The organism is Aliiroseovarius sp. YM-037 (assembly GCF_048060095.1).
In the GTDB taxonomy this organism is placed as follows: Bacteria; Pseudomonadota; Alphaproteobacteria; order Rhodobacterales; family Rhodobacteraceae; genus JBLUOA01.
The window spans coordinates 168,185-225,855 of sequence record NZ_JBLUOA010000001.1 but is presented as its reverse complement, the minus strand read 5'-3'; the positions used below and the strand labels follow the sequence as shown (position 1 = coordinate 225,855).

The following is a 57,671-nucleotide window of genomic DNA, read 5'->3' as shown; positions in this document are numbered from 1 at the left end:
AAGCCCAATGCGGCGAAATTGAGATTTTGAGCACGGGCGCCTTCGCCGCGCTTAAAAATCGTGGGCGGCGGATCGTCAAGGTGAAGCGGTGTTATAAATCCACCGCTCAGGCCATATCTTCGCCACTCTTCGCTAGAATAATGGACAAAATAGGGACCTTCGGCCATGAACACCGGGTGGATGGGCGAATATGTGATGAGTGAGACAATGAAAGACGAGATACCCAGCAGGCAGCGATCCAGCGCCGAGGGCGACGCGCTGTCGATGCTGAACACGCCCTCGCAGGCGGCGCTGCTGGACAGTATCGAAACCCACCTGCGCGATGGGCGCGGGTTCGCGGTTGCGACACTGAACCTTGATCACATTGTCAAAATGCGGCGCGACGCTGCGTTCAAGACGGCCTACGCCCAGCACAGCCATATCGTCGCGGACGGCAACCCGGTCGTCTGGCTCTCAAAGATCGCGGGCCGCCCGGCAGAGCTTGTGCCGGGGTCCGAACTTATCGAACCGCTGGCCGCGCTCGCGGCGCGGCTTGATGCGCCGATTGCGATGCTTGGCGCGACGCAGGAAACGCTAGACACCGCCGCGGCCCAGTTGGAAGCCGACCACCCCGGCCTGCGCGTTGTCGCACGGATTGCGCCGCCCTATGGCTTTGACCCAGAAGGCGCCGCCGCGGGAAAGTGCCTGAAGCAGATCGGAGAGTCCGGCGCGCGGATGTGCTTTCTGGCCCTCGGCGCGCCCAAGCAGGAACGTCTGGCCGCTCGTGCCACGACCGATCTGCCGAACTGCGGGTTCGTGTCGATCGGCGCGGGCCTCGACTTTATCGCCGGCAGCCAGACCCGCGCGCCGCGATGGGTCCGAAAAATCGCGATGGAGTGGTTCTGGCGCATGGTGACGAACCCCAAGCGGCTCGCCAAACGGTATTGGGATTGCATCGTTATCCTGCCGGGCCTCGCGCTAAAAGCGCTCTTCCAACGGCGATCCGCGTGACAACCTCGGACACAGATACCGCCTATCGGCATCGGCAAGACCCCTGGGTCTCGGCATCCGAAGCGGACTGGTCGCGAGAGGTTCCAAGAACGTGGTGGGATCCCTCGCGCAAACTGATCCGCAGCATCAGGCGTTATCAGGCGCTCAGCGAAAAGGGTGGAGTTTGGGCGAAGGCCCATCGCAAATGGTGGGTCATCGTTCATCGCTTCTGGTCGATTATCACGCAGTCCGAAATCGACCTGACCGCACAGATCGGCGGCGGTCTGATTTTGCCGCATCCGACGGGTATCGTCATTCATCCCGACGTGATCATAGGCCCGAATTGCCTGATCTTTCACCACGTGACAATCGGAAGAACCGCGAACGCACAGCGCGTGGCAACGATCGGGGGGCATGTCGATATTGGCGCAGGGGCCGCGATTCTCGGACCGATCACGGTATCGGACCACGTATTGATCGGCGCAAACGCGGTTGTCACGCACGACGTGCCTGCACGCCACGTTGCCTTTGGAATTCCCGCCAAGGTTCGACCGCGCGATGACATGTATACTGAAAAGAAATAACCACAGAAGAGGTGCGACCAAGGCGCACCTTTCGGGTTTGGTTGCGTGCGGAATTGCCGTTCTGCTTGCAACACTGCCGAACGCCGTTGTTGCTGGCGATGTTCAACTCAAACCTCAAGACATCGTCGATCTCGGCCCGCTGGGTTTGCGAGCGCCCGGACTGACTCTGCCTGCCAGCGAACCCGAAAGCCCGGTGATCGGTGGTAACGTAGACGAACCCGGAGCGGGCCTCTTGCGGCGGTTACTTGTGCAAGGGAAAGCGGCGGGGTTTGCGGGTTTGCTTTATGACAATCGGGATCGAGGCCATTCCGCCCTTCCCCCCGACCTGTTCCCCGGACTGACCCGCGTGACCTATGGGCCTGAGTTGCAGGCGTCTGACATCGGCTACGGCCTTGCCGGGCAACTGCTGTTCCCGGTGCCAACCCTCGGCAATTCATCAACCGCTCTGACGGACGGCCCAGCGCCGCGAAGCCTGCCCCGGCAGGCGATGACGTCGGCGTCTGGTCCCTCCAACGCCTTCCGCGCCTATGCGGCGAACCACCTTTATGTCTATCCAGAACACCGGGACCACGACGCAGCCGATCTGTTCCCCGCCAACTGGCCTTATACGGTGACGACCCAAGGCTCCTCCGGGTCTGACCAGCCGTTTCTGCGGGCGCTGTTGATGAGCGTCGCGGCGTTCCGCCCGGAAACGCGCCAGCGGCTGAAAGAGGAAAACCTGATCGCGCCGACGCTGCAAATGCTGCTGCGGCGCAACCAGACCGGGGTTTATGACGCAGAGAACTATTTGCTCGGCGCGACCCATCCAACGGTTTTCGACGCGGCACGGCTATCGCCGGAGCGCATGATCTCTCACGCCGCCGCGCTTTTGCCAGAAGACATCCCACCTATGGTGCGTCTGCGGGTTGAGGAGGACACGTTTTCGACCAGCGCGGGCCTCGCCAATCTGTCGGAGCGCTTGTTCACAACCCCCGCCGCCGTCGCCCGCGTCTGGCGCGGTTTCGATACGCCGCGCGAGATGGTGATTTCAGCGAATGGAACCGTTGACCCGAACGACCGTGATCTGACGTTCTCTTGGGTGCTTCTGCGCGGTAATCCTGATGCGGTGCAGATCACCCCGCTCGATCAGACCGGAACACGGGCGCGGATTGAATTCGGCTGGCAAGACGCCCGACCGATCAACCGGAGAGAGCCACGCCTGTCACCGCGCGTCGATATCGGTGTGTTTGCGTGGAATGGCCTCCAATTCAGTGCGCCCGCTTTCGTCTCGGTCAGTTTTCCGACGCATCAGGTCAGGCGTTACGACGATGCGGGGCGGTTACTCTCAATCGACTACGACGCCGTTGGGCGCGGGGCGGCGTTCGATCCGATCCTGCATTGGTCTGCGGGTTGGCGTGATACGTTCCGCTATGATGAGGGCGGAACCCTCATCGGTTGGGATCGCACGGATGCGAGCGGCGACCCCCGCCGATTCGACCAAAACGGCAATACCGCAGACGGCCAGCCCGTCGCTTATGAACTGGGGATGCGCGACGGCAAGACGCAACTTTCGGAAACCGCCCCGCAGCAGTGAGGCGTTTCCTAAAGGAAAATCTTGCGATATGATGGGGTCGGCCGCTATTCTGCGTCCGCAATTACGAACGACCCTATTTTAGAAATACGCATTTGAACCCGGTTTGATTGTTCAAACCAATATAGAAACAAAGGAATATCGAAGATGTTATCGGTACCCCGGTTATTGTGTTCAACACTCCGCCCGCCTGCTTTGCTGGCCTTGGCCATCCTGATCGGATTTTCGGCCCCAGCCACTGCCCAATCCTCAGACACGAATCCCGGACGCCCGCTGACCGCGCGGACGATCCATTCGGGCCACAGCCTGACCGACCCGATCCCAGACCTGCTTCGGCAGATGGTGACGGTGTCCGGCGTGCGGGGTGCGGTCGTGGACCGCTCCACAATCGCCGGAAGCCCGATGGAAGCGCGCTGGGAACACCGCCCGCATGAGTCCATGCCGGACGCGAAATCCGAGATCGCGAATTACGATACGCTTATCATTACAGAGCGTGTTCCGCTGTCGAACACGATGCCTTGGCACAACTCAGAAACCGTTACACTTCAATGGTTTGAACATGCGTGGAACCGTGGTAATGGCGGCGACGGGGCGGAAACCATCCTTTACGCAAGCTGGCCCGAAATCAGCAGCGGGCCGGATTGGGACAACCCCTATAACGACCCCGAAGGCCATATCCCGTGGCGCGAAAGGCTGCCGCTTGAAATGGCGCGGTGGGAACAGATCGCGGATTACGTTAACGCCAATCGGCCCGAAGGATCGCCCGCTTTGCGCGTGGTGCCTGGGCCGCTGATCTTTGGCGCGGCGTATGACGACATTCAGGCCGGCCGCGCGCCGGGTGTGCGCAGCATCGCGAATTTCTTTACCGACGATATCCACACCAACGATTGGGGCACCTACCTGATCTCGGTCGCGCATTTCGCGGTCGTCTATGGCCGCGATCCGCGCGGACTGCCGCACCGGTTGGGCCAGCAACGCCCCCCAACGCCCGAGATGGCGGACTGGATGCAGGAAGTCGTCTGGAAAGTCGTGACCGAATACGACCGGACGGGGATTCGCGTTGGTCAGTAGCGTTACTTTACAGGCGCATCACCGCAGATTCCGACCAATTTCAAAAAAGACAGGTGATTGCCCCAAAAGCACCCGATTCTGTTGATAATCGGGTAAGGTTCCATAAGATTGTTTAGGTTAATTCATGGATGGCTCAGCAAAGAATATCTCCGTCAGAGATAGCGATATCGCAATTGTCGGCATGGCCGCCCATTTTCCGGGGGCTGCGTCGATTGATGCGTATTGGTCGAACTTGCGCGATGGAATTGAGTCGATCCGCAAACTGACCGAAGACGAACTGCGCGCCAGTGGCGAAGCGCCGCATCTGCTGAACCGCCCGGATTACGTGCCGCACGCCTCGGTGCTTGAAGGGTTCGAACAGTTCGATGCCGAGTTCTTCGGCTTTTCGCCGAAAGAGGCCGCGATCATGGACCCGCAGCACCGCCAGTTTCTGGAGGTCGCTTGGGAAGCACTGGAAAACGCCGGCCATCCGCCTGAGAATTTCGACGGTCCCGTTGGGGTCTACGCGGGCTGCGGGATGGGCAGCTATTTCTATTTCAACATCTGCTCCAACCCCGATCTGGTCGACAATGTCGGGATGTTCTTGCTGCGTCACACTGGCAACGACAAGGATTTCCTTTCGACCCGGATGAGCCATGTGTTCGACCTGAAAGGACCAAGCGTCAACGTCCAGACCGCGTGTTCCACATCGCTTGTCGCCACCCACTACGCCTGCCAATCGCTGATCACCGGCGAATGCGATATGGCGCTGGCCGGGGGTGTCACCATCGAACTGCCGCACGCACGGGGGTATGTCTTCAAGGAAGGCGAAATTCTATCGCCCGACGGCCATTGCCACGCCTTTGATCACCGCGCCGAAGGGACGGTTTTCGGGTCCGGTGCCGGAGTCGTCGTGCTGCGCCGCCTGTCGGATGCGATTGAAGACGGGGATCACATCTGGGCCGTTATCCGCGGCAGCGCGATCAACAATGATGGGGCCGACAAGGCCGGATACCTCGCGCCCTCCGTCGATGGTCAGGCCACCGCGATTGCCGAAGCGCATGCGATGGCCGAGGTGGATGCAGACACGCTCGACTACATCGAATGTCACGGGACCGGAACCTATCTGGGCGACCCGATCGAAGTCGCCGCGCTGACGCAGGCGTTTTCGGAAACGACGGACGAAACCGGGTTCTGCCGGATCGGATCGGTCAAGACGAATATCGGCCACCTCGACACGGCCGCCGGGGCGGCCAGCCTTATCAAGACGGCGCTGTCGCTTCATCACCGGCAGATTCCGCCAAGCCTTGGATACGAAGCGCCGAACCCCGCGATCGATTTCGACGGCAGCCCGTTCTTCGTCAACGACAAGCTGACCGACTGGACGCCGCACAAGGGCGCGCGCCGGGCGGGAGTTAACTCGCTGGGCGTCGGTGGCACGAACGCGCATGTGGTGCTTGAGGAAGCCCCCGAACGCGCGCAATCCGAACCGTCGGACTGGCCCTTCCAGATATTGACCGTTTCGGCCCGGTCCAAAGGCGCGCTTGACGACAACGCTAGTGCGCTTGCCGAACACCTTCGGGCGCATCCCGAACAGCCGCTGGCCGATATCGCGTGGACGCTGAAGGAAGGCCGTCGCGGGTTTGAAAAGCGCCGCGTGATTGTCGCCGAAACGCACGAACAAGCCGCGAGCCTTCTTGAAGAAAACGATCCACGCCGGGTCTTCACCCACTCGGTCGTTGCAGACAAGCCCGACGCGGTGTTCATGTTTCCCGGCGGCGGTGCGCAATACGCAGGCATGGCACGTGACCTGTATGAGACCGAGCCGGTGTTTCAAGACTGGATGGATCGCGGTCTGGAGGTTCTGCAACCAAAGCTCGATTACGACATCCGCGCCGTCTGGCTGCCAGAGGACGGAGAGCTTGAGCAGGCCGATGAACGGCTGAAAACGCCCTCGGTGCAACTGCCGCTGATCATGATCGTCGAATACGCGCTGGCACAGCTTTGGATGTCTTGGGGCGTTCAGCCTGCCGCTTTGGTCGGCCATTCGATGGGCGAAAACACCGCCGCCTGTCTGGCTGGCGTGATGTCGTTCGAGGATTGTATCGGCCTTGTCCACCTGCGCGGCCAACTATTTGATACGATCCCAGCCGGCGGAATGCTGAGCGTCGCGATGCCCGCGGAAGATTTGGAAAAACGTCTGGGCGACGACCTCGACCTCGCCGCCGTCAATGCCCCGCAACTAAGTGTAGCGACCGGACCGCAAGCCGCGCTCGATACATTGGAAGCAGCGCTGACCGCCGAAGACATCGACTGTCAGCGTATTCCAATCGACATCGCCGCCCATTCCCGGATGCTTGAGCCGATCCTGAAACCGTTTGGCGACTACCTTCGGTCTATCACGCTGAATGCGCCGGAGATGCCGATCATCTCAAACCGATCCGGCGATGTTCTGACAGACGCTGAGGCCACGGACCCGGAATACTGGGTCGGCCACCTACGGAACACCGTGCGGTTCGCAGATTGCATCACCAAGCTCTCCGAAAACCCGGACCGCGTGTTTATTGAAGTCGGCCCCGGCAAGGCTCTGGCGTCGCTGACCGGGCAACACGACAAGGTCAATGCCAATCAGGTCATCAGCAGCCTGCGCCACCCGAACGATCCGGTGGCGGACGACGCTTATTTTATGGCGATGCTCGGCCGCATCTGGGCGACCGGAGGAACCTTCGACTGGGATCAGATCTGGGGCGAAGCACGACGCAATCGCGTGCCGCTGCCAACCTATGCCTTCCAACGTGCGCCTTATTTCATCGAACCCGGCACGGCACTGACCGATACCGCAGTCGAATGGCTGATGCGCAATGACGACCCTGATGGCTGGGGCTATCGTCCCGCCTGGGTGCCGCGCTATGCCGATTGCGATATCGACGTAACGTCCGACCTTAGCGGCGCAACAAAGGAAACATGGCTATTCTTCGCGGACGACGCTGGGCTGTGCACGAAACTGGCGGACCGCCTTGAAAATGCGGGCCATCAGGTCGTGACCGTCTATCCCGGTGATGCCTTTGCCCGGCTTGACGAAAACCGCTACGTGTTGGCGCCGGAACGCGGGCGCGAAAGCTATGACGCGCTGATCCGCGAACTTGTCGCGATTGATCGTGTGCCGACGCGGATCGTCCATGGCTGGCTTGTCACCCAAGACGAAAGCTTCCGCCCCGGCAGCAGCTTTTTCCACCGCACGCAAGAACACGGATTCTACAGCCTTCTGTTCCTTGCCCAAGCCATCGGCGGGGAAGATTTGCCGATGCCGATGCACCTGTCCGTGCTGACGTCGGATGCGATGCAGGTCAAAGACGAAACGCTGCGCTTCCCTGAAAAATCAACGGTGATCGGACCGACGCGGGTGATCCCGAGGGAATTTCCGGGGATAAGCTGCGCGGTCCTTGATATCGGAATGCCCGACCGCCCACGCAAAGCGGGCAAGGGGCAAGCGGCACAAGCGCTCGATCAATTGGCCGTGCAGGTGCTTGAGGATGTGCTGGCCCAGCCCGCGAACCTGACGGCAGCGCTGCGGGGTGAAAAGCGGTTTGAACTGACCTATCGCGCGCAGGAATTGGCCGAACCCGACGCGGACACGCTGAAACTGCGGGACCGTGGGGTTTACTTCATCACCGGTGGCTTTGGCGGGATCGGGCTTTCGATTGCCAATGCCCTTGTCCATGACGAGGCGGCACGGATTGTGCTTTTGTCACGCAACGCCCTTCCGCCGCGCGAGCAATGGGAAAACCGTCTGCAAAACGCCGCCCCGCAGGACAGCATCGCCCGGCGCATACGTGCTGTTCAGCAATTGGAAGAGGCGGGCGGCGAAGTGCTGTGCCTTGCCGCCGATGTCAGCAATGTCGAAGACATGCGCGAGGCGGTTGCGACCGCCACCGAGAAATTTGGAAAGATCAACGGCGTGATCCACGCTGCCGGTCTGGTTGACGATGCGCCGATCATGGCAAAATCGATGACCGATATCGAAGATGTCTTCACTCCGAAGATCCACGGCACGCAGGTTCTGGATACCCTGTTCCCGGATGGATCGCTCGATTGGATGGTGCTGTTTTCCTCAACCTCGACCGTTACAGCCCCAATTGGGCAGGTCGATTATGTTGCAGCGAACGAATATCTCAACGCCTTTGCGAAATCCCGCGCGGGTGGGCAAACGCGCGTTGTTGCGATCAACTGGGGCATCTGGTCGGATGTCGGCATGGCCGCCGACGCGATGGAGGCGCGGACGGGTTCGCAGACCCCGCCGCCCGTCACCCCGGCCGAGGTTCCGATGCTGGATGAGGCGACGTTTGACGCCGACGGCAACCGCCAATTCAATGCGACTTACGCAACCCGTGACCGCTGGTTCCTTGACGAACACCGCACAAAGGCGGGCGACGCCTTGCTGCCCGGCACCGGATATCTTGAACTTGCCGCCGAAGCGTTGCAAGCGCAGGGCGAAACCTCTGCCTTTGAAATCCGCGACCTCTACTTCCTGCGTCCGCTTGCCGTTGCCGAGGGCACGCCGCAATCCGTGCGCGTCCGCCTGCCGCGCGATGAGGCCGGATATGAATTCGCCGTTGAAAGCGGCACCGCGAACCGGTTTGAGGCGAACGCCCAAGCCAACCTGTCGCTACTTCCGCTGGACCCGCCAAGCCCGATTGACATCGACACTGTCAAATCCCGCTGCGAAAAGGTGAAGCGCGCGGCGGATGGCGCGCGGCTGACATCGTGTCAGGAAGAACACCTTGCGTTCGGTCCGCGTTGGAAGGTCTTGCAATCGACCGCTTTGGGCGATGGCGAAGGGATCGCGCATCTTAGCCTGCAAGACGCCTACCGCGACGATCTTGAGGCCGGATACCGGCTGCATCCGGGCCTGATGGATTTGGCGACCGGTTGGGCGATGGAGCTGATCGCCGGATATAAACCAACCTACCTTTGGGTGCCGGTGTCGTATCAATCCGTCCGGGTTTACCGCGCACTTCCGGCTGAGATTGTCAGTTGGGTCCGCAATGCGGGCGAAAACCGCGCCGACGGTGAAATGGCGGCCTTTGACGTGACCATCACGACGCCCGAAGGCGAGGTTTGCGTCGACATCAAGGGCTTTTCGATCCGCCGTATGGAAAGCGTGTCAGGCTTTGCAACCAGTGCGCCCGAGGAAACGTCAGACGCCAGCGCCGTCGATGCGCCGCGCCCGTTGTCCCCGGCCGAAGAACGCCTGCGCCACAATCTGTCGCAAGGCATCCGCGCCGATGAAGGGGCGGATGCGTTCTTCCGAGCGCTTGGCACGGGTTTGCCGCAAGTCATCGTCTCATCGCTCGACCTCAACGGGTTGATCGAGCAGGCCGCCGACACGAACGACGACGCTGAAAGCAGCGAACAGAAATTCCAGCGGCCTGAGCTTGATTCCGACTACGTCGCCCCCGAAAACCCGATTGAAGAACGGCTGGCCGCGATGTGGCAAGACCTGCTTGGCGTCGATCAGGTTGGGGTTGAGGATAGCTTCTTCGACCTTGGCGGGCATTCCCTGATCGCGGTGCGCCTGTTCGCGCAGGTGCGTAAGGCGTATCAGGTGGATTTCCCGATTTCGGTGCTGTTTGAGGCTCCGACGATCCGAAAATGCGCGGCCCTGATTGCAGCACAAGGCGTTGTCGATGATGCCGACGCGCCGGCCGACAGCAAAGGCACCGCAGCCCCCGCACCGACACGGCGGTTCACCCATCTTGTGCCGATGCACTCGGGCGAAGGCGGGTCGAAAACGCCGTTCTTCCTTGTCGCCGGGATGTTCGGCAACGTACTGAACCTTCGGCATCTGGCGCATCTTCTGGGCGTCGATCGCCCGTTCTACGGGCTTCAGGCGCGGGGGCTTTACGGGGACGAAGAACCGCATACCTCAATCGTTGAAGCGGCCCGTGACTACATCGCTGAAATGCGGACGGTGCAGCCCGAAGGCCCCTATATGGTCGGCGGCTTCTCGGGGGGCGGGATCACCGCCTACGAAATCGCGCAACAATTGACCGCTGCGGGCGAAGAGGTGAGCGCGGTCGTCTTTCTTGACACGCCGCTGCCGGTTCGCCCACCACTTTCTGCCCGCGACCGGGCGTCGATCCAGTGGCAGGAACTGCGCAAAAAGGGCGTCAGCTATCCGTTCAAATGGATCGCCCGTCGTATCCGTTGGGAGATCGACAAGCGCCGCGGCCATGATGAAGACACCGCGACCGAACTCGGCCAACAGTTCCACGATGCGGCGATTGAGGCTGCGTTCATGGACAGCGTCGGACGGTATGAGGTCGCGCCATGGTCCGGCCCGATCACCCTGTTTCGCCCGCCAATGGTCGGCACATGGCATGTTTCGGGCGGTCGCCTCGTCAATCACGAACGGCAATATGTGCTGCCCGATAATGACTGGACGAAATGGGCGCCCGAGCTCGACGTGTTTGAGGTGCCCGGCGATCACGATTCAATGGTGTTGGAGCCGAATGTCCGCGTTCTCGCCGACCGGATGAAACGGGTGATCGAAGCCGCCGAACGCAAGGCAACCGGCCAAGGACCCCGCGTCGTGACACAGGAGGCCGCGGAGTAATCTGATGACCCGGCCCACCGTTCTGACAATCATCCTGAACTACAAGACCGCCCCGATGACCTGCCGCGCGGCAGAGGCGGCGGTCAAGGCAATGAACGGAATCGCGGGTGAGATCGTGATCGTCGACAACGACTCCGGCGATGGATCGTTTGACGAAATGACAGCCTTTGTCGCGGACAACGGTTGGACCAAGGACAACCGGGTGCGGGTGCTGCAATCTGGCCGGAATGGCGGGTTTGGCGCGGGCAACAATGTCGGCATCCGCGCGGGGCTGAGCAATGGGCAAAGTCCGGATTACGTCTATGTCCAGAACTCTGACGCGTTTCCGGCGCCGGATGCGATCCATTTGCTGCTGGATCGTCTGGAAGCTACACCCGCGGCCGGGTTCGCCGGAAGCTACATTCACGGCGAAGAGGGCGACGCGCACCTGACGACCTTCCGCTTCCCGTCCATCGCGAGCGAGTTTGAATCCGCGATCCGGTTCGGCCCTGTCACCCGTTTGCTGGGCAAACGCGCCGTTCCTGTCCCAACGCCCGCTGAAAGTTGTGAAGTTGACTGGCTTGCCGGAGCCAGCCTGATGATGCGTCAAAGCGTTCTGAATAACATCGGCGTTTTCGACGAAACCTTCTTTCTTTATTTCGAAGAAACCGACCTGTGTCGCCGCGCTCAGATGGCGGGCCACAAAACGCTGTTCGTCCGCGAAAGCGAGGTTGCGCATATCGGGTCCGTCTCGACCGGAATGAAGTCGTGGCGCCGCGTGCCCGGCTACTGGTTTGATTCCCGTCTGCACTATTTCACCAAGAACCACGGGGCGCTTTATGCCGCTGGTGCGACGCTCGCCTACTTCGCAGGTGGCGCGTTGCATCGTCTGCGGTGCTTTATCACGCGCCGCGAAACCGGCGATCCGCCCGGATTTCTGTGGACGATGGTTTCGCATGATCTATCGGCCCTTATCCGGGCCCCGTTTTCGTCGCGCAAGACCGCGACCCCAGCCCCAATGACCGGAGAATAAACATGCCCGCTTTCCGTTCCGTCATAATCGGAAATGAATCTCTCGCGGTCCAATGCGGCGAAATGCTGCTGGATGCCGGGCACACCGTCGAAGCGGTCGTGACCCGCAACCCCGAAGTCCGCGCGTGGGCCGAGGGCAAGGGTCTGACTGCCATCGAAGCTGGAAAAGGCCTCGCGGATCGTCTGGCTGGCACGACCTATGACTGGCTGCTGAGCATCGCGAACCTCGACATCATTCCGCAGGCAGTGATCGACAATGCCGCACGCGGCGCGATCAACTTCCATGACGGGCCGCTGCCGCGCTACGCGGGGCTAAACGCCCCGGTCTGGGCCATTCTGAACGGAGAGTCGCAGCACGGCATCACCTGGCACATGATCGAAGGTGGTGTCGACGAAGGCCGGATCGTCGCACAAAAGCTGTTTGATATCGCACCGCATGACACGGCGCTGACTCTCAATACGAAATGCTACGCTGCGGCGATTGAGAGCTTTGACGATGTGATCGCCACAGCCGCCGCCGCGGAACTCCGCGCAGCGCCGCAAGACCTGTCAGCGCGAAGCTATTTCGCCAAGGATCAACGCCCGACGGCGGCGGGGCGGCTCGACTTCAACGCCGATGCCGACACGCTCGCCGCACAGGTGCGCGCGCTTGACCACGGGGACTATTGGAACCCGCTGCTTTGCCCGAAGATTGAGGCGGGCGGTCAGGTCTGGCTGGTCGGGTCCGCGAAGGTTGGGGAAGGTAACTCCCCCTCCGCCCCCGGAACCATCTTGGCGCGGGATGGCGATGAAATCAGCGTGGCAACCAGCACCGCGCCGCTGATCCTGTCAGGGCTTTGCGACCGTTTCGGCGCGACTGCAAACGCAATAGAAATCGCCGAGGTTGGGGATGTCTTGCCGTCGCCCGACACGGACGCCGCCGCGCAGCTTGACGCGGCGATTGCAGGCATTCTGGCAAATGAACAAAATTGGCGCGAGCGGCTGGAAACCGCAGCGCTGTATGACCTGCCGCTGGTTGGCAAACCCACCGAGGGCGGCGACGTGACGGAACGTGCGCTTGACCTGCCGGACGGGATGACACCAAACCAAGCCTTTGCGGTCCTGGCTGCGCTGACCGCACGGCTGACCGACCAGCCGACGGTCGATTTGGCCTTGCAGATCGACGTCGCCGACACCGCGAAGGGTTATCTGAACGATTGGGTGCCCGTTCGGTTTGAATCCGCCGGGGATTTCACCACCGCACAGACCACGTTCGCCAACGATATTGACGATGCGATCAGGTCCGGCGGGTTCGCCACTGACCTTCCCGCGCGGATTCCGGGGTTGGACGGGCTGCAGGTGCCAGAGGTTGGCCTGTCGCACAACGCTGCATCGGGCCTTGCGGATGGCACTGTGCTAACGCTCGCCGCATCGGATGGCGGCGCAAAACTCCTCGCCGATAGTGCGCGTGTTTCGGACGAATTGCTCGATCTGATGGCGGACCGGATCGAAACGCTCGCCGCCGCCGTTGCGACGCCGGACGGTCAAAATCAGCCGGTGGACAAGCTGCCGATCCTTTCCGACCGCGAACGCACCCTTATGCTGGGTGATTGGAACGACACCGCCGCCGAATACGACGCGAACGCGTGCGTGCATCAGTTGTTTGAAGCGCAAGTTGCGCGAACACCGGACGCGGTCGCCGTCGCGTTTGAGGACCAGTCGCTCAGCTATTCAGGCCTTAACGAAGCCGCCAACCGCGCGGCCCATGTGTTGCGCAGCATGGGTGTCGGCCCCGGAACACTTGTCGGATTGCATACGCGCCGCTCCCCCGCCTTGCTGATCGGGGCGCTTGCGATCCTGAAGGCGGGCGGCGCTTACGTTCCGCTTGACCCAACCTACCCCGCCGACCGCATCGCGCTTTACATCGAAGACAGCGCGGCCCCCGTGATCGTGACCGAAGCGGACATGGTTGACGGATTGCCGCCGCACAGCGCCGACGTCCTCGCGCTCGATACCGATCCGCGTATTGCAGGCGCCGAACCGGGCAACCCGGATAGCGGCGTCGCCTCGGCGGATGTCGCCTATATGATCTACACGTCAGGCTCCACCGGGCGGCCGAAAGGTGTGATGGTCGAACATCGCAATGTGTCGAATTTCTTCACCGGGATGGACGACCGCATCGCCCACGATCCGGCGGGTACGTGGCTGGCTGTCACCAGCCTGTCCTTCGATATTTCGGTGCTTGAGCTGTTCTGGACGCTCTCCCGTGGCTTCAAACTGGTGCTGAGCAATGACGAAACCCGGACGCTTGTATCGGGCGGTAGCGGCACGCGCCGGTCGGGCAGCGGGCGCGGGATGGAGTTCAGCCTTTACTATTGGGGCAACGATGACGGTGTCGGCAGCGACAAATACAAACTGCTGCTGGAAGGCGCGAAATTTGCCGACAAGAACGGTTTTTGCGCTGTTTGGACGCCGGAACGGCATTTCCATGCCTTCGGCGGTCCGTATCCGAACCCGTCTGTGACAGGAGCCGCCGTAGCTGCGGTTACAGAAAATATCGGCGTGCGTGCCGGCAGTTGCGTCGCGCCGCTGCATCACCCGGCGCGGATTGCCGAAGAATGGGCGGTAATCGACAACCTGACCAACGGGCGCGCGGGCATGGCCATTGCCAGCGGCTGGCAGCCGGACGATTTTGTCCTGCGCCCGGAGAATACCCCGCCGAATAACCACGCGGCGATGTTTCAGACCATCGAAGACGTGCGCAAGCTTTGGACGGGCGAGGCGGTCGAATTCCCGACCCAATCGGGCGAACCATTCGCGGTCGTCACGCAGCCACGGCCCGTGTCAAAGCAGCTTGATCTGTGGGTCACGACCGCGGGCAACCCCGAGACATGGAAGAAGGCGGGCGAGGTTGGCGCGAACATCCTGACCCACCTCTTGGGCCAGAGCGTTGATGAGGTCGCAGAGAAGATCGAACTTTACCACACGGCCTTGCGCGACGCCGGGCACGACCCCGCGAACCACAAGGTCACGCTGATGTTGCACACATTTGTGGGCCACGATCGGGACGCCGTGCGCGCCGTCGTTCAGGAACCGATGAAGGATTACCTGCGCGCCGCCGCTGGCCTTATCAAGCAATACGCCTGGGCATTCCCCGCCTTCAAGAAGCCGAAGGGCGTGTCGAACCCGTTCCAGCTTGACCTCGGTTCGCTTGAGCCGGAAGAGATGGAGGGCATCCTCGACTTCGCGTTTGAACGGTATTTCGAGGATTCCGGCCTGTTCGGCACGGTCGATGATTGCCTGAACCGGGTCGATGATCTGAAGCGCATCGGCGTGTCCGAGGTCGCGTGCCTGATCGACTACGGCATCCCGGTTGCGCAGGTGTTGAACGGGCTGATTCCGCTGGCCGAGGTTCTGCGCCAGTCGAACGAAGAGGCAACCGTTGACGATGGCGACTATTCCATCGCCGCGCAGATCATTCGGCATGATGTCAGCCACATACAATGCACCCCCAGCATGGCGCGGATGCTGACGATGAACGATGAATCCCGCGACGCGCTTGCCCGCGTGAAACACATGATGATCGGCGGGGAAGCCCTGCCCGGCGCGCTCGTCACAGAGCTGCGCGGGCTAACCAAGGCTCGCATCGAAAATATGTATGGCCCCACCGAAACGACGATCTGGTCCACGACAGAAACCGCGTCGGACGGGGGCGATTTGGACGACAACGTCGTCAACATCGGGCGTCCCATCGCCAACACCAGCGTTTACATTCTGGATGAGGCGGGCAATCCGCAGCCCATCGGCGTTCCCGGAGAGCTTTATATCGGCGGCGATGGCGTGACACGCGGCTATTGGCAGCGCGACGACCTGACAGCCGACCGCTTTGTCGCCGATCCGTTCATTCCGGCCGACAAGACGCCCCCCGGCGACGCACGCATGTATCGCACCGGTGACCTCGTGCGGTGGCGGGCGGACGGCAAGATCGACTTCCTTGGCCGGATCGACCATCAGGTGAAACTGCGCGGACACCGGATCGAACTGGGCGAAATCGAAGCGGCCATCGACGTGCATCAGGACGTTCGACAGGCCGTTGTCATCGCGCGGGAAGATACGCCGGGCGTCAACCAACTGGTCGCCTACATGACGACCGAAGGCCCGGTCGACGAAGCGGCGCTGCGCGACCGGCTGGCGACCGCCCTGCCGGACTACATGATGCCGGCGCATTTCGTGACGCTCGATAATTTCCCGCTGACGCCGAACAAGAAGGTGGATCGCAAGGCGCTGCCCGCGCCGACGATCCGCACCGTCACCGCCCCGAAACCCAGCGCGGATGTCGCTGCGGGCGACGGATCGACCTTGCAGAAGGTTGCGGACATCTGGGGTGGTATCCTTGGGGCCAATGGGATCGGCGCGAAGGACAATTTCTTTGAACTCGGCGGTCATTCCCTGCTGGCGGTTCAGGCGCATCGGGAGATCAAGAAAACCCTCGGCGCGACCAAGCTGAGCATCACGGATATCTTCCGCTTCCCGACCCTCGGTGCGCTGGCCGCCCGGATCGACGAACAATCCGGCCCTAAAGCCCCTGCCGAAACGCCCGCAGAGACAACATCTGCCGTCAATGAACGCGCGGCGTCACGCAGCGATGCGATGTCTCGGCGACGGGAAATGCGCGCAAGGCGGCAAGCGCGCGGTTCGTGATCGGCGTGGCGGCAGACCGCAAAGCCTTGAAAGTAGCGGCGCGAGGGATGTTCCGAGACACCGTTGGCATCGGTGTGACAGACCCCACCGTGCCGGATCGCGATCTGTTCCCCGAGGAAGCACACGCAATCCGCTCCGCCGTCGAAAAACGCAAACGCGAGTTCGCGGCAGGCAGGGTTGCGGCACGGGCGGCGATGGAACGGATCGGCGCAGAGCCGCACCCCATCCCGATGGCTGATGACCGCAGCCCGCATTGGCCCGTAGGTCTGATCGGCAGCATCACCCATTGCGACGATATGTGTCTGGCGGCTGTTGCGCAGTCGACAAACGTGCGCGCCATAGGGATCGACATCGAACCGAACACCCCGCTGGACGACGATCTTCTCGTCACCGTTTGCCAGACTGAAGAGCGCGATTGGCTGTCCCGCCAGCCGGCCGGTCAGCGTGGCAAACTGGCGAAAGTGATCTTCAGCGCCAAGGAATCCGCCTATAAAGCGCAGTATCCCCTGTCGAAAACGTTGTTCGGATACGAGGGGTTATCGGTGACTCCCAACCTTTCCGCCGGGCGCTTCACGGCCCGGTTTCGCGTGGATGCACCGCCGTTCAGGACGGGGGGCGAGATCACCGGATCGATCGCGCTAACCAACGGTTATATCCTGACGTCCGCCATCATACCGCTATGATCTTGCCTTGGGCGGGCGATGTCTGACATCATCGCGGTATTGTCTATGAACAGATTTCAGCACCGGATTTGACCTATGCACCGTCTAAAACGCTTTAGCACTGCCTTGTTGATGATGCTGCTAGCGGCCTGCGGCACGCTTGGCCGGTGCGGCACGGCGAAGCCGCTTGATCGGGCGGCTTTTGATGCGCTTTACACGCCGGCCCCCGCGCCGCTTGAACAGCCGTTACGGGCGTATCACCTTGGCCATAGCCTTGTCGGGCGGGACATGCCTGCGATGCTGGCCCAGTTGGCCGGGGACGGGCATTCCTACGAAAGTCAACTTGGTTGGGGCAGCCCGCTTAAGGCGCACTGGGAACCGGATGAGCCGATCAACGGCTTTGACGTGGAAAACGACCACCCCCGCTATCGCGACGCGCGGGAGGCTGTGGCCTCTGGCGATTACGACGCGCTGATCCTGACGGAGATGGTCGAAATCCGCGACGCGATCAAGTATTTCGACAGCGCGAGTTACGTCCAGAAATGGGCCGATGCGGCGTGGTCCGCCGACCCGGACACGCGCGTTTTCCTTTACGAGTCATGGCATGAACTGGACGATCCCGAAGGCTGGCTGGAACGGCTCGACCTCGACCTGACCCGCTATTGGGAGGATGAGATCCTGCGCCCCGCCCTATCCGGCGAAAACACCAAGCGCCCGATCTACGTGATCCCGGCGGGTCAGGTTTTCGCAACATTAGTCCGCGCGGTTGAAGACCGCGGCGGCGTCGGGCCGATCGGTGGCAGGGAAGACCTTTTTGCCCTTCGCGATGACGGAACGCGGGACAATATCCACTTCAACGATCTTGGGGCCTATCTGGTCGCGTTGACGCATTATGCGGTGCTTTACCAGCGCACACCGGTCGGCTTGCCCCACAGCCTCACCCGCGCAGACGGAACACCCGCGACCGATCCGGGGGCAGAGGTCGCCTCGTTGATGCAAGAGGTTGTTTGGAACGTCGTCACAAGCTACCCGAAAACCGGCGTGCAGTAGCGCTAGCCTTCATCCCGCAGAAAGACCCAACGGTCGCCTTCGGACATATCGGGCGTATATTTGTATCCGCCGACATCGAAATCCTTGATCGCCTCGGGTTCGGCGCAGCGATTTTCCATCACGTATCGCGCCATTGCGCCGCGCGCTTTCTTGGCGAAGAAGCTGACGATCTTCGGGCCGGTCGGCTTCATTTCCATGAACACCGGCGTGACGATGCGCAAGCCCAGCGCCTTTTCATCGACGGCTGAGAAATACTCAACAGAGGCGCAGTTCAGCAGGGTGTCGGTCTTGGCCCTCGCGGCCGTCTCCTCCAGCGTCTTTGAAAGCGTGTTGCCCCAGTAATCATAGAGTGATTTCCCGCGTTTCGTTGCCAGGCGGCTGCCCATTTCAAGGCGATAGGGCTGGATCATATCAAGCGGGCGCAGCAGGCCATAAAGGCCCGACAGGATACGCAGATGATCCTGCGCCCAGCGCATCGCGTCATCGTCGAGCGTGTCAGCCTCAAGGCCCAGATAGGTGTCCCCCGCGAACATCAACGCCGCTGGGGCGGTGCTGTCCAGGCACGGCGTTTCGCTGAACGCCCGGAAGCGGTCAACGTTCAGTTTCGCCAGCGGCTCGCTGATCCCCATCAGTTTCTGCAAATCCGCAGCGGTGAGGTTCCGCGCCACATCGGCGAGTTCCACCGCCTCCGGCTGAAACGCCGGCTGCGTTATCGGCAGCGCTGTCGTCGCGGTTTCGTTCAACCGTTTCGCCGGAGAGATTACGACCAACATCAGGCGTCTTCCTCTGTCAGAATGTCCAGGAATGCCCGACCGAACCGCTCCGCCTTTTGCGCACCCATGCCGGGGACGCGTTCGATATCCGACAGCGAGGTGGGGCGACGTTCGGCGATATGGCGCAGGGTCGAGTGGTTGCAGGACATGTATTTCCCTGTTCCATCCTCACCGCGCGACAGTTGGGACTGCACGTCGGTCAACCGATCAAACACTGTGCCCGACACGCGCCCGGCCATCTTTCGGCGGGTGGGGTGCATCTCTGGCGCCGCCTCGCCCGTGATGACGGACAGAAACTCCCGCCCGTAGCTTTCCAGCTTTTTCGCACCGACCCCGCCGATCCGCGCCATTTCATCAAGGGTCGAGGGCTTTGTCTCAGCCATTTCGATCAGCGTCCGGTCGTTGAAGATGATGTAGGCCGGCGCGTTCGCGGTTTCGGCCAAGGCGCGGCGCTTGGCTTTCAAGGCAGAGAGGAGCGGCGCGTCCTCGTCGCTCACCAGCGATTTGACCGCCGGTCTGCGCGGAGTGTTCTTGATCGTGTCGCGGCGCAGTTCGATCCCTTGTTCGTCTTTCAGGATCGGTCGCGCGTGTTCCGTCATGCGCAACGCGCCGTGCCTGTCCGGGTCCGGTCGCACGAGGTCATGCCCCATCATCTGCCGGAAAATCGCCTGCCACTGGCGGCGGTCAAATTCGCGCCCGACGCCGAAGGTCGGCAAGGCGTCATGGCCGCGCTGGCGCATTTTGTCGGTTTCGTTGCCCGTCAGGATATCGATCAGATGACCCGCGCCGAAATATTCCCCGGTGCGCAGGATCGCGGAGAGTGCTTTGCGGACGGCTTCGGTGCCGTCAAAGACCTCAGCCGGGGTATCGCATAGATCGCAATTGCCGCAGGGTTCGGCGGTTTCACCGAAATAGCCGAGCAAAGTCTGGCGGCGGCAATGCAGCGCCTCGGCCAGCCCAAGCAGGGCGTTCAGCCGCGCGTGGTCCGCCATGCGCCGTTCAGACGGGGCAAGGCCTTCGTCAATCTGGCTGCGGCGCAGGCGGATGTCGTCGGGGCCGAACAGCGTCAGGGTTTCGGCGGGGGCACCGTCGCGCCCCGCCCGCCCGATTTCCTGATAATAGGCCTCGATGGATTTCGGCAGATCCGCATGGGCGACCCAGCGGATGTCGGGCTTGTCGATGCCCATGCCAAAGGCGACGGTGGCGCAGACGATCAGCCCGTCTTCACGCTGGAACCGGGCTTCGACGATGCGGCGATCCTCGGCCTCCATCCCGCCGTGGTAGTGGCAGGCCAGATGCCCCGCGTCACCCAGCGCTTTGGCGAGCGTTTCGGTCTTGGCGCGGGTGCCGCAATAAACGATGCCTGATTGGCCTTTTCGCGCGGCGGCAAAGCTAAGCACCTGCTGCCGCGGCTGGTTTTTGACCTGAAATGCAAGGTGAATGTTCGGGCGATCAAAGCCGCGCAAGAAGGTCGCGGGCTGTTCTCCGTCGAAAAGGCGTGTGACAATCTCTGCCCGCGTTTCTTCGTCTGCCGTCGCGGTGAAGGCCGCCAGTGGCACGTCAAGCGCACGGCGCAATTCACCGATCCTGAGGTAATCCGGGCGGAAATCATGGCCCCATTGGCTGACGCAATGCGCCTCATCCACCGCGATCAGGCTGACGCCGACGCGTTTCAGCATATTGCGTGCGCCGGACGACGCCAAACGTTCCGGCGCCATGTAGAGGAGTTTAAGCTGCCCGGCGTCGAGCGCTTCCCACACCTCAGCCGTTTCTTCTTCGGTATTGCCAGAGGTCAGCGCACCCGCCGCGACACCCGCCTGTTTCAACGCGCGCACCTGGTCACGCATCAGGGCGATGAGAGGGGATATGACAACCGTCACACCCTCACGGCACAGCGCCGGAAGCTGGAAGCACAGGGATTTGCCGCCGCCGGTCGGCATGATGGCGAGGGTGTTCTTACCCTCGGTCACGGCCTCCACAATCTCCGCCTGTCCGGGGCGGAACGCGGAGAATCCAAAGACGGATGACAGAAGCGCCTGTGTCGGGGGCATTGGGCCTGTTCGTTGTTATGCTCAACCTTGGCCCGACTATTTCACAGCCCGCGCGTCAGTAAAAGAGCGCCGCGTTGTTTTGCAGCACAATCCTGATCGCAATTAGTCCGATGAACGCGACGAGGGGCGCAAGATCAATGCCGCCGGTATCCGGCAGGAAGCGGCGGATTGGCGCGTAGACCGGCTCCAGCAGACGGTTCAGGCCATACCAGATCTGCGAAACGAGCGGCTGGCGCAGGTTCAAAACCTGGAAACTGATCAGCCAGCTCATGATGATATGCGCAATCATGATGAACCACACGATGTCGAGGATCAGCATCAGAATCTGGAATAGCGAAGTCATGTACCGGCGGCCTTCCTGCGGTTTTGGTTCGCACACAGGTAAGCGCCAAACCGAAAAAGGGCAAGAGTGCCGCGAGGTCGCGGTTGACGTTCACGTCAAGCTGCATAGATGGGCGGGTTGAAAGGATCGCCTGATGTACCCGTTTGTTCGCATGTTCAAAGAGCTGTTCGTCAGCCGCAACGCAGCACCGCTGCCGCTGACCGGCACCCATGTCTCACACCATATCTGCTGGCCGTGGGATATCGACATGTGGATGGAGCTGAACAACGGTCGCACGCTGACCCTGTTCGACCTCGGGCGCATCCCATTGGCACAGCGCGTCGGGCTGATCCGTGTGCTGCGCAAGAACCGCTGGGGGCTGACAATGGCGGGCGTTTCGGTTCGGTATCGCCGTCGGGTGAAGCCTTTTGACCGGGTTGAGATGCACAGCCGCGCCGTCGGATGGGACGATAAATTCATCTACCTCGACCAGACGCTATGGAAAAACGGCGAATGCACGACGCAGGCGCTGTATCGCTCTGCCGTCACGGGCAAGGGCGGTGTGATCGCCCCGGCCCGCGTGATGGAGGCGATGGGGCTTGATGACAACAGCCCGCCTCTGCCCGCTTGGGTACAGGCATGGATCGACGCGGATGCGGTGCGCCCGTGGCCTCCGGTCATGGATGAAAGCGCGGTGGACACCGAAGAGATGCGCAAAGCCAGCTAAAGCTTGGGTTGCGCGGCCCGGCCTTTGCCTGTCATATCGGCCCAGCGACAGGGCGGAGGCAGGGCATTGGCAGAAATATCGCTGAAAAAGCGAGTCTGGGGCTGGTTCTTTTTCGACTGGGCAAGCCAGCCGTATAACACCCTTCTTCTGACCTTTATCTTCGGCCCCTATGTCACGTCGCAGTTCAGTGACGGCGCGGCTGGGCAAGCGGCGTGGGCGTTCGGCATCGCAACCGCCGGCATCATAATAGCATTGCTTGCGCCGATCCTTGGGGCGATTGCGGATAACTCCGGGCGACGCGTCCGCTGGATCTGGTTATTTTCGGTCATGTATTTCGTCGGCGCGTTCGGGCTTTGGTGGTCCGCACCTGACGGTTTCAATCTGACCTATGTGATGATCTCCTTCGGGATCGGCCTGATCGGGATGGAGTTTGCGACGATTTTCACCAACTCCATGCTACCCGACCTTGGCCCGCGGGACGAGATCGGACGCCTGTCCGGCAATGGCTGGGCCTTCGGTTATATCGGTGGGTTGCTGGCCCTTGTCATCATGCTGTTGTTCTTTGCGGAACAGGGCACGGGCAAAACGCTGATCGGGCTTGATCCGCTGTTTGGCCTTGATGCCGAACAGCGCGAAGGCACCCGTTTTGTCGGGCCGCTGGCTGCGGTTTGGTTTGCCGTGTTCATGGTGCCATTCTTTCTATGGGTCAAAGACCCGAAGGATCGACCCATCTCAATCGCCAAGACATCGAGCGCGCTGCAAGACCTTGGCCGAACGCTCCGCCGCTTGCCCCGGTCGCCCAGCCTGTTCGCTTATCTCGGCTCCTCCATGTTCTACCGCGACGCGCTGAACGGGATTTTCGTCTTTGGCGGAGTCTATGCGAAAGGCGTGCTGGAATGGAGCATCGTCGATACCGGCATCTTCGGTATCCTGGCGATCATCACCGGCGCGATCTTTGCGTGGGTCGGCGGGCGAGCGGATGCAGCATACGGGCCGAAACCGGTAATAACGATCTGTATTCTGACCCTGGCGTCGGTCGCCCTGCTGATCGTGTTCGTATCGCGCGACAGCGTATTCGGGATTGCCGTGCCGCCGGACTCTGCCCTGCCGGATATCGCGTTCTATGTGCTCGGCGGCATGATCGGGGCCGCAGGGGGCGCGTTGCAATCGGCCAGTCGCACGATGATGGTGCGGCAGGCAAACCCCGCCCGCATGACCGAAGCGTTCGGGCTTTACGCCCTTGCAGGCAAGGCGACATCGTTCATCGCGCCTTTACTGATCGGCATTACAACAACTGTCACCGGAAGCCAGGCCCTTGGCATCACGCCACTGATCGGGCTTTTCCTGATCGGCCTTGTGCTGTTAGCATGGGTTAAACCGGATGGAGAACCTCAGCCATGATCCGCCTTCTCTGCCTACTCTCCCTGACTGTCCTGCTCGGCGCTTGCAGATCGCCTGACGTAACGCAGTCGAGCGCGGCCTCGGCCGTTGAATCCGTCAGCCAGGAACTGTTGGCATCGGTCGCAAAACAACTGTTTGGGGCTGAACGCAACGGCTCTGGCCAATCGCCCGCTCCGTTCGGAAGCTACGCCAAGGGCTGCCTCGCGGGTGGTGCGCAACTGCCGGAAACCGGGCCGACCTGGCAGGCGATGCGGCTAAGCCGAAACCGAAACTGGGCGCACCCGGAAACCGTTGCCTTTGTTCAACGCCTCAGCCGTGCTGCGGCCAACGCCGGGTGGAACGGTCTTTACGTCGGCGACTTGTCGCAACCGCGTGGCGGGCCGATGCTGACCGGCCACAGATCGCATCAGGTCGGGCTGGATGCCGACATCTGGCTGCGACCTGCGATGGACCTGAACCTTTCGGTCCAGCAACGGGAAAACCTGTCATCCATTTCGATGCGTCGCCAAAACGGGGCGTTCGTCAACGGCAACTGGACCCGCACCCATCACGAAATTATTCGCGCCGCCGCCAGCGATCCTGCTGTCGCCCGGATTTTCATATTCCCCGGCGCGAAGGTGCAGATGTGCAACGACGAAACCGGCGACCGGCGCTGGCTGCGCAAGGTGCGCCCTTGGTATGGACACCATTATCATTTCCACGTTCGCCTTGCCTGCCCACGCGGTGCCAGCGGGTGCGTCGACCAAAACCCTCCGCCACCGGGCGATGGCTGCGCCGTTGCACAGCAATGGGTGAACAATATCCTGAACCCGCCTCCGCCTGACCCCAATGCGCCGCCGCCCAAGCCACGACGGGAACTGACGCTCGCCGATCTGCCTCGTCAATGCGCAAACGTCTTATCCTCGCGCTAGGCGGGGTCCTACTTCTCGCCGGATTTGTCGTCGACGCATCCCCGGACACCGGGGTGGCAGAGTTCGTCGGCAAAACCCGTTGGCAGGAGGATCACGAGAAATTCGGCGGCCTGTCCGGCATGGAAATCGGGGCGAACGGCGCGGACCTGATCGTGATCAGCGACCGGGGGAGAATCTTCAAAGCAGGGATTTCGCGAACCGATGGCATTGTCACCGATATCGCGGTGCGATCCGACCTTATCATGCTGAACCCGTCCGCCACCCGGCTGACCCGCAAACAGCGCGACCCCGAAGGGCTGGCCATTGGCCAAGATGGCGCGATTTACGTGTCCTATGAAAACGACACCCGCATCTGGCAATTCTCAACACTCAGCACCGCGCCGACGCCCATGCCGGACCACCCGGCGTTTGAGGATATGCCGAAGAATGGCGGGCTGGAAGCGCTCGCCATCGACGCAGGGGGTGCGCTTTATACACTACCCGAAATTGGCGAAAGCCGCACCGGCCCGATCCCCGTTTATCGGTTCAATGACGGCACATGGGATCAGCCCTTCTCCCTGACCCGCCGTGGCCCTTACCTGCCCGTCGGCGCGGATTTCGGACCGGATGGAAAGTTCTACGTGCTAGAGCGTCACTTCACAGGCTTCACCGGGTTCCGCACCCGTGTCCGTCGTTTCGATGTGGCAGAGGGCGCCGTGAAAAATGAGGAGGTGTTGCTAACCACCTCCGCCGGGCGGCACGACAACCTTGAAGGGCTGAGTGTCTGGCGCGACGACGCGGGCGCGATCCGGTTGACGATGGTGTCCGACGATAACTTCGTCATGTTTCAGCAGACAGAGCTTGTGGAATACCGCGTCCCTTGATCCCCGCCCCGTGTGCGTGCTAGGCAGCGCCGTCTTGCAAATGACGCAAGGCCAAGTCTCCGCTACCTTGCAAAAACGGACCAGATTTATGAAACGACTTCTTCCCGGCATTCTTGCCATGGCCACCATTGTCGTGGCGTCAAACATCCTTGTGCAATTTCTGTTCGGCAACTGGCTGACCTGGGGCGCGTTCACCTACCCGCTGGCGTTCCTCGTCACCGATGTGATGAACCGCGTCTACGGCGCCCATGCCGCACGCCGTGTGGTGTTCGCGGGGTTCGTGGTCGGCATCGTCTGTTCGCTGATCGGCTCGCAGATCATGATTGAGGTCGCGCCGGGCATCCTCGCCCCCGCTGTCGCGTTGCGGATCGCCGTCGCCTCTGCCGTTGCGTTCATGACGGCGCAACTTCTTGATATCGCGGTGTTTGATCGCCTGCGTCACGGCGCATGGTGGCGCGCGCCGCTGGCGTCCACGCTGATCGGATCAATCGTCGATACCGCCCTGTTCTTCACCATCGCGTTCTCTGCATCGGTCGTGATTTTCGGCCCCGAGGCGGACGCCGCAATCTCTTGGGCGTGGGAGCCTTTGCCCTTCCTCGGACGGGGCGCTGAGGTTCCGCTCTGGGTCTCGCTCGCCGTCGCGGACTGGCTGGTGAAACTGTCGCTCGCGATCATCGCGCTCGTGCCGTTTCGGGTCATTGTCAGAAAAATCATGCCACATGCTGCGTAATTTCTTTTGACAAACACAAAATCTGTGGCACGCTTCAACCTGTGAATAACAACCAGAAAGGAGGTGCCTATGATTATTGGGAAACAGGAGCAGCTGGTGAAGGTTTCGAGCGGGGTGTTCGTTTAGGGGGCAGCCCCTCTATGCAAACATCTGGCTTCAGGGCTGACTGATCCCTGCTTGCCACCTCCAATTCTCGAGGAGAGCCCTTGCGTCCGCGCGAGGGCTCTTTCATTTCCAACCGATATCCGCAGATTGCCGGCCTTCCGGTTTCGCCACGAAACCCGTAGCCTGACCCCATGTTGCGCATCACCGACACCATCACGATCGAAGACTGGGAACTGACCGAGAGCTTCACCCGCTCCTCCGGCCCCGGCGGTCAGAACGTGAACAAAGTCTCAACAGCCGTAGAGCTGCGGTTTGAGGCCGAGCGCTCCCCCAACCTGCCCGACCCCGTCAAACGCCGCCTCCGCCGCCTCGCCGGACGGCGTTGGACAACCGACGGAGCCATCGTGCTGCGCGTCGAAGAGACGCGAAGCCAAGCCCGCAACCGAGACATCGCGCGGGAAAGGCTGGTGGACCTGATCGAACGCGCAACCCACGCGCCGAAGCGAAGAGTGCCGACGAAACCGACCCTCGGCAGCAAGAAGCGGCGGCTGAAGGCGAAGAAGGTGCGCGGGGAGGTGAAGGCGTTGAGGGGGAGGGTTGAGGGGGAGGGTTGAGGGGGAGGATTAGGTGGGCCGCATCGGGCTTGGTCATCATGTTCTTAAATGACAGGTATGAGTCCAATTGACGGATGCTGCCGACGAGACGAACGGCGGCTTTCGGATGCTCGCCGCAGTAATGCCGTATCAACCGTAGTTGATCTTTGCGACGCATCCCATTCTGATCGTAATGCCTCCGCCTGACCAATGAAGTGGTCATCGGTCGTATGACACGCGGTCATTTGATCAATTCGAAAGTGCCGACCTGCTATTGTCTCGATCACGTGCCGCCTCTGCGCAGGGAACCGAAGCTGCCGTTCGAATGCCTCCAGCAGTGAAGTACCCGAATGGCGAGGTTTAGCATGCCACTTCGAATTCCTGAAAGACGTATCCGCCATCATATTGCTGCGTTTTGACATGGCGCAATTCTGGAGAGGTGGCTGAGTCTCCGAAGAGGCTGACACCGCCGCCAAGAACCACCGGCGCACGTTTCAAACGAACAAGATCAATAACGCCCATCGATAGAAGTGACCCGGCAAACGCCCCGCCGCCACAAAGATATATCGGCCCGTTCGATGAGGTCTTGAGCTCTTTGAGCAGCTTGACATCAGTCGTATCATGCACGGTGACATCGCTGTCGTCCGGCAATTTTATGGACTGCGAGAATACAAGCGTTCTCATATGCTGGTAGGGGTTCTGACCCGGCTTCAAACCGAAACGGTAGCCAAACTCGTAAGTCTCCTTACCCATTATGGCGACGGCATAGCCTGCCAACCGGGCGAAGTAATCCTCTACGATCGGCCCCTCTTGGGCAAACTTTGAAATGTTCCCTTCGGGACCCGAAATATAGCCGTCGATTGAAACGGCAACGTCATAGGTGATGGGATGCATTTCGTGCTCCACAAATAAGTTCCAACGTGCCCGAAGGCAGCTTTTGCATTGGGTCTTATTTGATCACTGTCAGAGCACTCCTACTTGTTGGCACCAATAATAGCCCCGGAAAGCCTGAACGGCAACGGTTGGCATCTCGTTTTGAGCACATTCAGCCCGCACGCACTGTAGACACAGTGCCTCAGGGTTCAGGCAATTGTCGCCGGTTCAATCCGGCGGTCGCTATTCGGAGTGACTTGTCGCCTGTGGACCTTCATCGCTCCTGAAATGCCAATCTGATCCCAAGCGCACAATAGATGCTCCCAACGACCTTCGACTGCCAGCGTTGGACACTCGGGTTTCGACGAAGGAACCGGCCGACATGCCCAGCAGCAAATGCGACGACGAGCGTTGCTACAGCGCCCATCAATACGAACAGTAAGCCGAGGATCATCAACTGCATCGCGATATGTCCAAGTCTCGGATCGACGAACTGGGGCAGGAACGCAAGAAAGAACATTGCCGATTTCGGATTTAATATCTCTGCGACGCAAGCTTGGCGAAAAGCTTGACGCACGGAAATCGGGACGGTGGCCTCTGGTTTGGTATTCAAACGCCCTTCGAACAAGGAGCGCAACCCGATGTAGATCAGGTATCCCGCGCCAAGTAACTTGATAACTGTGAATGCCTGCGCCGAGGTCAGCAGAATTGCGGAAATCCCAACGACGGCCATGACTGTGTGAACGAGATCGCCAAGCGCAATACCAAGGCTTGTCGCGACCCCTACGCGAGCCCCCGAAGTTGATGACCGGGTGAGCGTCAGCAGGATCGATGGTCCGGGAAAGAACACAAAGCCCGTCAGAATGGCGATGTAGGTCAGTAAGGTCGACAATTCGGGCATGGCGTGGATCTTTCTCTGGCCGCCTGTGGCGCATACCTTATGCGCAGATCTTGCTGCTTATTCCACGTCAGTATCAGAGAGTCCCTCGCTTACCAAAGCCTCCCGCACAGCGTGTCTCGTCGCGATATCGCCGGAGTGGCGCAGCAGCGCTGGCCAATCAGTGAGCGAAAGTTCCTGATCGCCCAGCCAACGACAGACCGTGAAAAGATAGATGTCTGCTAACGAGAAGTCGGACCCCATCAGATAGTCATGCTGATGCAAATGGCTTTCCACAACGGCCAGCCGTCGTTTCAGTTGCTCCCTGCCCGGCTTCAGAAACACGTCTGGCGTTGTCGGTCGAAATAATGGACTGAAGCTCTTGTGGATCTCTGTGCCGATATAGTTCAGCCATTCCAATGCTCTGAAACGCTTCATCCCGGACGCCGGCAGCAAAGCGGCGTCGGGCGCCAGCGCATCGACATATTGCAGGATCACAGAAACTTCGGTCAGAAGCTGGCCATCGTCCAACACCAAGGCCGGCACATAACCCTTGGGATTGACCTCACGATAGTCGCGATCATGCTCTGTCCGTCTGGAATGATAGTCGACTTTCACCAAACCAAATGGCAGATCGGCTTCGCGGAGTGCGATATGAGGCGCTAAAGAGCACGCTCCGGGCATGTAATATAGCTTCATCACAGACCTCTAGGTAGGGAAGCAGGAACATTGTCGAGTACGACCAAAGCAAGATCGTAGGATTCCCCGTTTGCTTCCTCCATCTTGTGTCCCGATCCGGTCAGGTCCGCCGCCAGAAACTGATCTCCGGGGGCCAACACCCGCGCATCACCGTTGCTGGTCAGAATCCGAACCGACCCTTTCAAGACAGTTCCAAGAACCAGCGCTGGCGCGCAGTGCCAATCGTCTAGGTAGTCGGCGGGATGATGCATCACCAACACGCCGCTCGCAGACATCGTAGGGGTGACCATGTATCCTGACGGCGATGGCGGTGTGAAATCGCCTGCGATTACCTGCCAAGTCTCATCGACGAAACGGGATTTCCCGTCTTCGCCCGCGTAAATTTTGACGTAGTTCATGTTGTGGATCCTATTGGATGGAGGCGATCGCATAGAGTCTGTAAAACAGATATTCGGATCATCTTTCATGCAGCCCTTCCAATGAAAAATTGGCGTTCACATCAACGATGCATCTTTGCCTAGAAAATCGTGGTGCTTCATGTGGCGCAAAGTCGGATTCGACGGTATTGCCGACCGAACTGAGGGAACAACACGCATCTGAATTTCCACCATGCGTCACGGGCGGGCCGATCCCCCGGCCCGCCGGTATCGCGTTACGCTTTTGCCTGCAGGATCAGGTTGAACGGGGTGCGGGTCGCTTCCGCCAGCCCCGAGAAACCGGCATCGGCAAAGACATCCGAAAGGCGGCGCTGCCCGGCTTGCGCACCCAGCACATGCGTTCCGTTCTCCGAAATCGCATGGGCACAACAGAGCGTCGTGGACGCCGCGTAATACAGTCGCCCGATGGGGTTGATGTTGTCCTCCACCCGATCCTCGGCGGCGGGTTCTACCAGCATCACCGAGCCACCTTTGGCCAGTGCTGACCGGGCATGCCGGGCGGCGGACACCGGGTTGCCCATGTCGTGCAGGCAGTCAAAGAAGCAGACCAGATCAAGATCGCGTTCGGCGTATCCTGATGCATCCGCAACCTCGAACGTCACGCGTTCGCTGACGCCAGCCGCCGCCGCGACCTTTCGCGCTTCGTCAATCGACCCTTCGTGAACGTCATAGCCGTAGAAGGTGGAATTCGGAAACGCCTGCGCCATCATCACGGCCGAATGACCGTGGCCGCAGCCAACATCAGCCACCCGCGCGCCGCGCTCCAGCTTTTCGACGACGCCATCAAGCGCGGGCAGCCATTCCTGCACCAGACTCGCAGAATAGCCGTTGCGGAAAAACGCCGCGACCCCGCAGTAAAGCCGCCCGTCATGGTCGCCCCACGCAACGCCGCGCCCGGTGCGGATCGCCTCGATCGCCTTCGCTTCATCCGCCCACATCGATGCGACGACCTGCCATGCGTGCGGCAGATAGACCGGCGAGGTGTCATCGACGAGGATCATCGCCTGCTCTGGTGTCATCTCATAAAGATCTTCAGCGGGGTGGTAATTCACATAGCCGCCCGCGACCTGACTGTTCAGCCATTCGCGCACGTAACGCTCGGCACAGCCAGCCCGGTTTGCGATTTGCACGGAAGTCATCGGCCCTTGCGCCTCCATCGCCTTGTAAAGACCCAGCTTCGTTCCGATGCTGACCATGACACCGCCATAACCCGCGGAAAGGTCCGCAAACAGGCGCTCGACATGAAAGTTAAGCATTTCGGGATTTACAGTCATTCGTCATCTCCGTCTTGTGTGGATGTGTTCGATTTTGGCGCGGCGAAGTGCACCGCTTGTTGATTTGCAGGGGCTGCGGAGACATTTCCTTCTGCGCCCACCCAAGGGGCAAATTCGAGCCTTGGGAACAGCATCTGGTCGGCGTCCGCCGCCTTTGCACCCAGCACCAGCGCGGCAGCCAGTAGCACTGCGTATCTTGAAAATGTCATCTCTGGTCCTCAAACCTTCAGGGGTCGAAACTGACCTCCGATTCCGTCCAGGCACTGTCTGCGACAACCGTGGTGGTGACCGTTGTAACCAGCGTGGAAATTTCCGCTGAGAGCGTGGTATTTCACCCGATGCGGCGGCTTGATCCGCGTTGCCGTCTTTGAGCGAAAGAATATGCTGCGCCCCCGAACGAAGGTTCAGTTTCGGGAAGCTGGTTGAGTGATATTGGGTGGAGCCGCAAGGCCGTTAAGGGTCGTCAGATCCGACTCAGACTACGCTGGAGAAGCCGGACGTGACTTCATTAAGATTGGAGGTCTGTTGCATTCTGTCGCCGTGCTCGGCTGTGCCAAAGAGAAACTCAGTCAAAATCAATTTAGGGACAGATCAAAGTGCAGAACGTCTTCTCGTTGCCCCAGTTTGGTGTAGAGCGCGACGGCCGGACCATCCTCGTAATCAGCTTGCACGTAAAGCGAATAGGCGTTTTGTGCTTGTGCGATCTTGACGAGGCCGCCGATGAGGGCCGTTGCGACGCCCTTGCGCCGGTGGCTCTGAGCGGTCGCGATGTCGTATAGGTAGATTTCCGACCGCTCCTGCTCAGATTTCATCAATTCGTAGGCGACCGCTGCGCCGACGACGGTATCATTGGAGAGGGCCACCAACGCAAAGATATCGTCACGACCCAATAGATCACGACGATATGACACCCCGGGACGTGCCGAAGCGTAATTTTCGGGGTCCTCGAACGCTTCGGAGAAGAGATCAAGCATCGCCGTGAAGTGTTCGGCGTCTTCGGGTTGCAGGCGGTGGATATGATAGTCGAGCATAGCGCCGAATCTGATCCATAAAAAGACCCGGCGCAACCTAGCAAGCCCGCGTTTTTCAGGAGGACGATCTCCGACCCGGTCAGCCGTCTTAGGCGAAACGAACTTCAGCGCACGACGCAGCGAATGGCAGCAATGTGGGCTGCGACCGCGAAATTCCAACGTTCCGGCGAAGGTCGGCTCTGGGCCGGTTCACAATCCGAGCTCCTTTCGTGAAGCAAGGGCGAGTTTTGCAACCAGTTCGTCGGAGATTGGTTTACTCGGGGAAAAAGTGACGCCAGTTTTGGTCGCCTTGAGCCCGGACGCGGCGATATCTTCAGCATGAGCGGTGATTGCGCCGTTGCTAACGTAGAGGCCGCATTGTTTACTGAACGCAGCAAAACCTGCAATGATTGATTTTCCGAACCCAAAACCCGGCATATCATACGCGATGATCTCTTCTGCGTCGGGTAGCGTTAGGGCAAGCTGAGCTCTCAATTGGACCAGCAACGGTCGGAGATGTTCCGGTGTGGCGGCGATGTAAGCGTCGTGACCAGTAAACTCCGCCATGCGTCACTATCGCAATTCAAGTGGTCTGCCGCAACTGCAAGAACACACCCTGTCAGCTTCATTCTTTCTTCTGGCGGCGGCAATGGCAATCCTCTGTTCGAACTATGCTCCGGACAAACCCATATTGGCCGAGACCCCTCTAAAGAAGTCACTGTTTTATCTATCCGAACGATTGTAGGGCGTAGTGTCGGACACTGTTTCCCAAATAGGAAGTGCCATGAAACTCGACATTGAGAGATGGCTCGCGGAGCTATTCGAGAGCCAGCGCGAAATAGCGGTCGAACTGCGGAAGCTTGGGCTATTACACGGTCAAGACCTGCGAGAAGAACTCAGATGGAACCAGCCGTCTTTCTACAAGAAAATCAATGATCTGCAACATCCAGAAAGCCAAAGAGCAGGTTTCTCTTGGCTTCGCAGAAGAACGGTACTTGCCGATCCTGATGGGTTTCTTGTGGGCCGAGATGGTCAAATGCGGCATGTGAAAGTGCCGCTGCAGGAAGTCATGAACCGCGATGCCTTGGCAAAGTTCTTGAGGGAAGCCGTCAAGCTCGACATGAACGTGTGATCGGCTGGCTGGGGACGTGATTTGGTTCGGTTCGTGATCGCCTATCCGTTCATCACACCGTGCTTATCTCGTGACAAGTATTTGGATATTCGCGGATTTTGAACGTAAGTTCGTTTCATGGGAACAAGAGTAATCACACCGCTGGCGGCGTTTGACATCCATGGCGGTAAGGCCAAACCGGTCCTGAGCGAACGAATGGATATGGAACCCGCAGCCGGATTCCGCTGGCTGCACCTGGATTTGCGCGACCAGGGCCTGCCGCCCTGGATAAGGGAACACCTTCCCGATATTGCGGGGCGCGCGCTGTTGCAAAGCGAGACCCGCCCGCGATGCGAGCGCTTCGAAGATGGGCTGATACTCAACCTGCGCGGCGTCAACTTGAACCCGGAGTCCGATCCCGAAGACATGGTGTCCCTGCGGTTGTGGGTCACGGGCAATGCGATTGTCTCGGCACGAATGCGCAAGGTCTGGGCGGTGGATGCCATCCGTGAGGCTGCCGAGGCGGGAACCGCTCCCGAGTCGGTAGGGCGTTTTCTGGCAGAACTCGCCAATGGCCTTACCAGCCGGATCGAAACAGTGTCGGTGGGATTGGAAGAGCAGACCGATGAACTGGAAGAAACCATCTCGGAAGGGCGGCCATTGCCCACTGGAAAACTGGGCCGAATCCGGCAGGCCGTGATAAAGATGCGGCGGTTCATCAACCCGCAACGCGAAGCGATTGCCGCGCTGGCTGCACTGGAGGGCTGGATCATCACGCCGGACGAACAGGCCCTGCTTCGTGAAACCGCCAACCGCACCCGCCGGATCGTAGAAGAGCTGGACGCGACACGGGATCGGCTTTCAGCCCTTCAAGATAACATCGACGCTGAACGCGCCCATGCGCTCAGCCGCAACAGTTATGTGCTGTCTGTTGTTGCTGCGATCTTCCTGCCGCTGGGTTTTTTGACGGGTCTTTTCGGTGTGAATGTGGCGGGAATGCCCGGAACGGCGACGCCGCAGGCGTTTTGGGTGCTGACCGTTTGTTCGATAGCTGTAGGGTTGGCCCTGTTCCTGATCTTCAAGTTTTCAAAATGGTTGTAGAAGGTCGACTGTAATCATGGTGAGAAGTCTGCTTCCATTGTCCGCTTTGCTATTGGGATCGGCCTTTTTGCTGTTTGCCGGAGGCGTCAACGGGTTGATCCTACCAATTCGCGGGGAGGCCGAAGGATTCACTGCGGCGTCACTCGGCCTACTCGGAACGGGGTGGGCCATCGGTTATGTCGCGGGGTGCCTGCGCACGCCTGCACTTGTGGTCCGTGTCGGACATATTCGTGCGTTTGGGGCCATGTGCGCGATTGCGGCAATTGCGGTGTTGTTATCGCTCGTGCTTATCACGCCTTGGGTCTGGATCCCTGTGCGGGCTTTATCCGGCTTTTGTTTTGCCGGCGCGGCGATGATCGTAGAAAGCTGGCTGAATGAGCGGGCAGATGCGTCCTCGCGCGGGCGCGTGTTTGGCATCTACACCATGGTTAATCTGGCTGCGTCCACAGCGGGGCAAATGGTGCTCACATTGGGCGACGCGAGCGGCTATTTCTTCTTCGTGTTGGCGGCGATGGTCTACTGCCTCGCGCTTTTGCCCACGGCCATCAGCGCGACGACTACTCCGCGACCACTGACCAAAGTCTCCTTGAACCTGCGCGGGTTGTGGAAAAACTCACCCATCGCGGTGTTTGCCGTTCTGATGGTTGGCATATCAAATGCCTCTTTCGGGACATTGGCGGCGGTGTATGCCGCACGGATCGGCCTAAGCCTCAACGACATAGCGTTTTTTGCCAGTATCCCCATTCTGGCCGGGGCGGCATCGCAAATCCCTGTGGGCATCGCCTCGGATACATTTGACCGGCGCAGAGTTCTAATAGGGATTGCGGTCTTTGCCTTGATTGCGGACGGGTTGTTTATCTTTTCCGGGCTTACCAATCCGCTTGTGGCGCTGAGCCTTGCCGCGCTGTTCGGTGCCTCGGTGTTTGCCATGTATCCGGTGATTATCGCTCACGCGAACGATCACGCGGAACCGGGTTCGTTCATTCAGATCAGCGGGGGATTGTTGTTGGTCTACGGCATCGGCTCTATCATCGGGCCGACAATCGCGGGATTTGCGATGACTACCTTTGGCGCGTCCAGTTTGTTTGCGGTGACGGGAACAGCGCATATCTTGTTGATCCTGTTTGCCGTGTTCCGGCTGCGGACGGCTCCGGCAGTTGCCCAAGAAAACAAGGTTGTATTCCAGGTTAAGCCAATGGCGCGCGCATCGACGCCGGAAACGGCCGCACTCGCTGCAGATCAGGCTGAGCTCGAAGCAGATCAGGCTGAGCGCTCGGAGAATGCTGAGAAGGCAGTAACGCCGAGCATTAGAGAATGAATGCCACGCTGCTTGTCTGTATCGGCCTCGCCGGGCTGGTGGTAGGCGGCGAAATGCTGGTGCGGGGTGCGGTGTCAGCCGCCAAGTCCCTTGGGATTTCGCCAATGGTCATCGGCGTGACATTGGTCGGCTTTGGAACATCAACGCCAGAACTAGTTACCAGCGTGCAGGCAGCTTTGTCAGGGTCATCCGGCATCGCCATCGGCAATGTCGTGGGAAGCAACATCGGGAACGTGTTGCTAATCCTCGGTATCGCCGCCCTGATCGCGCCCGTTGTGGTCGATCCAAAAGCGTTTAAACGTGATGGTGCGGTACTGATATCCGCGACGTTTTTCTGTCTCGGCGTTGTGCTTTTCGGCGATGTAAGCCGCGTTGTCGGCATGATGTTCTTCTTGGCGTTGATCGTCTATCTAAGCTTCACGCTTCGGTCCGAACGACGTGGTTCTGGTACGCCAGCCGCCGCCGTTTATGAAGATGAGGCAGAGGCCGTGCTCGGTCCAGATCACGCAATCGGGATGGCAATCGCTATCGCCGTTTTGGGTCTGGTAATCACGATCCTTGGCGCGAACTGGCTGGGTGATAAGCAGACGAGAAGGCGGTGCGTTCGTGCTTGCCTATGTAGCCTATATTGGCGTGCTGCTGAGGTTTTGAGATGTGCTTGCCTTTTGCGCGGATAGCTCGAGCACCCGGAAAAACAATGCTGCGGAGACGGACGTAATGACCCTTGCCCCCGCGCTTCTCCTGCACCCTTCCTGAGTTCTGGAACCTAAACGGTGTTGTAGCCGCGTATAGCTTAATTCGAAGAACCAATCGCTCCTCTGAGCTTAAACTGTATCTATGCAACCGATACATCATCAGCGAAACTAAAAAAGGAGGCGGATTTCTCCGCCTCCAAGTTTGAAAAGCACCTTTTTTTATTCGGCTTAGAAGCCGAGGACCAGAGACAGGCCCAGGGTGTTGTCGGTCGAGTCGAGGCCCGGCAGCGGGTCAGAGTTATACTCTGTCCGGTAGCTGACGCGGGTCGACAGGTTGTCCGACACACGGAAGTTCAGGCCAAGATCGTTCGTCGCGATTGTGTTTTGCGACGAGCCGAGGATGTCGGTGTCGTTGGTCAGCGACACGGTGTCGGTCAGACGGTAGAAGTAGCGCGACGATGCCAGCAAACCTGCCTCGGTGTCGGAGTTGCCGAGCTGATCTTCGATGTAACGCACGCCAGGGCCAGCTTGCAGACGCCATGTCGTGTTTTCATTGTTGATCACACGGTAACCGGGACCAGCGCCGAGGAACGCGTCACGTTCGTTGGTTGCAAAGCCGTCATATTCCATCCGCGCAATGCCGAAGACATAGAAACGGTCGTTGAAATAACGGTTGCCTTCGTAGGTGGCGAACAGTTTTTCTTCGTTTTTGACGCCGTTTGCTTCGCCGTATTCGATTGCGAAACCAAAGCTGTGGTTCCAAGGGCCGACGCCGTAGGTCAGACGACCAGCACCGGAAACTTCGCCAGTGTCGGTGTTACCCGATGCGGCAGAGGCGGTCAGTGCGACCGATCCGCGCCAGCCTTGCTCAACCCCATTCGGGCCGAAGCGGGCTGCGTCTTCGCCGCGTGCGAGATCTTCGTTCACGTCGTCTTGGATTTCGTCGATCCGGTCATCCAGTGCTTCGGTGCCGACAAGGCGGCCTTGGCCGAAAGCAGGGGCAGCAATCAACAGAGCCAGTGCCGAAACAGTGGCGAGTTTAGAAACTTTTTCCATGGGTCTATCCTTTCCCAACAAAGTGACCCGTCCTTTTCGTGGACCGGGAGCATTTCTGCTAAGACGGATATAGAAACAGGGATGACATAAGTTAAATTCAAATTACTCATTCATAAAACGAGTATCACTTATGTGAGAAAAGGCCTTTATTCTCCGAGGATTTCGATCTCGCCATCCTCACTTATGTTGCGCAATTGCACCATAACGGCCTCTTGCTCGGTGTCGGTCTGCGCAAGGGCACGGTTCAATGTGTCCTCGGCGATCGCCGCAACCTCAGGATCGAGGTCATCTCTCCACACCGACCAGATCGGATAGGGGAATCGTGGCGCATCGCCGACCAGAAACAACGCCTTCGCGTCGATGTACCGTTTCACATAGCGCGCGGGTAAATAGGCCGCATGATTGCGCCGCGCGATATAATCCGCCGTCATCGCACCGAGCGAGAACGTAAGCCCGGGGTTCGTCAGGTCAGGCAATGCGCTGGAGTGGGCGTGCAGGAACTCCGGCCCCCAATCGACGAACAGGTAGTTGTCCCGCACTTCTTCGATGATCGGATCGGGCCATGAGGCGACGAGGACCAGTTCCTCCTCCATAAGCGGTCGAACGGACAGGCCGGGGCGCAGTTGCGGCGTATACATCAGCGCGACATCGACGACCCCCTCGATCAGAAAGCGGGTCATTCGGTCCGGCATGCCAAGCTCTGCCCTGAGGTTGAGGTCGGCCATCTCAGCCCGCAACCCGTCGATCCAGCGAAACCCCAAGCGCGGCCATAACGAATACTCGGCCCCGACCGTCAGGCTTTTGCGAAACCCGTCCGGTATCGCGACTTGCTGGCGGGCTTCTTCCCAGATCTTGATCAGGCTGAGGGCATAGTATTCGAACTCCCGTCCCGCCGCCGTCAGCTCCGCCCCGGCCTTGGAGCGTGTGAAGAGCGGCCGGCCCAGAGACTCCTCCAACCGCTGCACACGAAGCGACACGGCGGATTGCGTGACGAACAGGCGTTCAGATGCAGCTACGAACGATCCCGTTGCGGCGACTTCGAGAAACGTCTTGATCAGCGAAATATCCATGACATCTATCCATGATAAATAGTCATGTGAATTGCAAATATTATTCACTGTTCTATTGCGCTGATTGACCCTACTTAATGCCCATGCGGGGACAAGCCAAAGCGATCCGCAGTCTCAGGGTTGCGACCGCCGGGTGGCGTGGTCCCAACACCACAAGACCAACGCTTGTCTCCGCATTGCACTTTCGGATGTCAGCCGAGTCTTTCGGCAAGACGTTTGTGTTAGCGTCCGGACAGTTGTCCATCGTCAGAAATTTCTCGCCGATGTGTGGAGTTTAATCTTCAAGTTCCAAGGGTCACTGTTTCTGCGCCCAGGGGTACGTCGCAAAGGTCCGCTTTAGTTCGCAGACTGTGAGTTCAGGTGACGTCAGGTTTTGCTCTTGCAGCGAATGTCCGCATAGCGGGCGCGACTGCAGCACCTCAAGCGGTTGGGCAAAGGCAGCTTTGGGCCGTCCACGACCGCCTCCTGAACACTTGTTGTGGTCGATGCTGCGTTTGTTCCAACGGCAGTAAGGAGGCCAATGTGACCAATGCCGCGTTTTGGATGAATGACTGCTTTCGGCCGTCGCACAATAGGGTGACATTGCTGGCGAAAGGACTGAGGGCAGGCTTGCCAATCCCCTCATTCAAGAGGCATTGCTGTCCTTAAAAACAAGACCCGGACCGTTTGCGTTGCAATTTCGGTGCCATGAGACTAGGTAGGTGGTACAAAGTTGTGGTTTTCTGCGGCATAGGCGCATCGCCTGCCAGAGCGAATTACAATCCTCTATCATGAAAATTCAGTTGTTAGGTCCGCAAGCAAGGATCTGATATTTGGGTAGTTTGCCGATGATATCGCGCACTACCACCCAGCCGGTGCGGTAGATCATCCGTTTTGGCGGCTGAGTATTCTCATGAATTGCGACGAGATTTGAACAGCGCCCTGTCGATCAATTCGACTTGGAACGGCCCTGACGCAAGTTTTCGTCCGCGCAAAAACAGTGAGGCGGCGCTTTCTCCGCCATAGGAATCAAAATGACTCTCCCAGAATGGACGAAACCAGGCCTCTACGGAGCTTTGGGTGGCGCGATCGCGATCTCAATCCTAGGCTTTTCTTTCGGCGGCTGGACGACCAGCGGCACTGCACAAGAAATGGCACAGGACCACGCCAGCGAAGAGGTGACCATAGCCATGGTGCCGGTCTGCCTCGATATGTCAGCATCCGACCCCGAACGTGCTGAAAAGCTGGCAAGCATTCAAGATGCCTCGGGATTTGGCCGCCGTCGGGCCATAATGGACACCGGTTGGGCGACGTTACCGGGCACTGACACTCCAAACCGCGATCTTGCAGCAGCCTGCATCGAAGGGCTCGAGCTGGATGGATCATGATGCAGGCGTGAGACTGCAACTGCCACCACGACCCTACAAGGCGCGTCTGTCTAACGGCGTTCAATCCATTATGACGTACGTTCTCGGTTCGGTTTGCGCTCTGCTTCTGGTCGTGGCCCCTGCGGTTGCTCAATCATCTGCCCCGCCAATGCCAGAAAACGCGAGCGCGAAGCGCTATGGCGAAGGTTGGGAATGCAACATCGGGTTCAGGCTTAACGAAGATACCTGCGATGCCGTTGTTGTGCCGGCAAACGCCTATGAGACCAACCGGACATACGGTCTCGGTTGGGAATGTCTTCACGGGTATCGCGTACTCGACAACATTGCTTGTGTTGAAGTGATTGTGCCCGATGGAGGGTTTCTCGACCCTTCTGGTGAACGCTGGCATTGCTCGCGAGGGTATCTCAAGGTCGACGATATCTGCCAAGAGATCACCCTGCCGGCAAATGCCTACCTCTCGGATGCGTCGTACCGGTCCGGGTGGAGGTGCGACCGCGGGTTTGAGGTCTCGGGTGATCTCTGCGTCGCCATCGTGGTTCCAGAGAATGCTTTTCTGAATGGAACAAGTTACGGCCGACCCTGGACATGTGAACGCGGCTTCTTCGAACAGGATGGCCAATGCGCGGCTGTTGTTATCCCGGCGCATGCCTACTTCGACGATGCGACCTACGGTGCGGGGTGGAGGTGTGAGCGTGGATACGCCGCGACCGACGAGGATTGCGAAGCGATCGACATCCCCGCGAACGCCCATCTCGACAGGTCGGGAAACCGCTGGGAATGCGACAGAAATTTCCAGAACTCAAAAGGTCAGTGCGTTCTAAGCGACTGACACTATCGCACTGAGATCCGCACTTGGCACGCTACGTCAGGACAGGTGCAAACCGCAGTGTCGACCACGAACGAGGAAACACAATGACGACCGAACTTAGCGCCGCGAGCGCCATCATTCGTATTGGCAGGGAGGCACAAACGCCGCCGCTAAGCGATTTTGAACTTGAACACTCAGCACCTGTTAAGCAGATCAACTTACGCCCAACCGCGATTGTCTATTGTGAGGGTAATTTCGCGAAAATCGACGGTAAGACAGCAAACGGCCTCGTGCGCCATTCTCAAGCTTATCGGGTCCTGTCTGTGGTCGATAGCCTTCACACAGGAGGGGACAGCGGCCTCATTCTTGACCGTGCGGCAAACCAGATACCAGTCCTGGAAACACTGGCTGCCGCTGTCGCCAATGAAGCCGTCATCCCCGATACGTTCATCTACGGGATGGCGCCATCTACGGGACGGCTATCTGCGGCTGACCGCGGCGTCGTTCTGGATGCAATCAATCTTGGAATGAACATCGTCAGCGGGTTGCACGAATTCCTGAGCGATGACCCCGAAATCGCCAGCGCCGCTACTCAGCAAGGTGTCACCATCCGCGACATTCGCAAGCCAAAGCTAAGCAAGGACATGCGTCTGTTTGATGGAAGCATCGCGGGTGTTAGCGCCTTGCGCATTGCGATTCTCGGGACCGATTGTGCCATTGGCAAACGGACAACGGCGACTGTCTTGGCGCGGGCCCTGAATGCAAAAGGCATCAAGACAGTTCTTGTTGGTACGGGCCAAACGGGTTTGATGCAGGGTGCGAAATACGGTGTGGCCATGGATGCCGTGCCGCCCCAGTTCTGCTGTGGCGAACTTGAGGGAGCGATTGTTGCAGCCTCAGAGGCAGAGCAACCCGATGTCATTCTGATCGAAGGCCAAGGCGCGCTTAGCCATCCGGCGTTCTGCACATCGGCTTTTATCCTGCGCGGCAGTCAACCGGATGCCGTTATCCTTCAGCACGCACCCAAACGGGCCCATCGCTGTGATTTCCCCAACATGCCAATGCCTACGCCGGCAAGTGAAATTTCCCTTATTGAGGCCTTTGCTGACACGAAGGTCATCGGGGTCACGATCAATCATGAGGGAATGTCCGAGGCCGAGCTTGCGGACACAATCACAGCGCAATCTCATAAACTGGGGCTTCCTGTGACCGATGCGCTCAGCCGGCCGGCAGCACATTTGCTAGCGATGGTCGTTGCCGCCTATCCTGGTTTGAAGCAAGGACCACCTGTGGCCGCAATATGAGCGCCCCGCGCATTGAGGTGGATCTGAGCAAGATACGCCACAATACCCAGACTGTTGTTCAGGCGCTGAATGCCCGCAGCATCGGCGTCACCGGCGTAACCAAAGCGGTCTGCGGCCGTCCCGCAATAGCGCAGGCCATGCTAGACGGGGGCGCAACAGGCCTAGCTGAGGCGCGCCTGAGCAACGTGAAGAGGTTGCGCAAAGCGGGCCTCCTCTGCCCGATTACCTTGATCCGAACGCCAATGCTGAGCCAGGTGGATGAGGTCGTCCAATTCTGTGAGGCAAGCTACAACACCGAGTTTGCCGTTATCACGGCCCTCGCTGCTGCTGCGATCCGGCACGATCGCGTTCACGACATCATCCTGATGGTTGAGATGGGTGATAACCGTGAAGGGATCATGCCAGCAGAACTTGCTGCAATCGCGCAGCGCATGGTCGACTTGCCGGGTGTCGCGTTGAAAGGCATAGGCGCCAATTTCGCCTGCCTCACCGGTGTGGCCCCTAATGCAGCCAAAATGGAGGCCCTGTCTGCTTTGGCAACGGAGGTGGAGAGGCAGTGCGGCCCGTTCCTTCAGACGGTTTCCGGCGGCAATTCTGCAAACCTGCCTTGGGCGTTCGGCGGGCATCCGACCGGCCGCATAAACGATCTGAGATTGGGCGAAGCAATCCTACTGGGTGTTGATCCACTGTCGGGAGGTCGGATTGACGGGATGTACACCGATGCATTCACGCTGGTTGCCGAAGTGATCGAGGCTAACAATCGGTCTGTGCTTCTGCCTCAAAGCAGCGCCTCTCCGGCGCTCGCATTGCATCTCATTGCGCCAAAGGGCGAAGACCCTACACGATTGATCCTTGCGCTGGGGCATCAGGATACAAACATTCTTGGGCTTCTGATGCCCGACGGAACGACGTTTATCGGCGCCACAAGCGATCAACTGGTCATCGGCACCACTCTGCCGAGCATGAGCGTGGGGTCTGTAGTGAGATTTCAGATGACTTACAGCGCTCTGATGCAAGCCATGGCGGCACCCGATATCAAGATATCGATGCTCCATGACCACCAGATGCCAGGGGGGCGGAACGCCGATGTAATACGCAAACACCTGGAAATTGTTTGATGCTTTTCGCCCCTTTGCTCGCAGATGAAATCAATAAGGAGATGAGCCGATGACCAAGCGGACCAAAAAAACTGTGTTCAAGGAGAGCTTTCTTACTAGGGAAACGCCGATGGACAAGACAAGCCGCGTCGTCAGAAAGATAATCGACGACGAAGCGGAACAGCGGCAAGTCAAACTCGACCGCCTTCGCAATGCCCGCCTCGAGCGAAAAGCGAACACGCCAACCAAGGCCGTCGCGGGGGCAAAGAAGAAGCCTTCGCCCAAAGTTGGTGTGAAGCAATGAAGCGGACCTTGAAGTCTGTTTCCAAAGGACGAATAATGTCCCACATTGGATCGCTCGAGGCGCCCACGGCGTCCCATTCGTTCCCGCGCCCGAGAAGGATCTGCTCATGAAGAATTCTGACGAAAATACGGACAAGGTTCACCATATTTGCCAGACTTATGTGGAAACGAAGGCAAGTCGAAGCGGGCAAGCGGGTCTGAAAGTTGACAAGCAATTCGAATACACAACCGCATTAGAAGCTCAGAACAGGGCCGAAAGAGAAGCCGATCGTGAAGAGTGCGCCGGTGCTGATGCCTATACGATCATCGAAGATCCGAGCACGGGCGAAGTCGGATCGCCGAGCTTCCTCGTCAGACTTGGCACTGTCCCGGAGATTGAAGAGTTCTAGGTTTCTGCTGCGAGGAGCGGGCGGCCAAAAAAGCACCTCGGACGCAACAAAGCGCCCACCAAAGACATTCCTCACGTCGCTCGCAAGAGAGGGACCACTCCGGAAAATCGGACGGCGATGCTAGAATAGCGGCCATTGGAGCAAGCACGGCGAAAGCTCACTTTGTCCCGCACACCTGCCGTCCGCAATGACGGAAATGCCCCACAAAGTTACCCCTAAACCACAACCTCAACCCGCTCCTGCTCGCCAACCGCAAACACCCGCTTATACCGCTTGATCTCCGCGTCAGGACCCATCGCCTTGTTCGGGTTGTCGCTCAGTTTCACGGTGGGTTTGCCGTTCGCCTCGACCGCTTTGCAGACCAGGGAGAAGGGTGCGAGGGCGTCGTCGGGGACGAGGCCTCGGAAGTCGTTGGTGAGGAGGGTGCCCCAGCCGAAGCTGACTTTGACCCGCCCCGCGAATTGGGTTTGCAGTTCGATGATTTTATCGACGTCGAGGCCGTCAGAAAAGATCACCAGCTTTTCGCGCGGGTCTTCGCCGCGATCTTTCCACCAGCGGATCGCGGTTTCTGCGCCGGTGGCCGGGTCGCCGGAATCGATGCGGATGCCGGTCCATTGGGTCAGCCAGTCGGGAGCGTTTTTCAGGAACCCTTCGGTGCCGTAGGTGTCGGGCAGGATGATGCGGAGGTTGCCTTCGTGCTCATCATGCCAGTCGGACAGGACGGTGTAGGGTGCGCGGGCGAGCGCTGCGTCATCCTCGGCCAACGCGGCGTAGACCATCGGCAGTTCGTGAGCATTGGTGCCGATCGCCTCAACCTCGCGCCGCATCGCGATGAGACAGTTTGACGTGCCGACGAATTTCTCGCCCAGCCCTTCCAGCATCGCCTGCACGCACCAATCCTGCCACATGAAGGAATGGCGGCGGCGGGTGCCGAAATCGGCAAGGCGCAGGTCCGGCACATCGCGCAGGCGTTCGACCTTTTCCCAGACCTTGGTCATGGCGCGGGCGTAAAGCACCTGAAGTTCGAACCGCCCCATCCCGTCAAGCACCGCGCGGGAGCGCAGCTCCATCAACACGGCGAGCGCGGGAATTTCCCAAAGCATGACTTCGGGCCAGGTGCCCTCAAACGTCAGCTCATACTGACCATCGCGTTTTTCGAGGTGGTAGGGCGGCAGGCGCATGCCCTCATACCACTCCATAAAATCGGGGCGGAACATCTGGCGTTTGCCGTAGAAGGTGTTGCCGCGCAGGAAGGTGGACTCACCACGAGACAGCGAGAGGGAGCGGATGTGATCGAGCTGTTCGCGCAACTCGCCCTCGTCGACCAGTTCCGCCAATCGGATCGACTTGGTGCGGTTGATCAGCGAAAACGTGACCTGCGTGTCGGGCTTGTTGCGGAACACGGACTGACACATCAGAAGTTTGTAGAAGTCGGTATCAAGAAGGGACCGGACAATCGGGTCGATCTTCCATTTGTGATTATAAACGCGGGTTGCGATATCGGCCATGATCTACCCCTCCAACCGAACGCCGGCGGCCTGCATCGCCTCGCGCGCAGTGGCGAGCGATCCGTCAAGGTCAATCGCGCGACAGGCGGATTGCAGGACAGTGACATCATAGCCAAGGCTGGCCGCATCAACGGCGGAGTAATAAACGCAGAAATCGGTCGCGAGGCCAACGAGAGTCAGCTTTTTCACGCCCCGTTCCGCCAGGTATCCGTCAAGCCCGGTCGGGGTTTCGTGATCGTTTTCAAAGAAGGCGGAATAGCTGTCGATCTCGGGCCGGAACCCCTTGCGGATCACGACATCGCCAAGGTCGGTGTGAAGGTCCGCGTGGAAGGCCGCGCCGCCTGTGCCCTGCACACAATGGTCTGGCCACAGCACTTGGGTGCCGTAGGGCAATTCGGTCGTTCCAAACGGCGCCGACCCCGCATGGGTCGAAGCAAACGATGAATGCCCGACCGGATGCCAGTCCTGCGTCAGGACACGCACCGCAAATTCCGGCAACATCGCGTTGATCTGGGGGATGATCTGATCACCGCCCTCCACCGCCAGCGCACCGCCGGGACAGAAATCGTTTTGAACGTCGATGACGATCAGGGCTTCGTCGGCTGGGCGCATGCGCGGTCTCCTGTCGATCCATTCCGTCTAAGAAACCCGCCCGACCGCGACAATGCAACCACGAAAGCGGTCTTGCGCGGGTTGCAGCGCGGGAGTATCCCGGCGCCCATGTTTACAGTTGCTGCACTTTACCACTTCACCCGGTTCGACAATCCGGCGGCGCTTCGTGCGCCGTTGCAAGCTGTTTGCGATGCCGGGGGCGTCAAGGGATCGCTACTGCTCGCGTCCGAAGGCATCAACGGCACGATCGCCGGAACCCGTGCAGGGATTGACGCGGCCCTTGCACATATCCGCGCCCTGCCCGGCTGCGCGGCGCTTGAGCATAAGGAAAGCCCAGCCGCCGAGATGCCCTTCAATCGGATGAAAGTGCGCCTGAAGCGTGAGATCGTGACGATGGGCCAGCCGGATGTCGACCCCACCGCCGCGGTCGGGCATTACGTCGAAGCGAAGGATTGGAACTATCTGATCTCGCAGGACGATGTCGTCGTCATCGACACCCGTAACGACTACGAGGTCGCCATTGGCACGTTCGAAGGCGCGGTGGACCCGGAAACTAAAAGCTTCGGTGAATTTCCGGAATGGTGGGAAAAGAACAAGGATCGGTTTCACAACAAGCGCGTGGCGATGTTCTGCACCGGTGGTATTCGCTGTGAAAAATCCACGAACTACCTGATCGGTCAGGGGGTGGAGGATGTGTTCCACCTAAAAGGTGGCATCCTGAAATATCTGGAAGAGGTGCCAGAGGCCGACAGCAAATGGGACGGGTCGTGCTTTGTCTTTGACCAACGCGTGTCAGTCGAACACGGGCTGCGTGAAGGCCCGCACGCACTTTGCTTTGCCTGCCGCCGCCCGATCCTTCCGAATGACAAGCAGCGTGCCGAATACGAAGAGGGCGTTAGCTGCCACCAATGCGTTGACGAAACGACCGACGACCAAAAGGCCCGCTTTCGCGAACGGCAAAAACAGATCGCCCTGTCGAAAGCGCGGGGCGAGCAGCATGTCGGGCCGAAGACCGCTTAGAAGTCCAGATTCTCGACGTTGAGGGCGTTGGACTGAATGAACTCCCGCCGGGGTTCGACCACGTCGCCCATTAGCTTAGTGAACATATCGTCCGCCTCGGCCACGTCATCGATCTTGACCTGCAACAGCGTCCGCGCATCAGGATCAAGCGTGGTTTCCCAAAGTTGGTCTGGGTTCATTTCGCCAAGACCCTTGTAGCGTTGCAGGTTCAGCCCCTTTTCGCCTTCGGACAGGATCGCTTGCAACAACTCGGACGGGCCGTGGATCATGGTCTCCTTATCCTTGCGGATCAGTTTCGCGGGCTTGCCATACGCGTCGATCAGGCTGTCGGTATAACTGCCGAGCTTGCGCGCCTCACCAGAGCGGATGACGTGCCCGTCCAGCGTGCGGACCTCTTCGACCCCTCGCAGCAGGCGAGCGAGCCGGATGCCCTTGTCCTGCGTCGGGCGGCCTTGCCAGCCGCGTTCGTATTCCACTGCGATCAGGTCAAGCCGCGCGGCGATAGCATCGGCCACCCCTTGCAGGTTCTGGTCGACCGCCCCCGGCACAAACGCGGCGGCAATCGCGGCCTGTTCCAGAATGTGCTGAGGATAAAGTGTCGGGAAGGCTTGTAGGATGCGACGGATCTGGCGCGCTTCCTCTACCACGCGGGCAAGGTCTTGGCCGGTGATCTCTTCGCCCGAAGCAAGGCGAAGCGACGCGCCCTCAATCCCCTGCTGGATCAGGTAATTGTCCATCGCCGCCTGATCCTTCAGATAGACTTCGGATTTGCCGCGGCTGACTTTGTAAAGCGGCGGCTGCGCGATGTAGAGGTATCCGCCTTCGATCAACTCCGGCATCTGACGGAAGAAGAATGTCAGCAGCAACGTCCGAATGTGGGCGCCGTCCACGTCTGCATCCGTCATGATGACAATCTTGTGGTAGCGCAGTTTTGAGATGTCGAACTCATCCCGCCCGATCCCGGTGCCAAGCGCCATTACTAGGTTGCCGATCTCCTGGCTGGCGAGCATCCGGTCGAACCGCGCCCGCTCCACGTTCAGGATCTTGCCCTTCAGCGGCAGGATCGCCTGCGTCGCCCGGTCACGCCCGGTCTGGGCCGACCCGCCGGCGCTGTCGCCCTCGACAAGGAAGACTTCGGTCTTCGACGGGTCTTTCTCGGAACAATCCTTGAGCTTTCCGGCAAGGAAATTAACATCCATCGCGGTCTTGCGCCGGGTCAGTTCCCGCGCCTTCCGCGCCGCTTCGCGGGCAAGGGCGGCTTCAACGATCTTGCCGACGATTTGCTTCGCCTCGTTCGGGTTTTCCTCAAACCACTCCGCCAGTTTTTCGTTCACGAGGCTTTCGACCGCTGGGCGGACCTCGGAGCTCACCAGCTTATCCTTGGTCTGGGAGGAGAATTTCGGGTCCGGCACTTTGACTGACAACACGCATGTCAAACCTTCGCGGGCATCGTCGCCGGTGAAGCTGACTTTTTCCTTCTTCGCGATGCCGGAGGTCTGCGCGTAGCTGTTGATTGTGCGGGTCAACGCGCCCCGGAAGCCCGCCATATGCGTGCCGCCATCGCGCTGCGGAATGTTATTGGTAAAGGGCAGCACAGTTTCGTGGTAGCTGTCATTCCACCACATCGCGACCTCAACCCCGATCCCGTCCTTTTCGCCGGTCATGAAAATCGGATCGCTCATCACAGGTGTTTTGGACCGATCGAGGTATTTGACGAATTCGCGCACACCACCTTCGTAGAACAGTTCGGTGCGCAGCGGCTCTGCCGGGCGTTCATCGGTCAGAATAATCCGAACGCCGGAATTCAGAAACGCCAGTTCGCGCAGACGGTGTTCCAGCGTTTTGAACACATATTCGCGGTTGGAAAACGTATCGATCGAAGCCAGAAACCGCACTTCGGTCCCTTTGCGCCCGTCGGCATCTCCAACAACGCGCAAGGGTTCGGTGGTAAAGCCACCCTCAAACCGCGCGTAATGCTCTTTGCCGTCGCGCCAGATCCGAAGCTCCAGATAATCCGACAGCGCATTGACAACAGACACACCAACCCCGTGCAGGCCGCCCGACACCTTGTACGAGTTGCTGTCGAACTTCCCGCCCGCATGCAGCTGGGTCATGATAACCTCGGCCGCAGAGACACCTTCGTCCTCGTGAATCCCGACCGGAATGCCGCGCCCGTTATCGCTGACCGACACGCTGTCATCGGCGTGGATCGTGACGTTTACGGCGTCTGCGTGACCGGCAAGCGCTTCGTCAATACCGTTGTCAACGACCTCATACACCATATGGTGCAGGCCAGAGCCATCGTCGGTGTCACCGATATACATGCCGGGGCGCTTGCGAACCGCCTCCAAGCCTTTGAGAACCTTGATAGAATCTGCGCCGTATTCTTCTGGTTTTTGCGCGTCTTCGGCCATACTGCTCTTCCTTGTTTTCTGCGCAAGTTTATACCCTGTCCGCAGGGGGTTGTCACGCAGATGACACGAAGTTTCGCAGGGTTTCAGTGCCTAAATCGGCGCTTCGGTAACGGTCGAATTTCCACCGTCTTCGGTGACGTTCAGATAGGTCGCCCGGTCGCCCAGCGCATCGAACAAATTTGGCTCTGTCCCGGTCATCCACGCCTGCGCGCCGAGTGCGCAAATCTCATCATAAAGTGCGGCGCGGCGGCCGGGATCAAGATGCGCGGCGACCTCATCCAGCAGCAGGATTGGCGGCGCACCGATGCTATCCGAAAGCGCGCGCGCATTGGCGAGGATCAGCGAAACCAGAAGCGCCTTCTGCTCTCCGGTCGAGCAATCCCGTGCAGCGACCCCTTTCGCGGTGTAGGTAGCGAGCAAATCGGACCGGTGCGGCCCGATCAACGTTCGCCCGGCCTGAAGGTCGCGCGGGCGCCCCTCCTCCAACGCGGCCTCAAAATCCTCTGTGACCCTGAAGGCGTCATTCCCGTCCGCATGGACCAGACCAAGCTCAGCAACCGGAAACGCCGTCTCTGCCTGCGTCTGCGCGGCGGCAAGCGTCGCCAATACCGCATCGCGGTTCGCCTGAATCTCTGCACCCGCTTCGGCCATCTGGGATTCCAGCGCACGATACCAATGGGCATCCCGCACCTGATCCTTCAACAGCCTGTTCCGCTCCCTCATCGCCTTTTCATAAGCGAGAGTCACCTCGGCATGGCGCGGCTCGAAACTCAGCGTCATGCGGTCCAGGAACCGCCGTCGGCCGTCCGCCCCTTCAATCCAAAGCCGATCCATTGCCGGAACCAGCCACAAAACCCGCGCAACACGCCCCAGCGCCACCTGCGTCGCGGCCTTGCCATCAATCCGAACGCTGCGGGATTGACCATTCTCTGACCACGTCTCAACCTCATGGGTCTGGTTCAGACTGAACAGCCCTGCGGCGATCTTCCAGCCGAGCGCTTCCGGGCGACGTGCAATGTCGTCTGCCGCAGCCCGGCGCAAACCACGACCGGGGGACAGCAGCGAAATCGCCTCAAGAATATTGGTCTTTCCGGCGCCGTTCGGCCCGTGAATCGCAACCGGACGCGGCCCGATCTCTAGCCGCAACGCCTTGTGTGACCGAAAATGGGACAGGACCAGCGACTGTAGGGAAAGCCCCGCCATCTACGGCCCTTCATCTTTCCTCAAATATCCCCGCCGGAGGCACCTAAACATCCAGCGCGACATCACCTTACACGCGCATCGGCATGACGACGTAGATCGCCGACATATCGTTTCCTTCGCGCATCAAGGTCGGATCACCGGAGGAGTTGAACATGAAAACAGCATTCTCGCGGTCAACCTGACTCGCGATCTCAAGCAGGTATTTCGCGTTGAACCCGATTTCCAACCGCTCATCGCCATAGGCAACCGCCAGCTCTTCTTCCGCAGCACCGCTGTCAGGCGCGTTGACGGACAGGATCAGGCGATCCTCATCAAGCGCCAGTTTCACCGCACGGGACCGTTCCGATGATACGGTCGCCACACGATCCACGGCCTGCGCGAACTCCGCCGCATCGACCTCAAGCTTGCGTGTGTTACCTTGCGGGATAACGCGCGTGTAGTCGGGGAAAGTGCCGTCGATCACTTTCGATGTCAGTGTGATGTCTGGTGTGGCAAAGCGCACCTTGGTTTCCGACACGGATACCGCGATCTGCGTATCGTCGTCTTCCAGAAGCTTGCGCAGCTCACCCACAGTTTTACGCGGAACAATCACACCGGGCATGTCCGCAGCACCATCAGGCAGATCCGCGTCGATCCGGGCCAGCCGGTGGCCATCGGTCGCGACGCAGCGCAGCACCTTGCCACCGTCGGATTCCGACACGTGCATGTAAACGCCGTTTAGGTAATACCGGGTCTCCTCGGTCGAAATCGCGAATTTCGATTTGTCGAACAACCGACGCAGAACCGGTGCTGGCGCCGAGAAATTCGCGGCGTATTCCGATGTCGCCATCACCGGGAAATCTTCCTTGGGCAATGTCGCGAGCGAGAAGTTCGACCGACCCGCCTCAACCGACAGACGGCCAGACGCACCGTCGTCGTTCAACGTGACCAATGCGCCGTCCGGCAGCTTGCGCACAATCTCGTGCAGGGTCACGGCGGACACCGTCGTTGCGCCGGCCCGTTCGACTTGCGCCAAGGTCTTGTCGACCACTTCGATATCCAGATCGGTTGCGCGGAAGCTGACAGTCTCTCCCTCCGCTTCGATCAGAACATTGGCGAGGATCGGGATGGTATTACGCCGTTCGACCACCGACTGCGCTTGCGACACCGCCTTCAGAAGCGCGCCGCGTTCGATGCTGATTTTCATTCCCTCGCTCCTGCAAAATGCCGGGGCGGCGAATGTAACCTATTCACCCCCCCGGTAAAGACTTTTTTGGACTGTCCAATGGTTTCGCGGGGGCGTCAAGGGACGCCCCTGACAAATCACGCTTCGAGGCTGCGCCGCAGAAGCTCCAGATCCTCGGCGATCTGGTTGTCGATGGATTTCAGTTCTTCGACTTTGCGCACGCCGTGCATGACCGTCGTGTGATCCCGACCGCCGAACCGCCGCCCGATTTCGGGCAGACTACGAGAGGTCAGATGTTTCGACAGATACATCGCGATCTGCCGCGGTCGCGCGATCGTGCGCAGGCGCTTTGGGCCGATCATCTCACTCAGCCGGATGTTGTAATGCTCACTCACCTTGCGCTGGATTTCCTCGATGGTGATCTTGCGGTCCGACGCGCGTAGGATATCGGCAAGGCAATCCTGCGCCAGTTCCAGCGTGATTTCACGCCCGACGAGCGAGGCGAAAGCGAACAGCCGCGTCAGTGCGCCTTCCAGCACCCGCACGTTGGTCGAAATCCGATGCGCAAGGAATTCGAGCACATTTTCAGCCAGCACCAGATCAGGATAGGTCTTGCGATACTGGTCAACCTTCTGCTGAAGAACGCCAAGGCGAAGTTCGTAATCCGTCGGGTGAAGGTCGACAACCAAACCGCATTGAAGGCGCGATTTGATCCGATCCTCAAGGTGTTTGATTTCGCCCGGTGCGCGGTCTGCTGAGATGATGATTTGCTTGTTCTGATCGACCAACGCATTGAATGTGTGGAAGAATTCTTCCTGTGTGCTGTCTTTGCCCGCGATGAACTGCACGTCGTCGACCATTAGGATATCGACCGAACGGAACAGTTCCTTAAAGTCCATCATCCGTTTTTCGCGCAGCGCCTGAACGAAGCGATACATGAACTGTTCGGCGGACAGGTAAACGACGTTCAGCTCCGGACGGCTCGTCTGAAGCTCATGCGCGATGGCGTGCATCAGGTGGGTCTTACCAAGGCCAACGCCCCCATAAAGGAACAGCGGGTTGAAGGACACCGCGCCGCCCTCGGCTACGCGCTTAGCCGCCGCATGGGCAAGTTCATTGGGCTTGCCGACCACGAAACTGTCGAAGGTGAAGCGGCCATCGAGCGGCGCGCCGGGCAGGCCGGAGTCATCTTTGGCCGCGGGCACAATTTCAACAGGGTCGGCTTTGTTGATGGCGGGTTCCGCGGCGGCCTTACGGGTCGTGCGGCTGCTTGGAACGGAAAACTCTACCCGGCTGACGGATTCCCCGACCTCATTCATTTGATGCAGAATCTGGTCGCCGAAATTGCGCGACACCCAGTTGCCGATAAAGCTTGTCGGCGCATGAAAGGTCGCGACCCCATTTCGCAGACCATTAAATTCCAGCGGCGCGATCCAATTTGCAAAGTTGTTCTTGCCTACTGTCTTTTGAAGTTCGTCCCTAACCCGTCCCCAGGATTCGTTTGTCATTTATTGCTACCCGCTTCGTCAAAAATTTTACGTTAAGACTGGCGCCAGGCCAGCCCCCGGACTTTCCAGCCATTCAGCCGGCCCCGGTGACCCTCAACGTCCAAATCTCCTTCGAAGCCTTCCGCAATATTTATACAGTCAGCCGTAATGCCCTTGTCAGCCAAGGCACCAGCCACCGCATCAGCAGCGCGCAAAGACCGCACCCCGGATCGACAGAGAAAGAAAAGCTTGTCGGGAATCTCCGGCCCCAGCTTTTCGATCACGGTCTCAACAAAATGCGGGTTAATAGACATGTCCGGATAGCGGGCCCATTCGACGAAGATCGCCGACCGGCCTAAACTTTCCAGATCAGGAACACCGACAAAACCCCATTCGGCCTGTGTCCTGACATCGATAAGCATAGCGCTTTGATCTTGTTCCAGCGTGGTCCAGGTTTCATCAGGCAATAGCTCTGAAACACGCGGGGCAGCGCCCGTGCTCATCTCATGTCCCCCCAAAGTAGACGTGAATCGCAGGGCCAAGCTAGCAAGGGGTTTGCGGCCCGCGCAACAGAACTTCGACCTTGACTCAGTCTTTGTCGAAACGAATCCCAAGGGGGGTAAAAATTAACGTTGGAAAACAGTGGAAGTCGCAATTCGCAAAGAAAATGGCGTGGCCATTTGACCACGCCATTCTCGAAAACAAACTGTCTTTAAGTTAGCCGATGGCTTTAACCCGCGCAGACAGGCGCGACATTTTGCGCGCAACGGTGTTCTTGTGCAGGACACCTTTGGTCACACCGCGCATCAGCTCAGGCTGGGCCTGACGCAGAGCGGTTGATGCTGCATCTTTGTCACCGGAGGCGATCGCTTCTTCCACCTTGCGGAGGAAAGTGCGGATGCGCGAACGACGCGCTTTGTTAACTTGGAAACGGGCTTCGTTCTGACGAGCGCGTTTTTTTGCTTGAGGCGAATTGGCCATAGTCGGACGTCCCACTGTTTGGGTTCGTGAATTCTGAAGTCGGGCTTCTATGACCGACTCGCATCCAAGTCAACCGGGTTGGCGTAGTTTTTCGGTTTATTTATCGCGGAATTGCGGTTCGCGTTTCTCCAGGAACGCCGCCATCCCTTCGGATTGATCCTCGGTCGCGAACAGCGAATGAAACAGGCGGCGTTCAAACAGCAGCCCTTCATTCATCGTGGTTTCATAGCTGCGATTGACCGCTTCCTTGATCGCGGTCGTGGCGATCATGGATTTTTCGGCGATTTTTTGCGCCACTCCGGTTGCTTCTTCCATCAGCTTCTTGGCCGGGACAACGCGACTGACAAGGCCGGAACGCTCCGCCTCTTCCGCGTCCATGAAGCGACCGGTCAGGTTCATGTCCATTGCCTTCGATTTGCCGACAAAGCGGGTCAGCCGTTGCGATCCCCCGATGCCCGGCATAACGCCAAGGTTGATTTCCGGCTGCCCGAACTTCGCGGTATCTGACGCGATGATGAAGTCGCACATCATGGCCAGTTCGCACCCCCCGCCCAGCGCATAGCCGGAAACCGCAGCGATGATCGGCTTGCGACATTTCAGGAATTCATCGGTTTCGCGTCCGAACAGGTTTTCGGTGTAAACATCGACAAAGGATTTCTCCGACATCTCCTTGATATCGGCGCCCGCCGCGAATGCCTTTTCCGATCCGGTGATGATGATGCAGCGGACCTTGTCGTTTTCTTCCGCTTCTTTCAGTGCATCCGCCAGCTCGGTCAGAAGCTCGGTGTTGAGCGCGTTCAGCGCATCGGGACGGTTGAGTTTAATCGTTTTGACGTGGTCTTCGATCTCGACGATCAGCGTCTCATAGGCCATGTGATTGCCATTTGTTGCTTCAATCTGGAGCGCAGCCTTAGCATTCCTGCCTTACGGATCAAGCTATCTTTGGCATTGCGCGCAATAGAAAGTGGATCGCCCCGATTGCACGATTCGCCCGATTGTGCCTTTGCAGTCAGCGGTTTGACATACATCGCCCTCGCGTCCATAGGCGCGAAAACTGTGCTGAAAATACCCAAGCTCCCCACCCGTCTGCCGATAATCCTTGAGCGAGGAGCCGCCAGCGTCGATCGCTTCGGACAAAACATCGCGGATCGCGGGAACGAGTGTCGCCACACGCGGCGCGGAGATCGCGGACGCCTTGCGTTTCGGGGAAATGCCGACGCGGTGCAGCACCTCGCAGACATATATGTTGCCAAGGCCTGCGACGATTCTCTGGTCCAGTAGCGCGGTTTTTATGGGTGAGCCTCGACCGCGAAGCTGCCCGATCAGATAGGGTTCGTCGAAGGCATTTCCCAAAGGCTCTGGCCCGAGTTGGGCAAGCAGCTTGTGCGACTCGACCTCAGACGTCGGGGCCAAGTCCATCGCACCGAAACGGCGGGCGTCGTTGAATGTCACCCGCGCACCACCGTCCATATCCAGCACGACATGATCGTGCTTTTCCGGCGCGGGATGGGGGTGCGCGAACTCTCCAACCGTTTGGCCAGAAATCAGCATCCGCCCTGACATGCCAAGGTGGATCAAAAGCGTTTCGCCGGTATCAAGATCGGCCAGAATATACTTCGAACGCCGCCGGAGCGCTGTCACGGTCGCGCCGGTCAACCGCTCTGCCATCCGGGGGGGGAAGGGCCAGCGCAGATCAGCGCGGCGCACGTCGGCCTTGGCTATCCGCTGCCCTTCCATCACGGGTTGCAGACCGCGACGAACCGTCTCGACCTCTGGTAATTCCGGCACGGCGACCCTTCCTTTGATCTGGAGCGCATTGTATCGCAGTCTCACACCCTTATAAGGGGTGCCGCATTACAGGACGACAAGACCCATGAGCGCAAAAACCACGCATTTCGGTTTCAAGACCGTTGATGAGGCCGAAAAAGCCGGGATGGTGCATGGCGTCTTTACCAATGTCGCGTCGAAATACGATGTGATGAACGACGCGATGTCGCTGGGCATTCACCGAATCTGGAAAGACGCGATGATGGACTGGCTCGCGCCGCGTCCGGACCAGGCGTTGCTGGATGTCGCCGGCGGCACCGGCGATATATCTTTCCGATTCCTCAAGCGCGCGGGTCATGGGCATGCCACCGTGCTCGACATGACGGAATCCATGCTGGTCGAAGGACGCAAGCGGGCCGAGGCCGGGCAGATGGCCGGCAGCCTCGATTGGGTCGTCGGTGACGCGATGGCGCTGCCGTTTGAAGATGCGAGTTTTGACGTCTACACCATTTCCTTCGGCATCCGGAATGTGACCCGGATCGCCGATGCGCTATCGGAAGCGTTCCGCGTGTTGCGGCCCGGCGGGCGATTGATGGTGCTGGAATTCAGCCAGATTCCAAATGACATGATGCAGAAGGCTTACGACCTCTATTCCTTCAACGTCATTCCGAAAATGGGCAAGATGATCGCGGGGGATGAGGATAGCTATCAATACCTCGTCGAATCCATCCGCAAGTTCCCGGATCAGGAGAGTTTCGCGAGCATGATCCGCGAGGTGGGGTTCGAAAACGTCAAATACCGCAACCTGACGATGGGTATCGCGGCACTTCATTCCGGCTGGAAACTCTGACATGCGCGGCCCGCACAATATCTGGCGGCTGGTACGCACCGGCGCCACGTTAGAGCGGACGGGTGCAATGGGCGTCGTGCTTGATGCGATGGACGCGCCTGCCTCGCTTCGTATTGCGGCGCGGATTCTGGGTTGGCCGTTCAAGTGGCTCGGCCTAAAGGGTGATCCGTCAATGCCACCGGCGACGCGGGCGCTGACCGCGCTTGGCCCGGCCTACATCAAGTTCGGCCAGGTGCTATCAACCCGCCCCGATCTGGTTGGCGAAGACCTCGCCTGGCAACTACGCGTGTTGCAGGACAAGCTGCCACCGTTTTCGACCGAAATCGCAAAGCAAAGCGTGGCAGAGGAGTTAGGCACGCCGGTCGACGCGCTGTTTGACGAATTCAGCCCGCCGGTCGCGGCGGCCTCCATCGCGCAGGTCCACAAGGCCAAGCTTGCCGGGACCGACGATCAGGTTGCGATCAAAGTCTTGCGGCCAAAGGTCGAACGCGCGCTGCAAAAGGACATCGATGCGTTCTATTTCGCAGCGTCGATGATTGAACTGCTCTCCCCATCTTCCCGCCGGTTGCGGCCGCATGATGTGATCGAACACTTCGAACGTCTGGTGCTCAGCGAACTCGACCTGCGGCTGGAAAGCGCATCGGCGTCGGAATTCGCAGCGAACACCGCCGATGATTCTGCGTTTCAGGTGCCGAAGGTGCGTTGGCAGCTCTCCGGTCGCCGCGTGATGACGCTCGACTGGGCCGAGGGCACGCCGCTTGGCGATAACGCAGCACTTGATGCAGCGGGGCATGACCGGGTTCGTCTTGGCGAGAAGGTGCTTCAGGTGTTCTTGAGTCACGCGCTGCGCGACGGATTTTTTCACGCGGATATGCATCAGGGCAACCTGAAGGTCGCCGCCAACGGCGACCTGATCGCCTACGATTTCGGGATCATGGGTGACATCGATGAATACACGCGCCGGGTCTACGCCGAAATACTCTATGGCTTCATCAAGCGCGATTATCGCCGCGTCGCCGAAGTGCATTTTGAGGCCGGATATGTGCCCGCCGACCGTGATGTCGAAGAGTTCGCCCGCGCCTTGCGCGCTGTGGGTGAGCCGATCTTCGGTATGGACGCGAGCAATATTTCGATGGGCAATCTGCTAAGCTACCTGTTCGAAGTGACAGAGCGGTTCGGGATGGAAACCCGGACGGAACTTATTCTG

Annotated in this window: 51 protein-coding genes (1 of these 51 cut by a window edge); 28 read left to right on the top strand and 23 right to left on the bottom strand. The window is 59.5% G+C overall.

The genetic code is table 11. From position 1 onward, the window contains the following. Positions 1-165 precede the first annotated feature (165 nt). From ACEWPJ_RS01090 to ACEWPJ_RS01050, 9 genes are all read left to right on the top strand, one after another. Complete coding sequence (locus tag ACEWPJ_RS01090; protein WP_416510310.1) at positions 166-990, top strand: WecB/TagA/CpsF family glycosyltransferase; 825 nt, start codon at positions 166-168, stop codon at positions 988-990. After that, the gene (locus ACEWPJ_RS01085) at positions 987-1,553 is read left to right on the top strand and encodes a serine acetyltransferase (RefSeq protein WP_416510309.1); all 567 of its coding nucleotides are present in this window, start codon (positions 987-989) and stop codon (positions 1,551-1,553) included. The genes ACEWPJ_RS01090 and ACEWPJ_RS01085 overlap by 4 nt, the downstream gene beginning before the upstream one ends. Before the next feature lie 37 nt (positions 1,554-1,590). Then, positions 1,591-3,126: a hypothetical protein gene (locus tag ACEWPJ_RS01080; RefSeq protein WP_416510308.1), complete on the top strand. Its 1,536-nt coding sequence runs from the start codon at positions 1,591-1,593 to the stop codon at positions 3,124-3,126. Positions 3,127-3,270: 144 nt separating this feature from the next. Further along, complete coding sequence (locus ACEWPJ_RS01075) at positions 3,271-4,194, top strand: hypothetical protein (RefSeq protein ID WP_416510307.1); 924 nt, start codon at positions 3,271-3,273, stop codon at positions 4,192-4,194. 124 nt (positions 4,195-4,318) lie between these two features. Continuing rightward, positions 4,319-10,789: a type I polyketide synthase gene (locus ACEWPJ_RS01070; RefSeq protein ID WP_416510306.1), complete on the top strand. Its 6,471-nt coding sequence runs from the start codon at positions 4,319-4,321 to the stop codon at positions 10,787-10,789. A gap of 4 nt (positions 10,790-10,793) precedes the next feature. Continuing rightward, positions 10,794-11,801, top strand: coding sequence for a glycosyltransferase family 2 protein (locus tag ACEWPJ_RS01065; RefSeq protein WP_416510305.1), 1,008 nt, complete (start codon positions 10,794-10,796; stop codon positions 11,799-11,801). 2 nt (positions 11,802-11,803) lie between these two features. Beyond that, positions 11,804-16,480, top strand: coding sequence for a MupA/Atu3671 family FMN-dependent luciferase-like monooxygenase (locus ACEWPJ_RS01060; protein ID WP_416510304.1), 4,677 nt, complete (start codon positions 11,804-11,806; stop codon positions 16,478-16,480). A 47-nt stretch (positions 16,481-16,527) separates the two neighbouring features. Next, entirely contained in the window at positions 16,528-17,163 is a 636-nt protein-coding gene (locus tag ACEWPJ_RS01055) for a 4'-phosphopantetheinyl transferase family protein (protein WP_416510303.1), read from the top strand. 111 nt (positions 17,164-17,274) lie between these two features. After that, complete coding sequence (locus tag ACEWPJ_RS01050) at positions 17,275-18,192, top strand: hypothetical protein (RefSeq protein WP_416510302.1); 918 nt, start codon at positions 17,275-17,277, stop codon at positions 18,190-18,192. 2 nt (positions 18,193-18,194) lie between these two features. Here ACEWPJ_RS01050 and yaaA read toward each other — a convergent pair whose 3' ends face one another. From yaaA to ACEWPJ_RS01035, 3 genes are read right to left on the bottom strand one after another with little or no spacing between them, the layout of a single operon-like run. Then, a complete protein-coding gene (gene yaaA / locus ACEWPJ_RS01045) occupies positions 18,195-18,965 on the bottom strand; it encodes a peroxide stress protein YaaA (protein ID WP_416510301.1) in 771 nt (256 codons plus the stop codon). After that, positions 18,965-21,016 carry a DNA helicase RecQ gene (gene recQ / locus ACEWPJ_RS01040; protein WP_416510300.1) on the bottom strand — a complete coding sequence of 684 codons (2,052 nt, stop codon included), beginning with the start codon at positions 21,014-21,016 and terminating at the stop codon, positions 18,965-18,967. Before recQ ends, yaaA begins: the two co-directional genes overlap by 1 nt. Positions 21,017-21,071: 55 nt before the next feature. Then, on the bottom strand, positions 21,072-21,359 hold the full coding sequence (locus ACEWPJ_RS01035) for a YggT family protein (protein WP_416510299.1): 288 nt from the start codon (positions 21,357-21,359) through the stop codon (positions 21,072-21,074). Positions 21,360-21,492: 133 nt separating this feature from the next. Here ACEWPJ_RS01035 and ACEWPJ_RS01030 point away from each other — a divergent pair, with 133 nt between their 5' ends. From ACEWPJ_RS01030 to arfB, 6 genes are all read left to right on the top strand, one after another. Then, positions 21,493-22,065, top strand: a complete 573-nt coding sequence (locus ACEWPJ_RS01030) for an acyl-CoA thioesterase (RefSeq protein WP_416510298.1) — start codon at positions 21,493-21,495, stop codon at positions 22,063-22,065. Positions 22,066-22,131: 66 nt separating this feature from the next. Further along, positions 22,132-23,466, top strand: a complete 1,335-nt coding sequence (locus ACEWPJ_RS01025) for an MFS transporter (protein ID WP_416510297.1) — start codon at positions 22,132-22,134, stop codon at positions 23,464-23,466. Further along, positions 23,466-24,377, top strand: coding sequence for a penicillin-insensitive murein endopeptidase (mepA, locus tag ACEWPJ_RS01020; protein WP_416512978.1), 912 nt, complete (start codon positions 23,466-23,468; stop codon positions 24,375-24,377). The genes ACEWPJ_RS01025 and mepA overlap by 1 nt, the downstream gene beginning before the upstream one ends. Beyond that, positions 24,350-25,240, top strand: coding sequence for an esterase-like activity of phytase family protein (locus ACEWPJ_RS01015; protein ID WP_416510296.1), 891 nt, complete (start codon positions 24,350-24,352; stop codon positions 25,238-25,240). The genes mepA and ACEWPJ_RS01015 overlap by 28 nt, the downstream gene beginning before the upstream one ends. An 88-nt stretch (positions 25,241-25,328) precedes the next feature. Beyond that, entirely contained in the window at positions 25,329-25,970 is a 642-nt protein-coding gene (locus ACEWPJ_RS01010) for a queuosine precursor transporter (RefSeq protein WP_416510295.1), read from the top strand. Positions 25,971-26,266: 296 nt separating this feature from the next. After that, on the top strand, positions 26,267-26,689 hold the full coding sequence (gene arfB, locus ACEWPJ_RS01005; protein ID WP_416510294.1) for an alternative ribosome rescue aminoacyl-tRNA hydrolase ArfB: 423 nt from the start codon (positions 26,267-26,269) through the stop codon (positions 26,687-26,689). 339 nt (positions 26,690-27,028) lie between these two features. Here the strand turns inward: arfB and ACEWPJ_RS01000 are convergent, their stop codons facing one another. From ACEWPJ_RS01000 to ACEWPJ_RS00965, 8 genes are all read right to left on the bottom strand, one after another. Then, on the bottom strand, positions 27,029-27,562 hold the full coding sequence (locus ACEWPJ_RS01000; RefSeq protein WP_416510293.1) for a dihydrofolate reductase family protein: 534 nt from the start codon (positions 27,560-27,562) through the stop codon (positions 27,029-27,031). Positions 27,563-27,815: 253 nt separating this feature from the next. Continuing rightward, complete coding sequence (locus tag ACEWPJ_RS00995; RefSeq protein ID WP_416510292.1) at positions 27,816-28,442, bottom strand: LysE family translocator; 627 nt, start codon at positions 28,440-28,442, stop codon at positions 27,816-27,818. 57 nt (positions 28,443-28,499) lie between these two features. Further along, positions 28,500-29,117, bottom strand: a complete 618-nt coding sequence (gstA, locus tag ACEWPJ_RS00990) for a glutathione transferase GstA (protein WP_416510291.1) — start codon at positions 29,115-29,117, stop codon at positions 28,500-28,502. After that, positions 29,117-29,515, bottom strand: coding sequence for a hypothetical protein (locus ACEWPJ_RS00985; RefSeq protein ID WP_416510290.1), 399 nt, complete (start codon positions 29,513-29,515; stop codon positions 29,117-29,119). Before ACEWPJ_RS00985 ends, gstA begins: the two co-directional genes overlap by 1 nt. Before the next feature lie 254 nt (positions 29,516-29,769). Then, a complete protein-coding gene (locus ACEWPJ_RS00980) occupies positions 29,770-30,828 on the bottom strand; it encodes a class I SAM-dependent methyltransferase (RefSeq protein ID WP_416510289.1) in 1,059 nt (352 codons plus the stop codon). Beyond that, positions 30,825-31,037, bottom strand: coding sequence for a hypothetical protein (locus ACEWPJ_RS00975; RefSeq protein ID WP_416510288.1), 213 nt, complete (start codon positions 31,035-31,037; stop codon positions 30,825-30,827). Before ACEWPJ_RS00975 ends, ACEWPJ_RS00980 begins: the two co-directional genes overlap by 4 nt. Positions 31,038-31,403: 366 nt before the next feature. Next, positions 31,404-31,859: a GNAT family N-acetyltransferase gene (locus tag ACEWPJ_RS00970; RefSeq protein WP_416510287.1), complete on the bottom strand. Its 456-nt coding sequence runs from the start codon at positions 31,857-31,859 to the stop codon at positions 31,404-31,406. 189 nt (positions 31,860-32,048) lie between these two features. Continuing rightward, positions 32,049-32,405 carry an iron chaperone gene (locus ACEWPJ_RS00965; protein WP_416510286.1) on the bottom strand — a complete coding sequence of 119 codons (357 nt, stop codon included), beginning with the start codon at positions 32,403-32,405 and terminating at the stop codon, positions 32,049-32,051. Between the two features lie 217 nt (positions 32,406-32,622). Here ACEWPJ_RS00965 and ACEWPJ_RS00960 point away from each other — a divergent pair, with 217 nt between their 5' ends. The 4 genes from ACEWPJ_RS00960 to ACEWPJ_RS00945 all read left to right on the top strand — a co-directional run bounded on the left by ACEWPJ_RS00960 (position 32,623) and on the right by ACEWPJ_RS00945 (position 36,045). Further along, positions 32,623-32,970 carry a DUF1801 domain-containing protein gene (locus ACEWPJ_RS00960; protein ID WP_416510285.1) on the top strand — a complete coding sequence of 116 codons (348 nt, stop codon included), beginning with the start codon at positions 32,623-32,625 and terminating at the stop codon, positions 32,968-32,970. 201 nt (positions 32,971-33,171) lie between these two features. Continuing rightward, positions 33,172-34,050, top strand: a complete 879-nt coding sequence (locus ACEWPJ_RS00955) for a zinc transporter ZntB (protein WP_416510284.1) — start codon at positions 33,172-33,174, stop codon at positions 34,048-34,050. A gap of 16 nt (positions 34,051-34,066) precedes the next feature. After that, positions 34,067-35,368, top strand: coding sequence for an MFS transporter (locus ACEWPJ_RS00950; protein WP_416510283.1), 1,302 nt, complete (start codon positions 34,067-34,069; stop codon positions 35,366-35,368). Then, positions 35,365-36,045, top strand: a complete 681-nt coding sequence (locus ACEWPJ_RS00945; RefSeq protein WP_416510282.1) for a sodium:calcium antiporter — start codon at positions 35,365-35,367, stop codon at positions 36,043-36,045. The genes ACEWPJ_RS00950 and ACEWPJ_RS00945 overlap by 4 nt, the downstream gene beginning before the upstream one ends. A gap of 246 nt (positions 36,046-36,291) precedes the next feature. Here the strand turns inward: ACEWPJ_RS00945 and ACEWPJ_RS00940 are convergent, their stop codons facing one another. Continuing rightward, complete coding sequence (locus ACEWPJ_RS00940; RefSeq protein ID WP_416510281.1) at positions 36,292-37,119, bottom strand: DUF481 domain-containing protein; 828 nt, start codon at positions 37,117-37,119, stop codon at positions 36,292-36,294. 146 nt (positions 37,120-37,265) lie between these two features. After that, positions 37,266-38,189: a LysR family transcriptional regulator gene (locus ACEWPJ_RS00935; protein WP_416510280.1), complete on the bottom strand. Its 924-nt coding sequence runs from the start codon at positions 38,187-38,189 to the stop codon at positions 37,266-37,268. Positions 38,190-39,202: 1,013 nt separating this feature from the next. Here ACEWPJ_RS00935 and ACEWPJ_RS00930 point away from each other — a divergent pair. The 6 genes from ACEWPJ_RS00930 to ACEWPJ_RS00905 all read left to right on the top strand — a co-directional run bounded on the left by ACEWPJ_RS00930 (position 39,203) and on the right by ACEWPJ_RS00905 (position 43,457). Further along, on the top strand, positions 39,203-39,556 hold the full coding sequence (locus ACEWPJ_RS00930; RefSeq protein ID WP_416510279.1) for a hypothetical protein: 354 nt from the start codon (positions 39,203-39,205) through the stop codon (positions 39,554-39,556). Positions 39,557-39,704: 148 nt separating this feature from the next. Beyond that, on the top strand, positions 39,705-40,385 hold the full coding sequence (locus tag ACEWPJ_RS00925; RefSeq protein ID WP_416510278.1) for a hypothetical protein: 681 nt from the start codon (positions 39,705-39,707) through the stop codon (positions 40,383-40,385). Between the two features lie 83 nt (positions 40,386-40,468). Further along, the gene (locus ACEWPJ_RS00920) at positions 40,469-41,668 is read left to right on the top strand and encodes a DUF1611 domain-containing protein (protein WP_416510277.1); all 1,200 of its coding nucleotides are present in this window, start codon (positions 40,469-40,471) and stop codon (positions 41,666-41,668) included. Continuing rightward, positions 41,665-42,786 carry an alanine/ornithine racemase family PLP-dependent enzyme gene (locus tag ACEWPJ_RS00915; RefSeq protein WP_416510276.1) on the top strand — a complete coding sequence of 374 codons (1,122 nt, stop codon included), beginning with the start codon at positions 41,665-41,667 and terminating at the stop codon, positions 42,784-42,786. The genes ACEWPJ_RS00920 and ACEWPJ_RS00915 overlap by 4 nt, the downstream gene beginning before the upstream one ends. 49 nt (positions 42,787-42,835) lie before the next feature. Continuing rightward, a complete protein-coding gene (locus ACEWPJ_RS00910) occupies positions 42,836-43,069 on the top strand; it encodes a hypothetical protein (protein WP_416510275.1) in 234 nt (77 codons plus the stop codon). A 106-nt stretch (positions 43,070-43,175) separates the two neighbouring features. After that, positions 43,176-43,457: a hypothetical protein gene (locus ACEWPJ_RS00905; RefSeq protein ID WP_416510274.1), complete on the top strand. Its 282-nt coding sequence runs from the start codon at positions 43,176-43,178 to the stop codon at positions 43,455-43,457. 215 nt (positions 43,458-43,672) lie between these two features. Here the strand turns inward: ACEWPJ_RS00905 and pncB are convergent, their stop codons facing one another. Further along, positions 43,673-44,965 carry a nicotinate phosphoribosyltransferase gene (gene pncB / locus ACEWPJ_RS00900; protein WP_416510273.1) on the bottom strand — a complete coding sequence of 431 codons (1,293 nt, stop codon included), beginning with the start codon at positions 44,963-44,965 and terminating at the stop codon, positions 43,673-43,675. A 3-nt stretch (positions 44,966-44,968) separates the two neighbouring features. Continuing rightward, on the bottom strand, positions 44,969-45,577 hold the full coding sequence (gene pncA, locus ACEWPJ_RS00895) for a bifunctional nicotinamidase/pyrazinamidase (RefSeq protein ID WP_416510272.1): 609 nt from the start codon (positions 45,575-45,577) through the stop codon (positions 44,969-44,971). A gap of 108 nt (positions 45,578-45,685) precedes the next feature. Between pncA and ACEWPJ_RS00890 the strand changes: the two genes are divergently transcribed. Beyond that, positions 45,686-46,597, top strand: a complete 912-nt coding sequence (locus tag ACEWPJ_RS00890; protein WP_416510271.1) for a rhodanese-related sulfurtransferase — start codon at positions 45,686-45,688, stop codon at positions 46,595-46,597. Here ACEWPJ_RS00890 and gyrB read toward each other — a convergent pair. The 8 genes from gyrB to mutM all read right to left on the bottom strand — a co-directional run bounded on the left by gyrB (position 46,594) and on the right by mutM (position 55,635). Beyond that, positions 46,594-49,011, bottom strand: a complete 2,418-nt coding sequence (gene gyrB / locus ACEWPJ_RS00885; protein ID WP_416510270.1) for a DNA topoisomerase (ATP-hydrolyzing) subunit B — start codon at positions 49,009-49,011, stop codon at positions 46,594-46,596. The two genes, ACEWPJ_RS00890 and gyrB, sit on opposite strands and share 4 nt — an antisense overlap. Before the next feature lie 90 nt (positions 49,012-49,101). Further along, a complete protein-coding gene (gene recF / locus ACEWPJ_RS00880; RefSeq protein ID WP_416510269.1) occupies positions 49,102-50,214 on the bottom strand; it encodes a DNA replication/repair protein RecF in 1,113 nt (370 codons plus the stop codon). 67 nt (positions 50,215-50,281) lie between these two features. Then, entirely contained in the window at positions 50,282-51,400 is a 1,119-nt protein-coding gene (gene dnaN / locus ACEWPJ_RS00875; RefSeq protein ID WP_416510268.1) for a DNA polymerase III subunit beta, read from the bottom strand. Between the two features lie 116 nt (positions 51,401-51,516). Beyond that, on the bottom strand, positions 51,517-52,887 hold the full coding sequence (gene dnaA / locus ACEWPJ_RS00870; protein ID WP_416510267.1) for a chromosomal replication initiator protein DnaA: 1,371 nt from the start codon (positions 52,885-52,887) through the stop codon (positions 51,517-51,519). 32 nt (positions 52,888-52,919) lie between these two features. After that, a complete protein-coding gene (locus tag ACEWPJ_RS00865; RefSeq protein ID WP_416510266.1) occupies positions 52,920-53,369 on the bottom strand; it encodes a rhodanese-like domain-containing protein in 450 nt (149 codons plus the stop codon). A gap of 214 nt (positions 53,370-53,583) precedes the next feature. Further along, positions 53,584-53,847, bottom strand: a complete 264-nt coding sequence (rpsT, locus tag ACEWPJ_RS00860) for a 30S ribosomal protein S20 (protein WP_416510265.1) — start codon at positions 53,845-53,847, stop codon at positions 53,584-53,586. 96 nt (positions 53,848-53,943) lie between these two features. Further along, positions 53,944-54,720, bottom strand: a complete 777-nt coding sequence (locus ACEWPJ_RS00855) for an enoyl-CoA hydratase (protein WP_416510264.1) — start codon at positions 54,718-54,720, stop codon at positions 53,944-53,946. A gap of 63 nt (positions 54,721-54,783) precedes the next feature. Further along, positions 54,784-55,635, bottom strand: a complete 852-nt coding sequence (mutM, locus tag ACEWPJ_RS00850; RefSeq protein WP_416510263.1) for a bifunctional DNA-formamidopyrimidine glycosylase/DNA-(apurinic or apyrimidinic site) lyase — start codon at positions 55,633-55,635, stop codon at positions 54,784-54,786. A gap of 85 nt (positions 55,636-55,720) precedes the next feature. On the opposite strand from mutM, the gene ubiE reads away from it, so the two are divergent. Together ubiE and ubiB are read left to right on the top strand one after the other, a co-directional pair. Next, positions 55,721-56,464: a bifunctional demethylmenaquinone methyltransferase/2-methoxy-6-polyprenyl-1,4-benzoquinol methylase UbiE gene (gene ubiE / locus ACEWPJ_RS00845; RefSeq protein ID WP_416510262.1), complete on the top strand. Its 744-nt coding sequence runs from the start codon at positions 55,721-55,723 to the stop codon at positions 56,462-56,464. A 1-nt stretch (position 56,465) separates the two neighbouring features. Further along, on the top strand, positions 56,466-57,671 hold the 5' portion of the coding sequence (gene ubiB / locus ACEWPJ_RS00840) for a 2-polyprenylphenol 6-hydroxylase (protein ID WP_416510261.1). The gene runs 324 nt beyond the window's last position; 1,206 of the gene's 1,530 nt are visible here — the first part of the coding sequence; its start codon is at positions 56,466-56,468; its stop codon lies off the right edge, out of view.

Coding starts and splice junctions, on each gene's coding strand:
- ACEWPJ_RS01090 (WP_416510310.1), top strand. CDS start 166: ATGAACACCGGGTGGATGGGCGAATATGTGATGAGTGAGACAATGAAA.
- ACEWPJ_RS01075 (WP_416510307.1), top strand. CDS start 3,271: ATGTTATCGGTACCCCGGTTATTGTGTTCAACACTCCGCCCGCCTGCT.
- ACEWPJ_RS01070 (WP_416510306.1), top strand. CDS start 4,319: ATGGATGGCTCAGCAAAGAATATCTCCGTCAGAGATAGCGATATCGCA.
- ACEWPJ_RS01065 (WP_416510305.1), top strand. CDS start 10,794: ATGACCCGGCCCACCGTTCTGACAATCATCCTGAACTACAAGACCGCC.
- ACEWPJ_RS01060 (WP_416510304.1), top strand. CDS start 11,804: ATGCCCGCTTTCCGTTCCGTCATAATCGGAAATGAATCTCTCGCGGTC.
- ACEWPJ_RS01055 (WP_416510303.1), top strand. CDS start 16,528: ATGTTCCGAGACACCGTTGGCATCGGTGTGACAGACCCCACCGTGCCG.
- ACEWPJ_RS01050 (WP_416510302.1), top strand. CDS start 17,275: ATGATGCTGCTAGCGGCCTGCGGCACGCTTGGCCGGTGCGGCACGGCG.
- yaaA (WP_416510301.1), bottom strand. CDS start 18,965: ATGTTGGTCGTAATCTCTCCGGCGAAACGGTTGAACGAAACCGCGACG.
- recQ (WP_416510300.1), bottom strand. CDS start 21,016: ATGCCCCCGACACAGGCGCTTCTGTCATCCGTCTTTGGATTCTCCGCG.
- ACEWPJ_RS01035 (WP_416510299.1), bottom strand. CDS start 21,359: ATGACTTCGCTATTCCAGATTCTGATGCTGATCCTCGACATCGTGTGG.
- ACEWPJ_RS01030 (WP_416510298.1), top strand. CDS start 21,493: ATGTACCCGTTTGTTCGCATGTTCAAAGAGCTGTTCGTCAGCCGCAAC.
- ACEWPJ_RS01015 (WP_416510296.1), top strand. CDS start 24,350: ATGCGCAAACGTCTTATCCTCGCGCTAGGCGGGGTCCTACTTCTCGCC.
- ACEWPJ_RS01010 (WP_416510295.1), top strand. CDS start 25,329: ATGAAACGACTTCTTCCCGGCATTCTTGCCATGGCCACCATTGTCGTG.
- arfB (WP_416510294.1), top strand. CDS start 26,267: ATGTTGCGCATCACCGACACCATCACGATCGAAGACTGGGAACTGACC.
- ACEWPJ_RS01000 (WP_416510293.1), bottom strand. CDS start 27,562: ATGCATCCCATCACCTATGACGTTGCCGTTTCAATCGACGGCTATATT.
- ACEWPJ_RS00995 (WP_416510292.1), bottom strand. CDS start 28,442: ATGCCCGAATTGTCGACCTTACTGACCTACATCGCCATTCTGACGGGC.
- gstA (WP_416510291.1), bottom strand. CDS start 29,117: ATGAAGCTATATTACATGCCCGGAGCGTGCTCTTTAGCGCCTCATATC.
- ACEWPJ_RS00985 (WP_416510290.1), bottom strand. CDS start 29,515: ATGAACTACGTCAAAATTTACGCGGGCGAAGACGGGAAATCCCGTTTC.
- ACEWPJ_RS00980 (WP_416510289.1), bottom strand. CDS start 30,828: ATGACTGTAAATCCCGAAATGCTTAACTTTCATGTCGAGCGCCTGTTT.
- ACEWPJ_RS00975 (WP_416510288.1), bottom strand. CDS start 31,037: ATGACATTTTCAAGATACGCAGTGCTACTGGCTGCCGCGCTGGTGCTG.
- ACEWPJ_RS00970 (WP_416510287.1), bottom strand. CDS start 31,859: ATGCTCGACTATCATATCCACCGCCTGCAACCCGAAGACGCCGAACAC.
- ACEWPJ_RS00965 (WP_416510286.1), bottom strand. CDS start 32,405: ATGGCGGAGTTTACTGGTCACGACGCTTACATCGCCGCCACACCGGAA.
- ACEWPJ_RS00960 (WP_416510285.1), top strand. CDS start 32,623: ATGAAACTCGACATTGAGAGATGGCTCGCGGAGCTATTCGAGAGCCAG.
- ACEWPJ_RS00955 (WP_416510284.1), top strand. CDS start 33,172: ATGGAACCCGCAGCCGGATTCCGCTGGCTGCACCTGGATTTGCGCGAC.
- ACEWPJ_RS00950 (WP_416510283.1), top strand. CDS start 34,067: ATGGTGAGAAGTCTGCTTCCATTGTCCGCTTTGCTATTGGGATCGGCC.
- ACEWPJ_RS00945 (WP_416510282.1), top strand. CDS start 35,365: ATGAATGCCACGCTGCTTGTCTGTATCGGCCTCGCCGGGCTGGTGGTA.
- ACEWPJ_RS00940 (WP_416510281.1), bottom strand. CDS start 37,119: ATGGAAAAAGTTTCTAAACTCGCCACTGTTTCGGCACTGGCTCTGTTG.
- ACEWPJ_RS00935 (WP_416510280.1), bottom strand. CDS start 38,189: ATGGATATTTCGCTGATCAAGACGTTTCTCGAAGTCGCCGCAACGGGA.
- ACEWPJ_RS00930 (WP_416510279.1), top strand. CDS start 39,203: ATGACTCTCCCAGAATGGACGAAACCAGGCCTCTACGGAGCTTTGGGT.
- ACEWPJ_RS00925 (WP_416510278.1), top strand. CDS start 39,705: ATGCCAGAAAACGCGAGCGCGAAGCGCTATGGCGAAGGTTGGGAATGC.
- ACEWPJ_RS00920 (WP_416510277.1), top strand. CDS start 40,469: ATGACGACCGAACTTAGCGCCGCGAGCGCCATCATTCGTATTGGCAGG.
- ACEWPJ_RS00915 (WP_416510276.1), top strand. CDS start 41,665: ATGAGCGCCCCGCGCATTGAGGTGGATCTGAGCAAGATACGCCACAAT.
- ACEWPJ_RS00910 (WP_416510275.1), top strand. CDS start 42,836: ATGACCAAGCGGACCAAAAAAACTGTGTTCAAGGAGAGCTTTCTTACT.
- ACEWPJ_RS00905 (WP_416510274.1), top strand. CDS start 43,176: ATGAAGAATTCTGACGAAAATACGGACAAGGTTCACCATATTTGCCAG.
- pncB (WP_416510273.1), bottom strand. CDS start 44,965: ATGGCCGATATCGCAACCCGCGTTTATAATCACAAATGGAAGATCGAC.
- pncA (WP_416510272.1), bottom strand. CDS start 45,577: ATGCGCCCAGCCGACGAAGCCCTGATCGTCATCGACGTTCAAAACGAT.
- ACEWPJ_RS00890 (WP_416510271.1), top strand. CDS start 45,686: ATGTTTACAGTTGCTGCACTTTACCACTTCACCCGGTTCGACAATCCG.
- gyrB (WP_416510270.1), bottom strand. CDS start 49,011: ATGGCCGAAGACGCGCAAAAACCAGAAGAATACGGCGCAGATTCTATC.
- recF (WP_416510269.1), bottom strand. CDS start 50,214: ATGGCGGGGCTTTCCCTACAGTCGCTGGTCCTGTCCCATTTTCGGTCA.
- dnaN (WP_416510268.1), bottom strand. CDS start 51,400: ATGAAAATCAGCATCGAACGCGGCGCGCTTCTGAAGGCGGTGTCGCAA.
- dnaA (WP_416510267.1), bottom strand. CDS start 52,887: ATGACAAACGAATCCTGGGGACGGGTTAGGGACGAACTTCAAAAGACA.
- ACEWPJ_RS00865 (WP_416510266.1), bottom strand. CDS start 53,369: ATGAGCACGGGCGCTGCCCCGCGTGTTTCAGAGCTATTGCCTGATGAA.
- rpsT (WP_416510265.1), bottom strand. CDS start 53,847: ATGGCCAATTCGCCTCAAGCAAAAAAACGCGCTCGTCAGAACGAAGCC.
- ACEWPJ_RS00855 (WP_416510264.1), bottom strand. CDS start 54,720: ATGGCCTATGAGACGCTGATCGTCGAGATCGAAGACCACGTCAAAACG.
- ubiE (WP_416510262.1), top strand. CDS start 55,721: ATGAGCGCAAAAACCACGCATTTCGGTTTCAAGACCGTTGATGAGGCC.